Raw genomic sequence first — 57,235 nt, 5'->3', positions numbered from 1 at the left:
TTCAATTTCACGGTCATCAAAATCGGCGATCACACCATCACCAAGCCAGTCTTTAATGTTGTCTATGCGACAGCGGAAATCCTCCTCAATGAAGATATCCCAGTCGCTTTGTGAGGCCTGAAGGTATTCACCCACGCCTTCGACGACCTGACGGTCATAGACTTTGTTGGCGTTAAATAACAACGTGATCCGATAACGTTTTTCAAACATGCCTGTCTCTCACCGGTTTTCTCATAGACTAAAGCCTCATTCATTTGTACTCATGAATGAGGCTGATTGGGTTGGTCAATAGCACAACGCCATGGCTTACGTAGATTTAGCTACGTGAATTTGTGAGGTTGCTCAGACTTTCCTAAGTGACCGCCCGTCATCACTGCCATCTCTGCTGACTTTATGCACGTCGTTTGGTCGCCGAATCCATCCAGACCGCCAGCAGTAAAATCCCGCCTTTAACGATGTACTGCCAGAACGTTGGTACATCCAGCATGCTCATGCCGTTATCCAGCGAGGCCATAATGAAAGCCCCCATAACCGCACCGGCCACGCTGCCGACGCCACCCGCCAGGCTCGTTCCGCCAATAACGCAGGCTGCAATGGCATCCAGTTCCGCGATATTCCCCGCCGAAGGCGAACCTGCCCCCAACCGCGAACTGAGGATCAGACCGGCAATCGCTACCATCAGACCGTTTATCGCAAACACCGCCAGCTTGCTGCGCTCGACATTAACACCGGATAACCGCGCCGCTTCAATGTTGCCGCCAATAGCGTAAATACGACGGCCAAATGCGGTGCGGGAGGCCATAAACATGCCGCCCAACATCAGCGCCACCAGAATCAACACCGGCGTCGGCACGCCGCGATAATCGTTGAGCAGGTAAATAGCGCCCAGCGCGATAACCGCAGTGAGTGCCTGACGGGTCACATCACTTTTTGCCGCGGTCAGCGGCAAACCCAGCACCGCCCGCTGTTTGCGTCTGCGCCACTGCCAGCCAATAAACAGGGCCAGCGCAATCGCACCAATACCAAAACCGAAAGAATCCGGCAGATAACTCTGACCTATTAACGACATTGCAGGTGTCGTCGGTGACACCGTGGTGCCGCTGGTGATACCAATCAGGATGCCGCGAAACGCCAGCATTCCGGCCAGTGTGACAATGAATGACGGGACTTTACGATATGCTACCCACCAGCCATTCCATGCGCCCAACAGCAGCCCTAATGCCAGAGTCACCACAATGGTGAGCGGCAAAGGCCAGCCGAGCCAGACATCGAAAATCGCCGCCGCACCACCCAATAATCCCATCATGGAACCGACGGACAAGTCGATCTCCGCTGAGATGATCACAAAGACCATGCCTACAGCCAGAATGCCGGTGATGGCGGTCTGACGCAGCAGGTTAGACACGTTACGTGCGCTGATATACGCGCCGTCAGTGGTGACGCTAAAGAAGACAATAATCACCGCAATGGCCGCCAGCATGACGAACACCTGCAGGTTAATACTCTTCAGTTTCTGCATCGAAAATAACGCGTCGGCCCCACCCTGAGTTGCAGGCGCAGACGGGGTTCCTGGTTGGGGAAATTTAGACATAAGATTCACTCCTCAATGCGGCTTCCATGACCTGTTCCTGACTTAAATTATTGTTATCCAGACAGGCTTTGACCTGTCCGAGATGCATGACTACCACGCGGTCGCTGAGTCCCAGCACTTCGGGTAACTCTGATGAGATGACGATAATTGCCATGCCCTGCGCCGCCAGCTGGCCGATCAGTTTGTAGATTTCATGTTTTGCCCCGACGTCGATCCCGCGCGTCGGTTCATCAAGAATGAGGATTTTAGGTTTTAGCAGCAGGCACCGTGCCAGAATGGCTTTTTGCTGATTGCCACCGCTGAGTCGCCCGATTGCCAGTTCGGGAGAAGAGGTTTTGATTTTGAGTTGTTTCACTGACTCACTGATGCTGTGCTGTTCTTCGGCTTCGCGCAGAACACCGCCAGCGCTGAACTGGCTTAACGCCGCCAGTGTAATGTTGCTGCCAACGGCCATAACCGGCACGATGCCGTCACGTTTACGGTCTTCAGGCACCATCGCCAGCCCGCGCCGCATGGCATCGCGGCAACCGGTGATCTGCACTTTCTCGCCTTGCAGCCAGATATCGCCAGACCAGCGTCCCGGATAAACACCAAATAAACACTCCATCATTTCGGTTCTTCCGGCCCCCACCAGTCCGGCGACACCCAGCACCTCGCCCTCACGCAACGTAAAACCGGCGTTATCCACCCGTTTGATATGCCGGTTAACCGGATGCCAGGCAGTAAGATTTTCCACCCTTAATATTTCCTTACCGATCTGGCGTTCACGCGGCGGAAAGAGTTCCGTCAGTTCACGCCCCACCATCATGGCGATAATTTCTTTCTCCGACGTTCCGGCGGCATTGCAGGTGGCGATATGACGACCATCGCGGATCACGCACAGTTTGTCCGATATGGCTTTGACTTCATTGAGTTTGTGGGAAATATAAATACAGGCGATGTCGTGATGGCGCAGGTCACGAATGATATCGAGCAAAATCGCGGTTTCACTTTCGGTCAATGATGCCGTCGGTTCGTCCAGCACCAGCAAACGGACCTGCTTGTTCAGCGCTTTGGCAATTTCAACCAGTTGCCGCTGCCCGAGCCCCAGTTCCCCGACCAGCGTATGCGGATCAATATTGAGTTTGACCTGCGCCAGCATGCGCTGACAACGCAGATACATTTTGTCGGTATCCAGCAGCCCATAACTGCCCCATTCATTACCCAGAAACATGTTTTCCAGCACACTCAGTTGCTTAACCAGCGCAAGTTCCTGATGAATAATGGCGATCCCTTTTTGCTCGGTATCACGGATACCTTTCGCAGTAAGACGTTCTCCTGAAAAATAAATTTCACCTTCAAACGTTCCTTGCGGATAAATACCGCACAACACTTTCATTAACGTGGATTTACCCGATCCATTTTCGCCACACAGCGATAGCACTTCACCCGCAGATAACGTCAGACTAATATTATCAACGGCTTTTACTGCACCAAACCGCTTGGTGATATTGCGCATATCCAGCAACGGTAATTTTTCATATTGTTCTGGCACTTTCACCTCCAGCAGAAACAACACTTCCGGGGGGAAGTGTTGTTTCTATAGAAAATATTGAAAAATTAAAGGTCTGATTTTTTGTGGAATCCGTCGGCCACCACGGTGCTTTCAATATTATTTTTATCCACCGGAATCGGTGTTAATAAATAAGACGGCACGTCTTTTTTGCCATTATTTAATGTGGCATTGGATTTCGGGGTTTCCCCTTTGCCTAACTGCACCGCGATTTCGGCAGCGTCATTGGCCAGTTTGGTAATCGGTTTATAAACGGTCATCGTTTGAGTACCGGCTTCGATACGTTTGATCGCCGCGAGATCGGCATCCTGACCCGAGATCGCTACTTTCCCTGCCAGCCCTTGTGCTGACAGAGCCTGTACTGCACCACCGGCCGTCGCATCGTTAGACGCCACCACGGCATCAATTTTGTTGTTGTTGGCCGTCAGGGCATTTTCCATAATTTTCAGGGCGTTTTCCGGCAACCAGCCATCGGCCCACTGATCTCCCACAACTTTAATCTTCCCGTCTTTGATAAGCGGGTTCAGCACTTTCATTTGTCCTGCGCGGAACAGCTTGGCGTTGTTATCCACCGGCGAGCCGCCCATCAGGAAATAATTCCCCTGCGGCACACGTTCAACCAGGCTTTGTGCCTGCAGCTCCCCGACCTTTTCATTGTCGAAAGAGATATAAAAATCAATGTCCGCGTTGTTAATCATGCGGTCATAGGCCAGCACCTTGATGCCTTCCTGCTTCGCTTCGGCGATCACGTTGCTGAGCACTTCGCCGTTATACGGAATGATGACCAGCACATCGACGCCACGGTTGATCATATTTTCAATCTGCGCCATTTGTGTTTCTTCATTGCCGTTTGCGGATTGCACAAAAACATCCGCACCCAGCGTTTTGGCTTTAGCCACAAAAATATCACGGTCTTTTTGCCAGCGCTCTAAACGTAAGTCATCAATAGCCATACCAATTTTAATTTCTTTCGCTAACCCTGACTGGCTAAAAAGCACTAATGCGGCACAGGCAGAAAGAATTACTTTATTCATTTTCATCATGTCAGACCTTTTATAAGAATAAGTAGAGGCAGATACAGAGAAGTGCGTACAGCAATGACACAAGGATTGTTGTCGCTGGGTAATTAATCGGCAATTGCAGATTTTAATCACTGCATTACGATTTTTTGTTTATTTTAGGAATTATGATGGGGATCATAGTTTGATTGTAATATGCACAAGCCAGATACTTTTATTATCGAGATATCGTGGAAGACGGATAAAAACGACAAGAAAAAAGGTTATTTATGCGATCTGCCGCACACTTAATAATTCTATTAAATTGAGTGTGAAATAACGTAATTGTGGGATGTCACGTCAACTCCGAAGATAGAGCCTCAGCCTCCCAGTCCCGCTGGGCCCGTTTTCAAGGAGTTATCAATGCACGCATATTTCGACAAGCTCGACGCAGTTCGCTACGAAGGTGCTAACAGCACTAATCCGCTGGCATTCCGTCATTACAACCCTGAAGAAGTGATCCTCGGCAAAACGATGGCTGAGCATCTGCGTTTCGCGGCTTGTTACTGGCACACCTTCTGCTGGAATGGTAATGACATGTTCGGTGTGGGCGCCTTTGACCGCCCGTGGCAACATCCCGGTGACGCGCTGGAGCTGGCTAAAAGTAAAGCGGATGTCGCTTTCGAATTCTTCCAGAAGCTGAACGTGCCTTACTATTGCTTCCATGACGTCGACGTATCGCCGGAAGGGACATCAATTAAAGAATACGTCAATAATTTTGCCATCATGACTGATGTACTGGCGCAAAAGCAGGAAGCCAGCGGTGTAAAATTGTTGTGGGGTACAGCTAACTGCTTCACCAATCCACGTTACGGCGCAGGCGCGGCGACCAATCCTAATCCAGAAATTTATACCTGGGCCGCAACGCAGGTTGTGCACGCCATGAATGCCACCAAACAACTGGGGGGCGAAAATTACGTGCTGTGGGGCGGCCGTGAAGGCTACGAAACCCTGCTCAATACTGATCTTCGTCAGGAACGCGAACAACTGGGTCGCTTCATGCAGATGGTCGTTGAGCACAAACACAAAATTGGCTTCCAGGGCACCCTGCTGATCGAACCTAAACCGCAGGAACCGACCAAGCATCAATATGATTATGATGTTGCTTCCGTCTATGGCTTCCTGAAACAGTTTGGCCTGGAAAAAGAGATCAAAGTGAATATCGAGGCCAACCACGCCACACTGGCGGGTCACTCATTCCACCATGAAATTGCTAACGCAATTGCTCTGGGTATCTTCGGTTCCGTCGATGCAAACCGTGGCGACCCGCAGTGTGGCTGGGACACCGATCAGTTCCCGAACAGCGTGGAAGAAAATGCGTTGGTGATGTATGAAATCATCAAAGCGGGCGGTTTCACCACCGGAGGCCTGAACTTTGACTCAAAAGTTCGTCGCCAGAGCACCGATAAATATGACCTGTTCTACGGCCATATCGGTGGAATGGACACCATGGCGCTGGCGCTGAAAGTGGCAGCCCGTATGATTGAAAGCCGTGAACTGGATAAGCATGTTGCCCAACGTTACGCTGGCTGGAACACAGAATTGGGCCAGCAGATCCTGCAAGGCAAAATGTCACTGGAATCCCTGAGCAACTATGCGCAACACAACGCGCTGTCCCCTCAGCACCAGAGCGGTCAGCAGGAGCGTCTGGAGAATCTGGTTAACCGCTATCTGTTTGGTTAACCGGCTAAAATAAGTTGACGCCCTGCCCGCTGCGCGCGGAATTGCAGGGCGTTAATCGTTACAGATTCGGGTTAACAGATAAGGGAAAACTATGTATCTCGGAATAGATCTTGGCACCTCTGGCGTGAAAGCCATTTTACTCAGCGAAGAAGGTCGGGTGGTCGCCAGCCACAGTGAGGCGTTAACCCTTTCCCGCCCGCATCCGTTGTGGTCTGAGCAAAATCCTGCCGACTGGTGGGATGCAACAGACCGTGCGGTTTGCGTACTGTCACAACAACACTCTCTGCAGGGCGTAAAAGCGATTGGCCTGACGGGTCAGATGCATGGCGCCACCGTGCTGGATGCACAGCAGCAGGTATTACGTCCGGCCATTTTGTGGAACGATGGTCGGAGCTTCAGCCAGTGTCAGCAACTGGAAACGGACGTCCCGAATTCCCGCCAGATCACCGGCAACCTGATGATGCCTGGTTTTACTGCACCGAAGTTGCTCTGGCTACGCGAAAACGAACCGGATGTGTTTGCCAAAACAGACAAGGTTCTGCTGCCCAAAGATTATCTGCGCTGGCTGATGACCGGCGTGTTCGCCAGCGATATGTCTGATGCCGCTGGCACCCTGTGGCTGGATGTCGCTAAGCGCGACTGGAATGACGAATTACTGCATGCCACCGGCCTGACACGCCAGCAGATGCCCGCGCTTTTCGAAGGTAATCAGATTACCGGACACCTGTTGCCGGAACTCGCCTCACGCTGGAACATGGATTCCGTGCCGGTGATTGCCGGTGGCGGTGATAATGCCGCCGGGGCCGTCGGTGTCGGGTTGTATAAAACCGGACAAGCGATGCTATCCCTGGGTACGTCCGGCGTGTATTTCGCGGTAAGCGACGGTTTTCTGAGTAATCCGCAACAGGCGGTACACAGCTTCTGCCATGCCCTGCCTGACACCTGGCATCTGATGTCCGTCATGCTCAGCGCCGCCTCTTGTCTGGACTGGGCTGCAAAACTGACCGGCACCGCATCGGTTGGCGAACTGATCAGTCTGGCAGAAAAGACCCCGCCTGCAGATTCACCGGTCTGGTTCCTGCCGTATCTCTCTGGCGAACGCACCCCGCATAATAATCCGAATGCCAAAGGTGTGTTGTTCGGCCTGACCCATCAGCATGGCCCGGCTGATATCGCCCGCGCCGTACTTGAAGGTGTGGGGTTTGCTCTGGCAGACGGAATGGACGTGCTGCACGCAACCGGTCTGAAACCGCACAGCATCACGCTGATTGGCGGCGGCGCCCGTAGCCCTTACTGGCGGCAAATGCTGGCCGACATCAGCGGTAAAACGCTGGAATACCGCACCGGCGGCGATGTCGGCCCGGCGCTCGGTGCTGCACGTTTAGCACAAATCGCCATGAATCCGGGGCAACCGCTGGAGCGGTTTCTGCCGGAACTGCCACTTGAGCAAGTACATCAGCCGGACGCAGAACGGCATACTGCGTATGCGGAGCGGCGTGAAGTGTTCAGGGAGTTATATGTGAGGCTTGAGGGGTTGATGTAATACAAGACTGCTCCCTCCCCTGCGAAGGGGAGGGTTGGGGTGGGGTATTAAAGAAAAATCAGACAGTTAAAGTCAGCTTTGACTAAGTGTTAGCCCCTAAAACCCCCTCCCAGCCTCCCCCTTCGCAGGGGGAGGAGCCAAAACTAATAATGCTCCGCTATGGTCCTCACTAAAGGTGGAGCAAACCCGTTTTTACCTTACGGATATACCCCTTTAAACACCGTCTTCTTCCTCGGCTCCGACATAATCCCCTCCAGCGCCTCGACGCATTTCAAATAGTGCGGTGTTTTCTTGTGTGCCAGCACAGCGTCGTTATCCTGATAGGCTTCGTAGATAAAGAAGCGCGTCGGTACCGCCTCGTCCTGCAACACATCAAATCTGAGATTTCCCGGTTCCTTCACCGCGCCCAAATGGTTAGCGTGAAATACCGCCAGGAACTCATCCACCTTTTCCGGCTGAACATTAATTTCGACCAGTGTCACTTCCATGATTCACCCCTTTTCACTCAGGAACAGTTCATAAGCATGCGCCACGCTGGCGTTTTCATGCACCACCGCTTTCACCGCTTTCAGCATGGCAACCGGCGATTCGGACTGGAAGATGTTGCGCCCCATGTCCACACCGGATGCGCCCTGATCGATGGCTTTGAAGCACATTTCCAGCGCCTCGCGTTCCGGCAATTTTTTGCCGCCGGCAATCACTATCGGCACCGGACATCCCGCCGCGACGCGTTCGAAACCTTCATCGACATAGTAGGTTTTGATAATGTTCGCGCCCATTTCAGCGGCAATGCGGGTTGCCAGCGAGAAGTAACGCTGATCCCGCGCCATGTCTTTGCCGACGCCTGTCACCGCCATGGTCGGCATGCCGTAACGCATCCCCTGATCGACCAGTTGAATAATGTTTTTGATCGACTGATGTTCGTATTCACTGCCGATATACACCTGCGCTGCCATCGCGGCGACATTCAGGCGCAGCGCATCTTCAATCGCCACCGCCACCGTTTCGTTAGAGAGTTCAGTCAGGATCGAGTTACCACCGGAAGCCCGCATCACCACCGGTTTGTTCACCGCCGCAGGCACCACGCTGCGCAGCACGCCACGGGTACACATCAGCACGTCGGTATGCGAAAACAAAGGCGCAATGTTGATGTCGATGCGTTCAAGGCCGGTCGTCGGCCCCTGAAAATAACCGTGGTCAAACGCCAGCATCACCGTCCGGCCCGACTGCGGATTGAAAATCCGCGCCAGCCGCGACTGCATTCCCCAGTCAAGCTGACCGCTGCCCTTGAGGAAGAACGCGTGATTATCCTGCGGCGTGCCGATGCCGAAATTTTTGCCGTCTCTGATATCGTCCAGATCTGCCATTTTCTTTTCTCCTTACTGATCAGAAGTCGTATTTGCCGATGTTGTCTTTGGTGAAGACCACGCGTTCCGGCAGTAAAACGATGCCGTTACCTTTGGCCTCATACTGGTAGCCCTGCACGCTGTTCGGCACCACTTCCACCGTTCCGACGTCCGGCACATCCAGTTTGTCACCCACGTTAAGCGCGCCTTTTTTCAATAACTGATCGGCGACATAAACCGAAATTTTGCCCTGGCTGACCACGTCCCACAGACCGAACTGTTTCACCGTGCCGCGTTCGACATACGGGCGCATGACGTTTGGCGTACTGAAACCGACGATGGTCACGTTGGTACGTTTGAGGTTTTCCGCCGCCTGAGCCGCTGCCGGTAATGCGTTGGCATCAGGCGCAATAATCGCATCCAGATCGCCATAAGATTTCAGGATCCCTTCGGCGGTTTGCAGGGATTTAGTGGCATCGTTATAACCGTATTGCGTGGTCACGATTTCCCAGCCCGGATGCTCTTTGGCGATTTTGGCTTTCGCCTCTTTCACCCACTGATTCTGGTCGGTCACTGTCGGGCTGGAATAGAAGAACGCCACTTTCGCTTTCACTTTTTTCACCTGGCTGGAGGTCATCTCCACCAGCATCGAACCCAGTTGTTGTGGTGTGCCCTGATTGATGTAAATCGAGCGGCATTCCGGTTTGGTATCGGAATCCCAGGTCAGCACTTTCACGCCGCGTTGCATCGCGCGTTTAAGCGCCGGACACAGGCCGTCGGGTGATACCGCCGCCACCACAATCGCGTTGTATCCCTGATTGACGAAGTTGTTGATCATCTGCACCTGACCGGAAACGCTCGGCTCGGTCGGACCGTCGTAGGTCACGTCCGCGCCCAGCGCTTTACCGGCGGCCATTGCGCCGTTGCCGCCGCTGGTGAAATAACCGACGCCCACCAGTTTTGGGATAAAGGCGATACGTTCAGCCGCCTGTGCGCTCAGACACGCGAGGCTCACGGCACTGGCAATTAACAAGATTTTCATTGTGTTGGCTTTCATCATTAACCCCGGCTTATTGAGAAGACGTCAAGGAAGGAGAAGGCGCAGACCCGCGCCGGCGATAGCGCTGGAAAACACTGCGGATAAGACCACGGTTGAGGCTGGCAGAGCGGCCAATCACCACCAGGATCAGCAGCGCGCCGGACAGCGCACTGGAAACCTGACTGGAGACGCCAACCATCTGCAAACCCTGCTGGAGATACCCGATCAGCAGTGTCGCCAGCGCTGTGCCGAGAATGGAACCTGAACCGCCGTAGATATTGGCACCGCCCAGCACGACCGCGGTGATAGCGGGCATCAGCAGCGCATTACCGAGATCAGAACGCGCCGAGCCGAAATACGAAGTCATCAGAATGGCAGCCACGGCCGACGCCAGCCCGGTCATGCCGTAGAGCGCAAACACCGTGCGGCTGACCGGCAATGCGCCATAACGCGCCACTCGGGCATTCTGACCGATGAGGAAGACGTTGCGACCAGTGCGACTGCGGTGCATCAGCAGCCAGAAAAACAGTGTCGCCAGCAGGAAGATCACCAGCGGCATGGGCAGGCCCAGCACAATCTGATTGGCAAAGTTGGTGAACGCATCGGGGAAATTACCGATACCCTCAAAACCCGTCGCGCCCGCCAGCCCGGAAAGCAGTAAGGCGCTGCCGCCGAACAGGTAGAGCGTCCCCAGCGTGATGACCAGCGGATTCACGCCGGTATAAAGAATCAGCGCCGCATTGAGCAAACCACAGGTCGCGCCCAGTGCCAGCGTAAGCATAATGGCCAGTGCCAGCGGCACACCGGCCTGACACAGTACACCGAGCGCGATGGCGCACAGTCCGATGGTGGAACCAAAGGAAATGTCGATACCGCCGCTGACAATCACCAGTGTCAGTGGCAACGCCACAATCCCGATGGTGATGAAATCACTGGTGCTGAACAGCAGCGTACTGGCGTCCAGCATGCGCGGATTGGCGAAACCGAACAGTAAGATTTCGATGACCAGCAACGCCAGCAGCGCGATTTCCCAGCCATATTGTTGGAGTTTGTTCATCACACTACCCCGCTCTTTTTGCCGGTACTTAGCCGGCGGCTTGTATTTTTCGGTTGCTGAGATTTGCGTTCAGCGGGTTTCTTCTGAGGCGGCGGCGTGGCCGCCAGAAAGCGTGAATACTTCTGCCGCCGCAAGTTTTTCTCCAGCGCCTGCCGCAATCTGCCGTCAAATACCAGCACCGCCAGCAGCACCAGCCCGGCGATAAAATCGTTCCACCACGCCGGAAGGCGTAACAGCACCAGCACGCTGTCGATTTGGGTCAGGAAATACGCGCCGAGCACCGCGCCAAGTATTGACCCCGTACCGCCGAGCAGGCTGATGCCGCCCAGCACGCAGGCGGCGATGGCTTTCATCTCCAGCCCGCTGCCGGTCTGATTCGGCACGAAGCCGATTTGTGAGGCGAAGACAATTCCGGCAATGGCGGCCATCATGCCGTTAATGCCAAATGCCAGAATACGTACGCGGTTGACGGCCACGCCAAGTTGTCTGGCGCCCTGTAAGTTGTCGCCGACAGCGTAGAAACTGCGGCCAAACGCCGTGCGACCCAGCATCCAGAACATCGCAGCCAGCAAGACAATCACCAGCCAGCCGAGCGGGGAGACATTGAGGAAAACCGGTTCTGACAGAGATTTCAGCCCGGCCGGTAAGCCTTCAATCCATTTGCCGCCAGTCATCAGCAGCATCAGCCCGCGGTATAAACCCAGCGTACCGAGCGTGGCGACAATCGCCGGAATACGCAGCCAGGCGACCAGCACACCGTTAAATATTCCGGCCAGTAAACCGGTGCCGAGAGTCAGCAGACAGGCCAGCGGCAGGTTCACGCCGCCGTTGAGCAAAACCCCCAGCGTCACGGCGCACAGGCCGGTAACGGAACCGACCGACACGTCGATGTTGCGGGTCAGCATCACCACGGTGGCACCCATCGCCAGCAGCATCAGGATCTGCGCGCTGCCAAAAATCATGCTCAGTGTCTGAAAGCTGAACGACTGCCGGTCCATCGCACCGAGCAAGGCAAACAGCGCAATAATCGCCATCAGCGCGGTCAGTTCACGATTGTTTTGTATCCGCTTTAGCATGAGGTTCCTCCGGTGGCGCGGGTTTTGGCATGATTACCAAACGCGATATGCATAATGTTGCTGACGTTGATGTCGCTGCCCTGCAATTCGCCGCTCATTTCCCCCTGATGCATAACGAATACCCGATCCGCCAGTCCTTCAATTTCATCCAGATCAGATGAAATCAGGATCACCGCCACGTTCTGTTGCACCACTTCGCGCAGCAACTGGTAAATGTCAGCGCGCGCGGACACATCCACGCCGCGCGTAGGTTCATCGACAATCAGCACCGCGGGCTGTGCCTCAAGACATTTGGCGATCAACAGTTTTTGCTGATTACCGCCGGAAAGCGTACGGGCAGTTTGTGACCCGTCGCGGTATTGAATGCCGAGCGCACGGTGATAGCGTTCGAGCACCGCCGCTTCACGTTTGATGTTCAGCCACCAGCCCTGACGGTTGAAGGTGAGTGAGGTGGTGTTCCAGCTCAGCGGCGCGTCGAGATACAGGCCGGATGCCTGCCGGTCTTCCGGCAAATACACCAGCCCTTTTTTCAGCCGCTGTAAGGTCGTCAGGCCGCTGATGTCTTGTTGCTGCAAAAGCACCTGACCACGTCGGGCGTCACGCAGGCCATACAGGGTTTCTGCCAGTTCGGTGCGCCCTGCCCCCACCACGCCTGCCAGCCCGACGATTTCCCCGGCGCGGGCGCTGAATGAAATATTAATAAAGCCTTCACCGGTCAGGTTTTGTACCTGCAAGACCGGTTCGCCGCCTGCCGGGTTACGCCGTGTGCCGGGTAAATCCAGCCACAACTTTTGCTCTGCCGGCAGCGCGGTGTCCTGGGAATGCGGGGTGATAGCGCGGATCAGCGCATCGTTATCCAGTTCGGCGAGCCTGCCGCTGAGCGCAATTTTGCCATCACGCATCACACTGACCCGGTCGGCAATCGCACGTATTTCCGGCAGTTTGTGCGAGATGAATACCACCCCGACGCCCTGCCCGGTGAGATGACGGACTTGTGTAAACAGGCGGGCGGATTCCGCCGGTGTCAGCGAGGCGGTTGGTTCGTCAAGTATCAACAGCCGCGCATCGCGCATCAGCCCGCGCAGGATTTCCACCAGTTGCTGATCGGCCACTTCCAGGGTTCCGGCCAGGGCACCCAGCGGTAAATTGCACCCCAGATCAGCCAGCGTTTGCTGCAATTTTTTTTCGCCGGCCTGATGTGCAGGCAGGCGGAACAGGATGTTTTCGCGCACGGTCAGGCTGGGAAACAGCATCGGCTCCTGCGGTACCAGATAAATCCCCGCCTGATGCGCTTTTGCTGGTGACAGCGCCAGTAAAGGCTCGCCGCCGAGCAGTAACGTGCCACTGTCGGCTATTTCGACACCGGCAATGATTTTCATCAGTGTCGATTTACCCGCTCCATTGCCGCCAAGCAGCGCGTGGACTTCTCCGCCTTGCAGGCTGAAATCGATGTCTTTCAGCACCGCCACGCCGGAAAAGCTTTTACTGACACCGCTGACCTGCAACAGCAGATTCGTGGTTTGCAGGTCTGCTGATAACTGTTTGCTGCTCTGCATACACCGGCCTCTGGCTTGATACATTAATTGAACAAATGTATTTATCATTTAACATTGTTCATAAAACTAGACCGAGGTGGCAGGGAAAACTTTTGTGCTGATCACAGTTTGTTCAACTCATATACTCTGCGTTATGATTCAGGCAGTAATCATTTGAAATTTGCAAAACACATCACAGTTAACAACATTTTGTTAACGAACAATTGATCTACATTTTGATAAGTGTTCACTATGAATGAGAAGACAACGCTTTCCGATTTGACTAACCATCCGGAATTCAGCATGGGCGAAGAGGAACTGCTGGCGCGCACCGCGTGGTTCTATTACCACGACGGCCTGACCCAGAATGAAATTGGTGAACGGCTTGGTTTGACGCGGCTGAAAGTGTCACGCCTGCTGGAAAAAGGCCGGCAGTCAGGAGTGATCCGCGTACAAATTAACTCGCGTTTTGAGGGTTGTTTGACGCTGGAAAATACCCTGCTCGAACGCTTTGGTTTACAGCAGATCCGCGTGCTGCCACAGCTGGCCGACGGCTCGCTGAGCACACGGCTGGGGGTCGGCGCAGCACACATGCTGATGACATTGCTCAGGCCGGAACAACTGCTGGCTGTGGGTTTTGGCGAAACGGCGATGAGTACGTTGCAACATCTGAGCGGATTCATCTCCTCACAACAAATCCGCATGGTCACGCTTTCCGGCGGCGTCGGGCCCTATATGACCGGGATTGGTCAGCTTGATGCAGCCTGCGGAGTGAGCATTATTCCGGCTCCGCTGCGGGCATCATCAGCCAGCGTAGCGGCTATTTTCCGTCAGGAACGTAATGTACACGATGTCATGCTGGCCGCCTGCGCGGCAGATATTGCGGTCGTCGGCATTGGCTCGCTGAACCAGAAACAGGACGCGACTATTTTGCGCTCCGGTTATATCAGCGAAGGTGAGCAGTTGCTGTTTGGCCGCAAAGGCGCGGTCGGCGACATTCTCGGTTTCTTTATGCAGCGCAACGGCGAGCTGGCAGAAAACATGGCAATCCACGATGAGCTGATTGCCGTCGCGCCGGACGAACTGGCCAGCATTCCGACCGTGTTAGGCGTCGCAGGTGGGGTCGAGAAAGCTGAAGCCATCGTCGCGGCGCTGAAAGGCAGACGAATTAATGCACTGGTAACTGAAGAGAGCACAGCAAGAGCCATGCTGGCGCTGCTCGACTGACCCGCAGGGTGTAAGGGGCGTGGCGGTCAGGTATACGGTGCCCGATAAACTGGCACGAGAGAACATTGCGATGACCTCTACCCTGAACTCTGACCACGACCGCAACTATCTGATGGCGCTGGATGCTGGTACCGGCAGTATCCGCGCGGTGATTTTCAATTTCGAAGGCAAGCAGATAGCCGCCGGACAGGCCGAATGGATCCATCTGGCGGTGCCGGATGTGCCCGGTTCAATGGAATTTGATCTGCAAAAAAACTGGCAACTGGCCTGTCAGTGTATTCGTCAGGCATTGCAGGAAGCACATCTCCCCGCTTCTGCGATCCGCGCAGTGGCGGCCTGTTCCATGCGCGAAGGGATCGTGCTGTACGACAAATCCGGCGAACCTGTCTGGGCCTGCGCCAACGTCGATGCCCGCGCCAGCCGTGAAGTTTCCGAGTTAAAAGAGATCCACGATTTCGAATTTGAACGCGAAGTCTATGAATGCTCCGGTCAGACACTGGCCCTCAGCGCCATGCCGCGCCTGTTATGGCTGGCCCATCACCGCCCCGATATTTACCGTCAGGCTGCCACTATTACCATGATCAGCGACTGGCTGGCCTACATGCTCAGCGGCGAACTGGCGGTGGATCCGTCCAACGCCGGTACCACCGGCATGCTGGATTTAACCACCCGCAACTGGCGACCTGAGTTGCTGGATATGGCAGGGCTGCGCGCCGATATGCTTTCTCCGGTGGCTGAAACGGGTACACGCCTCGGTTATGTCACGGCCAGCGCGGCCGATGCCTGTGGACTGAAAGCCGGAACGCCGGTCGGCATGGGTGGCGGCGACGCGCAACTTGGCACGCTCGGCCTGGGTCTGGTGCGTCCCGGCCAGACCGCCGTCCTTGGCGGCACATTCTGGCAGCAAATCGTCAACCTGCCGGAAGCGGTCACCGACCCCGAAATGAATATCCGCGTCAATCCGCACGTCATCCCCGGTATGGCACAGGCCGAATCCATCAGTTTCTTTACCGGACTGACCATGCGCTGGTTCCGTGACGCATTCTGTACCGAAGAGAAAACCATGGCGCAGCGTCTTGGCGTGGATGCTTACAGCTTGCTGGAAGACATGGCCGCCCGCGTGCCTGTGGGGGCCTGGGGCGTCACGCCGGTATTCTCGGATGCGATGCATTTCAAGAACTGGTATCACGCCGCCCCGTCGTTCATCAATCTGTCCATCGACCCGGAAAAATGCAACAAACCGGTGCTGTTCCGCGCGTTAGAAGAAAACGCCGCCATCGTATCGGCGTGTAATCTGGATATGATCGCCCGATTTTCCGGTGTACGCGCCAGGTCGCTGGTGTTCTCCGGCGGCGGTTCGAAGGGCAAATTATGGTGTCAGATTTTAAGTGATGTGACGGGTGTTCCGGTCAATGTGCCGGTGGTCAAAGAAGCCACCGCGCTGGGCTGTGCGATTGCAGCGGGTGTCGCGGCAGGCGTGTATTCGTCACTTGCAGACACCGGTGAAGCGCTGGTGCGCTGGGAACGGGAATATCAGCCGGATGTGGCGAACCACGCAAAATATCTGGTGCAGAAAGCCAACTGGCAGGAAGTGTATGCGGATCAACTGGGGCTGGTGGACCGGCAACTGACAACATCGATGTGGAAAGCGCCAGGACTGTGAGGATAATTCCGGACTGCTTCCTCCCCTGCGAAGGGGAGGAGTAATCCAAATCTGGCGTTATTTGATACTCGCCATCGGCGGATCCATCGCCACTTTGCCTTTCACTGCTTTGTTCTTCACTCTTCTCGACCACATTGCGGTCAGGATCGGCACCAGAATTGAGGTGACGATAACCGAGGTAGCAACCAGCGCGGTTGCAGCCGGGGCAATCGGTTTGAACTGCGGCACCATTTCAGCAATCAGGACCGGCGTTGCCACCGCGGCCCCCGCTGAACTGGAGGCAGCGAGACCGGCGGTACCATCGCCGCCTCCGATGAATTTGTCGGCGAGGATCAGCGGAATACCGGTGATGACGATAACCGACATCCCCAGCAACACGCCTAACAGACCGGTTTGTGCGATGACGTTCAGGTTGATGGTGTTACCGAGTGCGAAGGCGAAGAACGGGATCAGGGTTTGTACCGCTTTGCTGAAGAATTCGCGCAGTTCCGGGTCGAGATTGCCCAGGCTGAAACCGACCAGGAACGGCAACACAGCGCCAACGAAGACGTGCGGTTCAAAAGACGCGATGCCTGCCGTGCCGAGGATCACCATGGTCATCAGCGGGCCGGATTCCAGAGACATCAGCACAAATGCGCCCGCTTCTTCTTTCGTGCCGTATTGCTGCATTACCGAGGCATACAGGCCGCCGTTGGTCATGTCCATTGCAGCCACCAGTGCCAGCACGGAAAGTCCGGCGAAGAAGCCGAATTCCACACCATTTTCCGGCATGAACCGTGATGCTATCGCCGCCACAATCCACGCCACCGCGATTTTGGTGACCACCAACGTGCCGGATTTACGCAACACCGTGCCGGTCGCGCTGAGTTTGATGGAGGCTCCCATGCAGAAGAACCACACCGCCAGAATAGGTACGGTGCCGGTCATCAACCCGTTGGTGAAGGAACCAAAATATTTGCCCGAATCAGGCGCGAAGGTATGGCACAGCGCACCAATGAAGAGAGGCACCAACATCATCCCGCCGGGGATTTTTTCTATCGCTCGTTTAATGTGCATAATTTTCACCTGATTTAAAAGTCACGGACTACCTGATGCCGCTACGTTATCCATTTCTCAGGGTGATAAAAGTGATTCAACTCATAAATTGAAACGATGTTTCTATTTTTTAGATCGGTAGTTTTAATAATTTACTCCGTCAATATTTAATTTCGGAGAGAAATCACATTTTCGAATTATTTGTACGAAAATGCTTAACACACAAAAACAAAAAAGCCCGCAACAGTTGCCTGTGCGGGCCGGGTATCACGCAAAAACGTCAGCTCAGCGATAAAGTGCCGAACGCCTGACGCCAGTCAGTATCAAACTTTTCAATCGCCGCTTCGACGGCAGGTGTATTGAGTAACTGTTCGGCCACATCCACCGGTAAGGTGATTGACTGACATCCCGCCAGCAGGCAATCCATCGCCTGACGTGGGGTTCGGAAACTGGCGGCCAGCACCTTCGATTGCGGCGCGTGCAGGCTGAGCAAGGTCTGCAACTCTTTGACCATCGCGATGCCGTCACCGCCCTGTGCATCCAGACGGTTCACATAAGGCGCAACGTATTCCGCCCCCGCCAGTGCCGCCAGTAATCCCTGACCTGCGCCATACACCGCCGTGCCCAGCGTCGGGATATTCATGCCCTTCAGCTTTTTAATGGCCGCCAGACCTTCAGGGGTTACCGGCACTTTCACGACCAAACCGGACACCCGCTGCGTCAACAACAACGCTTCTGCAACCATTTGTTCGGCGTCGGCAGCAATCACCTGTGCGAACAATTTACCGTTACCCCCCAGCGCATCGCGCAAGGCAGGCAGCACTTCCCACAGCGATTTACCTTCTTTCGCCACGATGCTCGGATTGGTAGTAACCCCCTGCAACGGCAGGATGCGCGACAAACGTTTTACCGCAGTGACATCGGCAGTATCGAGATACAGCTCCATAACTTTCTCCCTGAAACTTGTGAGTGAATGCAAAGTTCAGAGAGTGTACGTCAGCAAGCAGAAGGTTTGTTGATCATCATCAAAATCACTTTCGAATGAAATTTATTAAATTGCGAAAGAAGATTTTTAGCACCAGGGAGCGTCGAGATGATTTTCAATGTGCAGCGTTATTCCACACATGATGGCCCGGGGATCCGGACGGTGGTTTTTCTGAAAGGCTGTTCCCTGAGCTGTACCTGGTGCCAGAATCCGGAAAGTCGTTCGGCAGCGCCTGACGTGCTGTTCGATTCACGTTTATGCAGCGCAGGATGTCAGCACTGCGCAAAGACTTTTCCACATGCTGTCAGCATAGAACATGAACGCATCGGGGTTCGGCATGAACAATTTCAGGCAGAAGATCTCTGTCTGATCGAACAGGTTTGCCCTTCCGGCGCGCTGAGTGTGTGTGGAAATGACGCGGATATTGACGCCCTGATGCAGCAAATCCTGCGGGATAAACCTTTTTATACCCGTACCGGCGGCGGTGTGACGCTTTCCGGCGGCGAACCTTTCCTGCAACCACAAATTGCGCTGACACTGCTGCAACGTTGCCGTCACGAAGGGCTGCACACCGCCGTGGAAAGTTGTCTGCATGTGCCGTGGAAATACATTGAGCCTTCGCTGGGGGCGCTGGATTTATTGCTGGCGGATCTCAAGCATGTGGCCGATGAACCTTTCCGCCGATTGACCGGCGGTTCCGCCAAAAGAGTGAAGGATAATTTCCGTCGTCTGGCTGCGGCCGGACAAAAGCTCATCGTCCGTGTGCCGTTAATTCCTGATTTTAATGCTGACCGGGCATCCATCCGCCAGATCGTTGATTTTGCGGCGGATGAAACCGGCTGCGAAGCCATTCACTTTTTGCCGTACCACACGCTGGGCATCAATAAGTATGTCCTGCTGGGGCAACCTTATCTGGCGCCACGCCAGCCGTTAAATGACCCTGACCTGCTGACGTTCGCTGAACAATACGCCGCAGAAAAAGGACTTTGTGCACAGTTAAGAGGATAAGAAAAATGACCCAACTGAATCTGAACACCCTTTCCGCCCGTATCCGGTCTCATAAAGAAACCCTGATCCACATCGTCAAGCCACCGGTATGTACCGAGCGCGCACAGCATTACACGCAGGTTTATCAGCAACATGCTGACAAACCGCTGGCGGTACGCCGCGCGCTGGCGCTGGCTGAACATCTGAGCAAACGCACTATCTGGATCAAACATGACGAGCTGATCGTCGGTAATCAGGCCAGCGAAGTGCGCGCCGCACCGATTTTCCCGGAATACACCGTGGGCTGGATCGAAAGTGAAATTGACGCGCTTGCTGACCGGCCGGGCGCAGGTTTTGCCGTCAGCGAAGCCAACAAAAAAATCCTGCATGAAATTTGCCCGTGGTGGCGCGGGCAGACCGTGCAGGACCGCTGCTACGGTATGTTTACCGATGAGCAGAAAGCGTTGCTCGACAGCGGTATCGTAAAAGCCGAAGGCAATATGACTTCCGGCGATGCCCATCTGGCGGTGAATTTCCCGCTGCTGCTGGAACTGGGTCTGGACGGATTACGCAGTAAAGTGGGCGAGCGTCGCAGCCGCATTCGGCTGACTGACTGGGAAGATTTGCATAAAGAGCAATTGCTGAAAGCCATTGATATCACGCTGGCAGCGGTCAGCGACCACGTCGTGCGTTTCTCACAACTGGCACGGGAAATGGCCGCCACGGAAACCCGCGAGCAACGCCGTAGCGAGTTACTGACCATCGCCGCCAACTGCGACGTCATTGCTCATCAGCCACCGCAAAACTTCTGGCAGGCGCTGCAACTGTGTTACTTCATTCAGCTTATTTTGCAGATTGAATCCAACGGCCACTCCGTGTCGTTTGGCCGCATGGATCAGTATTTGTATCCGTTTTATCGTCGTGACGTTGAGCTGGAACAAACGCTGGAGCGTGATCAGGCCATCGAACTGCTGCAAAGCTGCTGGCTGAAATTGCTGGAAGTGAACAAGATCCGCTCCGGTACGCATTCCAAAGCGTCGGCGGGCAGCCCGTTGTACCAGAACGTCACCATCGGCGGTCAGAATTTGCATAATGACGTGGCATCCGATGCGGTCAATCCGCTGTCATACGCCATTCTGGAATCCTGCGGACAATTGCGATCCACCCAGCCGAATCTGAGCGTGCGCTATCACGCCGGAATGAGCCGCGACTTCCTTGATGCCTGCGTACAGGTGATCCGCTGTGGTTTTGGCATGCCCGCCTTTAATAACGATGAAATTGTTATTCCAGAATTCATCAAACTGGGCGTCGAAAAACAGGATGCTTATGATTATGCCGCCATTGGCTGCATCGAAACGGCTGTCGGCGGCAAGTGGGGCTATCGTTGTACCGGCATGAGTTTCATCAACTTTGCCCGCGTGATGCTCGCCGCGCTTGAACAGGGGCACGACGCGAAAAGCCATACCCGCTTCCTGCCGCAGGAACGCGGTTTGTCGCAGGGGAATTTCGATAATTTCGATCAGGTCTTTGCGCAGTGGGATGAACAAATCCGTTATTACACCCGCAAATCCATCGAAATCGAATGCGTGGTCGATACGGTTCTGGAAGAGAATGCGCAGGATATTTTGTGTTCGGCGCTGGTCGATGACTGTATAGAACGCGGGAAAACCATCAAGCAAGGCGGTGCGAAATACGACTGGGTTTCAGGATTGCAGGTCGGGATCGCCAATCTGGGTAACAGCCTGGCGGCAGTGAAAAAGCTGGTATTCGATCAGGGCGTGATTGGCCAGCAGGAGCTGGCCAACGCACTGGCTTCAGATTATGAGGGACTGGACGGCGAACGACTGCGTCAGCGGCTGATTAACGGCGCAGAGAAATACGGCAATGATCAAGACGAGGTCGATAATCTGCTGGTGCGTGCGTATCAGTGCTATATCGATGAACTGTCGAATTATCACAATACCCGCTTTGGACGCGGCCCGGTCGGCGGCACGTATTACGCGGGTACATCGTCTATTTCGGCCAACGTGCCGTTTGGTGCCGCAACTACCGCCACGCCGGATGGACGTAAAGCCTTTACGCCGCTGGCGGAAGGGGCCAGCCCGGCATCCGGTACCGATCATCTCGGGCCGACAGCGGTCTTTAATTCGCTGAGCAAATTACCGACAGAAGCGATTCTCGGCGGCGTACTGCTCAATCAGAAACTGAATCCGGCATCGCTGGAAAATGAAAGCGAACGCGAGACGTTAATGCTAATGCTGCGGACATTCTTTGAGGAACATCGCGGCTGGCATGTTCAGTACAATATTGTTTCCCGCGAGACATTACTTAAAGCGCGTGAGGAACCGCAGAACTATCGCGACCTGGTTGTCCGTGTCGCCGGTTACTCCGCATTCTTTACGGCCTTATCGCCTGAGGCTCAGGATGATATTATCGCCCGTACAGAACATTCACTTTAAAATTCGCATCTGAATTTAACTTTCAACGGGCGGCGCAGGCTGCCCGTATTTTGGGCGGTTATGAACGACAGACAACAAGTTATTCTGCAATGGGTAAACGATAAGCAGCGCATCAGCGTCAGTGAGTTGTCACAGATTTGTCAGGTGTCAGAAGTGACGATCCGCCACGATCTTACGCTACTGGAACAGCGACATTATCTGCGCCGTGCGCACGGTTTTGCCGTCGCTATCCAGACCGATGACGTGGATACCCGCATGATGTCGAATTTTGCCCAGAAGCAGAAACTGGCGAAGTTTGCGGCATCCCTGATCCAGGACGGCGAAACGGTATTTTTCGAAAGTGGCAGCAGTATCGCCTTGCTGGCGCAATATCTTGCCGATAAGAAGAACCTGACGGTGATTACCGTCAGCGGTTATGTCGCCTCTTTGCTGAAAAGTATGCCCTGTGACGTGGTTCTGCTCGGCGGGATGTATCAGAAAACCAGTCAGACGGTGGTCGGCCCGCTGACCAGAATGTGTCTGCAACAAATGAATTTCAGTAAAGCGTTCATGGGCATCGACGGCTTCACCGATATCACCGGCTTTACCGGCCGGGACATGTTACGTGCTGATGTGGTGAATGCGGTCGTGGTTAAAGGTGCGGAAAATATCGTGCTAACGGATTCATCGAAATTCGGTCAAATAAATCTTAACCCGCTGGGGCCGGTCAGTGCCTTCAGCCGGGTCATCACTGACGACAAATTATCCCCTGAATATCAGCAGCAACTTTCCGCTGCCGGGATTAAGGTCAGCCTGGTCGGCTGACCTATCCTTATCTGTGCCCCCGATAATTCGGGTTTCAGGGGATTATTGGCCGTAGTAGGCATTCTTGCCATGTTTACGCAGGTAATGCTTATCCAGTAATTGCGGCTGCATATCCGGCAACTGCGGCGTTAACTGGCGGGAGAAAATGCCCATGTAGGCGACCTCTTCCAGCACGACGGCGTTATGCACGGCATTATCGGCATCTTTCCCCCAGGCAAACGGCCCGTGCGAATGCACCAGTACAGCCGGAATGTCTGCCGGCGACAGATGTCTTTCCGCGAAGGTTTTAACGATGACTTCACCGGTCTCCCATTCATAACGTCCGGCGATTTCCTCTTCGGTCATCAGCCGCGTGCAGGGAATGTTGCCGTAGAAATAATCCGCGTGCGTGGTGCCCCAGGCGGGAATATCCAAACCGGCCTGCGCCCAGATGGTTGCGTGGCGCGAATGCGTATGAACAATACCCCCTGCTTCCGGGAAATTCAGGTACAGTACCCGGTGGGTATCGGTATCGGAAGAAGGCTTTTTGCTGCCCTCGACGATTTTGCCGGTCTCCAGTTCCACCACCACCATGTCGTCCACGCCCATGTGGTCGTATTCCACTCCCGACGGTTTAATCACGACCAGCCCAAGTTTACGGTCAACGGCGCTGACATTTCCCCAGGTAAAGGTCACCAGATTATGGCGAGGCAGTGCCAGATTGGCCTCTAATACCTGCTCTTTCAGTTGCTTTAGCATCTTGGTTTCCTCTTATTACGAGGCTTTATTGTCTGGGTGACGGGTGTGTGCAGGTATGGGGGAAATCGCTAAAGAGTGCGTACAGATCTGCTGCAAACGTAAAAGTGCCCATTTGTTCCACAAACCGTTGAATGTTTGTCCAGCTTTTTAGTCTTTTGTGTGGTGAGAAAGAGCATCCTTGGTGAATTAAGATTATTCACCTAGTGAATGTATATCAATTTCACTATTTTTAATTAACGGATGCACAACTGCGTCTGGATAGGAGAAAAATTATGATGCTCGTGAATAAACGTGTTGCCAGTATCGCACTGGTTCTGACTCTGGCAATGTCTGTCAGCGCTTGTGGTAACTGGTCTAAGCGTGACCGTAACACCGCTATCGGTGCGGGTGCAGGTGCGCTGGGTGGTGCAGTTCTGACTGACGGCAGTACCTTAGGGACATTAGGTGGCGCTGCAGTGGGTGGTATCATCGGACATCAGGTCAGTAAGTAAAACAACCGGGAGATAAGTTCTATTTAACTGGCATCAAAAACGTAAGCGTTAAGCAACGAATAAAGCTAAAAATAGGATTGGGTTGTTTTTCAGGTCAACTTTATTGTCATCAGATGGATGACAAACAACGTGCTTTCGCGTTGTGATATCTCTAAAAGCTAAAGCAAGATGCTGCACCTTTGCGGATGCAGCATCTTATTATTAACGGTCAGTGATCGTTTACAGACAGGTCAGCCCCCCGCCAGTTTCACTTTCATGCCTTTCGCTTCCAGCAGTTGTTTAAGCAGATCGCGTTTGTCGCCCTGGATCTCAATCACGCCGTCTTTCACCGCACCGCCACAACCGCATTTCTTTTTCAGTTCGGCAGCGAGTTTTTCCAGTTCAATATCATCAAGACTGACACCGGTGATCAGGCACACGCCCTTCCCTTTGCGCCCGCTGGTCTGGCGCTGAATACGCACAATGCCGTCACCTTTCGGACGCTCAGCCACGACTTTGGGCTCATCGATTCTGCCGCTGTCGGTCGAATACACTAAACGGCTGTTGCTGTCATTGTTCATGGTTTTTCCTTCTTAGCGCAGTGATGCCAGAATTTCACGCAGGGTCTGCGCCGGATCGGCAGATTGCGTGATCGGCCGGCCAATCACCATGTAATCCACGCCCGCCGCCAGCGCTTCCTGTGGCGTCATGATACGACGCTGATCATCGGCTTTGCTGCCAGCCGGGCGGATACCCGGCGTCACCAGTTTGAACGCCTGCCCGAGAGCAGATTTAAAACGGGTCGCTTCCTGCGCGGAACACACTACGCCATCGAGGCCGCAGTCGCGTGTCAGGCGCGCCAGACGTTCAGCATAATCAGCCGGAGAAAGTTCAATACCTAAATCCGCCAGGTCATTGTCTTCCAGGCTGGTCAGCACCGTGACGGCAATCAGTAAGGGGGCATCTTTTCCAAACGGTGCCAGCGCTTCCCGGGCCGCCGTCATCATGCGCGCACCGCCGCTGGCATGCACATTCACCATCCAGACACCCAAATCTGCCGCAGCAGCCACAGCGCGCGCAGTAGTGTTAGGGATGTCGTGGAATTTCAGATCCAGAAAGACGTCGAAACCGCGGGTCTGCAGATCTTTGACCATCTGCGGACCAAAATGAGTGAACATCTCTTTGCCAATTTTCAGACGGCAATCACGCGGATCGATTTTGTCAGCAAACGCCAATGCGGAGGATTTATCGGCATAATCGAGAGCGACAACAATCGGTGATGTATTTAAGTCTTTGTTGTTAGTGTTATTTTCGGACTTCATCTCGTCAGCCTCTTGTCAGTTTTTACGTCAGGAAGAAATAATATAATTTTTGCCGCCGATATTTTACATGGCAAACCACTGAATTCACAGCCACACCTAATGTGACAGTTTTATTAAATTTTTGTGAAGCACTAGACGATGCAACAAGGCTGGCTTAGCTTGTTACTTTTACTCTAAGGAAAGGCAGAAAAATGAGTGAGATAACAACCCTGACCGTTAAAATTCCGGTTGAATTGAAAGAACTGATCAAAAACGCCGCTGCGGAAGCAGAACATTCATTAAGTGCAGAAGTTGCGGCACGCCTGGAAGAGAGTTTTAACCCTGCTGCGCCCAAAGGTAAAAAAGCCGCTAAAGCCACAGAACACGAAATTGATAATCAGCATCTTGCAGAAGAGACTGAACCCGCGCTGACCACCAAAGAAATCAAGAAATTGCGGACGTTGCTTAATGCCCGCAAGGCGAGCAGCAAGAAGAAGTAAGAGTCGATTTAAAATATCCTGCGGTTTCCCCTAAATAACTCACGTTGCAGGAAGGCGACAAACGCATCTGCAACCCGAAGTATGACGGGGAAACTTATTGGCCATCCAGGCCCCGGATTGGCTTTATCGTCGCCCAGCCACGGCATGACGGGCAATGCCAGTAAAGTGAATGCGCGGTAAAGCCGCATTTGTGACAGCGATAGCGTGGCTTCGTCCGGATCTGTTCACCCACCATATCCCGCAGCAACACCAGGCTCTCTTTCGCACGCCCTTCTTCCGCATCCGCCAGATGGTAATCCATCAGGTGATGAAACACGCGCATGGTCGGATGGCGTTGCAACTGACGGTTGATATAGTTTTGCGCGGTCTCACGCCCTTCTTCATCCTGGATGATTTCGGCCAGCATCAGTTCTGCTGTAGCGCCGGTATTTTCATCCACACAACGCCTGAGAAACTCGGCCCATGCCAGCGTATCGTCAAGATTCTGGTAACACTCCTGCAGCATCGGCAACGCTTCGCTGACCAGCTCTTTATCCTGCTCCAGCACCCGCTGTAAGGCCTCTGTCGCTTTGCGGTAGTCGCCCTGCGCCAGTAAAATCCGCCCCTGCATAATGGAGACACGGGCACAGAGTTTGTCCGCTGCCGCAGCCTTTTTCAGCAAGCCGGTCGCCTTATCGAAATCTTCAGACACCATTGCCTGCAATGCCAGTTCACACCAGAAATGCGCAATTTCTTTACGGCGGTTTTCTTTGCCGAGCTTGACCAGACGTTCCGCCACATCAATGGCGTTCTGCCAGTCGCTGGTGGCCTGATGAATAATCAACAACTGTTCCAGCGCAAACAACTGGAAATCCTGCTCTTTCACCAGCTGGTTGAACATGTCTTCCGCACGATCATAGAAACCGGCAGCCATGTAATCACGACCCAGTTGCTGTACGGCGAGCAGGCGCTGTTCGAAAGTCAGCGAAGCACTTTCCATCAGCGACTGGTGGATACGGATCGCACGATCGACTTCACCACGGGAGCGGAACAGGTTGCCCAGAGTCAGGTGCGCTTCGACTGTACTGCTGTCCTCTTTCAACATTTCGAGGAACAGATCGACCGCTTTATCCTGCTGATTGGAAAGCAGGAAGTTAACCCCCGCGACGTATTCACGCGACAGGCGGTTAGCATTTTCCTGTTTGTCCTGCTGAGAACTTCTGCGCCCCATGTACCAGCCATAGGCGGCCGCAACGGGCAACAACAGAAACAGCAGTTCTAACATAGAGGGTTATTCCTTGCTGACATCGTAAGATGCTGCTGGCGGCGTAACGACAGCCGCGGGTTCAATTTGCTGCTCCAGGCGTTTGATTTTACGCTGGGCGCGCCCCAGAGACAGACGTACACGCAGGTAGAACAAACCACAGATTATCCAGCCAAGAATAAAACCGGTAGCGAACAGCACAGCAAGCAGTGTAGAAACACGATAGTCACCCTGTGCCAGCAAATAATTGAAGGTCACAGTCTGATCGTTATGGGCACCCAGAGTGATAGAAATCACAACGATGACCAGCAAAAATAAAAAAATCAGCAGATATTTCACATTCATTCCTGTAATGCCGGGTGTACCGGATGAATTATGCCAAAAACTCGCGTCCCGACCTAATAAGTTAGCATTTCCGAACAAAGCAGGGAAACATTGCGGAGGGTTTAAATGCCGTCTGTAGCAACTTCATTCGACTTTAGTGTGGTGTCGTGACCACCACGACAATTAAGCCTATGGAATGTATATGGGGATGAAAACCATGAATTAAAGGGTTCACCAGGAACCCCCTGAGATTTCAGACGGTAAGAAATCAAAAAACCGGGATTATTCACGCTCGCTGATTTCCTGGTTTTCTGCCGGTGGTGGCGTTAGCGGCCCGACATAGCGCTCCGTCAACCAGCAGGCCAGCATTACCAGGATCCAGCTGATGCCCACAGATGCCATCAGGTCGCGTGGCCAGTGCATGCCGAGCATCAGTCTGCTGCCCATCACCACCACCGCCCACACCATCAGCACGGTGACCGTTTTATAGTGTTTACGCCGCCACAATAACCCGACACCGAGTAAAGCCCAGGTTGCGGCAAACATCGTGTGGCCAGAAGGGAATGCGTATCCCGTGTCGTTCTGCCAGCTTTTATTCAGCCAGTGCGGGATTTGCACGTTGTCGCCCAGCACCTCTTTCACCTGCCGGGCACGCGCTTTACTTTTCCGGGCATAAAATTCATCGACGTTCATCTGATGATCCGTCCCCAGCCATGCGACATACGGCCTGGGTTCGCGGACTTCGGCTTTGATAAAGTCTTTAACATACTGACCGGCCAACACGGACAAGGTAATGATCACCACCAGCCCGATGGCCGGTTTAAGCCGAAATCGCAGGCACCACAGAAACCAGCCACAGAGGATCACAGTCGTCATGATGCCCCATGGTTCACTCACCGTTTCCGTAACCCAATAAAGCGGACGCAGCACGGCGGGATTACCACCCGGTGTCCACATCCAGCCGCTTATCCACACCGCTGCGGGCATCAGTAATAAAAGAACAGCCCCGAGAGCGGTGCGCCTGGCGATATCAAACATAGTCGTCCCTTCAGTCATGCGTAAAAAGAGTTGGAGTGTATCAACGTTGTGATTGCTTAACATTCCTTTAGCGTGAGTTGTTGAAGAAGCGGTTATAATTCATAAGTTATGAACTAATCGTTCAAATATTCCCGCTAAAATGTGACCCAAACTGTGGCAAAATGATGCCCTGTCGTGATGGAAAGGCACCGATTCCCTATCCAGAGGCCGCATCAGAAAGTAGGATGCGCATCAACAAGTAAAATACTTACTGTAAATAAAGACTATTTGTGGTTTTTTTGGAGCATAAAATGCAGCTGAAACGGGTGGCAGAAGCCAATCTGCCAACACCTTGGGGCGATTTCCTGATGGTGGGTTTTGAAGAATTGGCCACCGGGCACGACCACCTGGCGTTAGTTTTTGGCGACATCACCGGTGAAACGCCGGTTCTTGCGCGCGTTCACTCCGAATGTCTGACCGGTGATGCCTTATTCAGCCTGCGCTGTGACTGCGGTTTCCAGCTCGAAGCCGCACTGAATCATATCGCCGAAGAAGGTCGTGGCATCCTGATGTATCACCGTCAGGAAGGCCGTAACATCGGTTTGCTGAATAAGATCCGCGCATATGCCTTACAGGACAAAGGTTACGACACCGTCGAAGCCAACCATCAGCTTGGGTTCGCCGCAGACGAACGCGACTTCACGCTGTGCGCCGACATGTTCAAATTGCTGGGTGTCGATTCCGTACGCCTGCTGACCAACAATCCGAAGAAAGTCGAAATTCTGACTGAAGCCGGTATTAACATTACCGAACGCGTCCCGCTGATCGTCGGCCGCAATCCGGAAAATGAGCGCTACCTGTCGACCAAAGCCGCCAAAATGGGCCATCTGCTCGACAAGTAAGGATTTATAGTCCGATCCAAATATTAAGGGCACCTTAAGAAGGCGCCCTTTTTTATTGGCCGGAGAAGCGGTTTTACAGCATTTTGCGGATCACATAATGCAGAATGCCGCCGTTCTGGAAATAGGTCAGTTCGTTGCCGGTATCGATACGACAATGTGCATCAATTGTTTCAGTATGACCATCAGCAAACGTGATATGCACTGCAACATCCTGCCCCGGCGTCAGGGTTTGTAACCCGCTGATGCTGATCTGTTCATCGCCCGTGAGTTTCAGCGTTTTGCGCGTCACACCCTGCGGGAACTCGAGCGGTAAAATCCCCATCCCGATCAGATTCGAGCGGTGAATACGTTCGAATGATTCTGCGATAACCACACGTACCCCAAGCAGACGTGGCCCTTTCGCCGCCCAGTCACGGCTTGAACCTGAACCGTATTCTTTACCGGCAATCACTGCGGTCGGCACACTTTCATGCTGATAGCGCATCGCCGCATCGTAAATCGCCAGTTGGTCCTGCGACGGAATATGACGCGTATATCCGCCCTCCACGCCCGGCACCATTTCATTTTTGATGCGAATATTGGCGAACGTCCCGCGCATCATCACTTCGTGGTTACCGCGCCGCGAGCCGTAGGAGTTGAACGCTTTCGGCTCAACGCCGTGCTGGGTCAGATACAAACCAGCCGGACTTTCGGCCTTGATATTCCCGGCAGGTGAAATGTGGTCGGTGGTCACTGAATCCGCCAGAATCGCCAGAATTCGCGCATCTTTGATGTCTTCCAGCGCATCAGGTTCCGCCTTCATATCACTGAAGAACGGCGGGTGGCGGATATAGGTGGAGTCTTCCTGCCAGGTATAGGTCGGCGTGCCTTCGACCTGAATCGCCTGCCAGCTGGCATCGCCGTTAAACACCTCGGCGTACTCTTTATGGAACATCTCCGTGGTCACCTGCGCAACCGCATTGGCGATATCGTTAGCCGACGGCCAGATATCTCTCAGGTAAACCGGCTTGCCATCAGCACCTTCACCCAGAGGATCCGTCGTCAGATCGACGTTCATATTACCCGCCAGCGCATAGGCCACCACCAGCGGTGGTGAGGCTAGCCAGTTGGTTTTAATCAGCGGATGAATACGCCCTTCGAAGTTACGGTTGCCGGAAAGCACGGCCCCGACGGTTAAATCACCGGCCTTGATCGCCGACTCAATCGGTTCCGGCAACGGCCCGGAGTTACCGATACAGGTCGTACAACCGTAGCCCACCAGATTAAAGCCCAGCTTCTCCAGATGCGGCATGAGACCGGCGGCATTAAGATAATCTGTCACCACTTTGGAACCTGGCGCCAGTGAGGTTTTCACCCACGGCTTACTGGCCAGACCTTTTTCGGCGGCATTCTTCGCCAGCAGACCAGCGGCCATCAGCACGCTTGGGTTTGACGTGTTGGTACAAGAGGTGATTGCCGCAATCACTACCGCGCCGGTGGTCAGCGCATAATGCTGCCCTTCCAGCGTGAAACTTTCTTTATCGCTGCGCCCCGGCTTGCTGTTACCCAACTCCAGTTCAGTCGCCGCTTTGAACGCTTTCGGCACATCAGGCAGCGCTACGCGATCCTGAGGACGTTTCGGCCCCGCGAGGCTCGGCTCAACCGCTCCCAGGTCCAGCGCAAGCGTACTGGTGAATACCGGCTCGTCACCGGCGTTACGCCATAAACCCTGGGCCTGCGAATAGGCTTTTACCAGGTCGATTTGTTCGTCGCTGCGGCCACTGAGCTTCATGTAACTCAGTGTCACATCATCCACCGGGAAGAAGCCGCAGGTCGCGCCGAATTCCGGCGACATATTAGCGATGGTCGCGCGGTCAGCCAGCGGCAAATCGGCAAGGCCATCACCATAGAACTCGACAAATTTTCCCACCACGCCGTGTTTGCGCAGCATCTGGGTGACGGTTAACACCAGGTCCGTCGCGGTAATGCCTTCGCGTAATTTACCGGTCAGTTTGAAACCCACAACGTCCGGGATCAGCATGGAAACCGGCTGTCCGAGCATTGCGGCTTCGGCTTCGATACCGCCGCAACCCCACCCCAGAATCCCCAGACCGTTAATCATCGTGGTATGTGAATCCGTTCCGACCAGCGTGTCGGGATAGGCCATCGTTTTGCCATCCTGCTCTTCGTACCAGACGGTTTGTCCAAGATATTCAAGGTTGACCTGATGACAAATACCCGTGCCAGGCGGCACTACGCGGAAACGGTTAAAGGCTTTTTGCCCCCAGCGCAGGAACTGATAGCGCTCGTTGTTGCGCTCCATTTCGAGACGAACGTTCTCACCAAACGCCTCATCATCACCGAATTCATCCACTGTGACGGAGTGGTCGATGACCAGATCAACAGGCGACAACGGGTTTACCTGTTCGACATTCCCGCCGAGGCGTTTTACCGCCTGGCGCATCGCGGCCAGATCCACCACGGCAGGTACACCCGTAAAATCCTGCATCAGTACGCGCGCCGGACGATAAGCAATTTCGCGGTCGGCATGACCGGTTTTCTGCCATTCGACCAGTTCCTGTAGATCGCTTTCTGTGACAGTGTCACCATCAACGTGGCGCAGTAAGTTTTCGAGTAAAACTTTGAGGGATTTTGGCAGGCGCTGAACATCACCCAATGTTTTGGCAGCGAGTGGCAGGCTGTAGTAGTAAAATTCTTTCTCCCGGACTGCCAGCTTATCCAGACTGTTCTTGCGAATAGACGACATAGCTTCTCCTTTAGCGCTCAGCGTGGCCATGAGTAATAACCCGCTGGCTTATAAGTGCATAGTTAAAGATAACACAAATTATCGTTAACATTTTGATAACAGCTCAAACTGATCATCAGGCAAAAAAAATCCCGCCGCTTCGGTGAGGATGCGGCGGGATCTCAGGGAGATAAAAATAGAGGATGACGACTTATTTTGTCGGCAGCTTAATGTCTTTGAACATTTCTTCAATGTCTTCGTTGGAGCGCAGGGAAATAGCGGTATCAACCACATCACGTGTCAGGTGCGGCGCAAAGCGCTGGATAAAATCGTACATATAGCTGCGCAGGAATGTACTGCGACGGAAACCGATTTTGGTGGTGCTGTAGGTGAAAATATCACTCGCATCCACTGTCACCAGATCCGGATCCTGAACCGGATCCACTGCCATGCTGGCGATGACACCGACGCCCAGCCCCAGGCGGACATAGGTTTTGATGACGTCAGCATCGGTGGCGGTGAATACAATGCGTGGCGTCAGACCGGCGCGGTTAAACGCGGTATCCAGTTCTGAACGGCCAGTGAAGCCGAAGGTATAGGTCACAATCGGATAAGCTGCCAGTTCCTCAATGGTGACTTTCTCTTTACCTGCCAGCGGATGATCAGGCTGAACCACCACGGCACGGTTCCAGTGGTAGCAAGGCAGCATGATCAGATCGTCATACAGATGGAGCGCTTCGGTGGCGATAGCAAAATCCGCATTGCCCTTTGAAACTGCTTCAGCAATCTGCGTCGGCGACCCCTGATGCATATGCAATGAAACGCGCGGATAACGCTCGATAAAGCCTTTAATCACATTCGGTAAGGCATAACGCGCCTGCGTATGCGTCGTCGCGACATACAGCGAACCTTTGTCCGGATAGGTATGCTCACCAGCAACAGCTTTGATCGCATCCACTTTAGACAATACTTCACGGGCAATACGGATGATTTCCTGCCCTGCCGGCGTGACCTGTGTCAGATGTTTACCGCTGCGGGAAAAAATCTGGATCCCGAGTTCATCTTCCAGCATCCGCACTTGTTTGCTGATCCCAGGCTGCGACGTGTACAGGCCTTCTGCCGTCGAACTGACGTTCAGATTGTGATTAACAACCTCTACGATGTAGCGCAGTTGCTGCAATTTCATATCTCATACCACCCTGGTTTCAAACCCTGTCGCCATCCCTGTTCATCCGTTGGCTGAACAGTCTGGAAATGATTTTTTATCGACTACCGGAAGTCTGTGAACGCACCGTTTTTATGCCCCAGACGCATTAACTTATTACTTAAGTGCATAAGAATAAATTTTATATAACAATTATATCCATTATTGGCGTCATGTATACCCGAAGAACATAACGATAATCGAGGACTGTCGCAGACTGATAATAAAAACACGCATAACTCCGCGATGATAGATCTTAATGCAATAAAAAAACCAGTCCGGAAGACTGGTTTTTTACAACTGCTTAACAGCTTAACGTATGACGGCGATAATTATTTTTTGCCTTCGACCCACTTACCGTCGACAAAGAAAGCGGTCCAGCCAGTGGCTTTGCCGTCTTTTTCTGAAGATACATACTGCTGCTTGGTTTTACGGCTGAAACGCACCATTGATTTATTGCCTTCCGGATCGGCCACCGGCGCATCGGCCAGATAGCTGAGTTTTTCCGGCAAGCGGTCTTTGAAGCGCTTCAGTTCTTCCACCAGCGGCGCACGGGTTTCGCGCGATTTAGGGAACGTGTTGGCAGCCAGGAATACCCCTGCCGCACCGTCACGCAGCACGAAATAGGCGTCTGATTTCTCACACGGCAATTCCGGCAGCGGAACCGGATCTTCTTTCGGCGGCGCAACGTCACCGTTTCGCAAAATCTTACGGGTGTTTTTGCATTCGTCATTGGTACAGCCCATGTACTTACCGAAACGTCCCATTTTCAGGTGCATTTCAGAGCCACATTTTTCGCACTCAACAATCGGGCCGTCATAACCCTTGATGCGGAACTCACCCTCTTCGATTTCATAGCCATCACATTCCGGGTTGTTACCACAAACATGCAATTTGCGCTGATTATCGATGAGATAGCTGTCCATCGCCGTGCCGCATTTGACGCAACGACGTTTCGCACGCAGCGCGTTGGCTTCGGCTTCATCACCTTCCAGAATGTTTAGCACTTCGGCATCAGCAATCAGGTTGATGGTGGTTTTGCAGCGCTCTTTCGGCGGCAAGGCGTAACCGGAACAACCGAGGAACACGCCAGTGCTGGCGGTACGGATCCCCATCGGACGTCCGCAGGTCGGGCATTCAATGCTGGTCAACACCATCTGATTCGGGCGCATACCGCCTTCTTCCGGGTCTTTCTCAGCAGTTTCCAGCTGCTTACTGAATTCAGTGAAGAATTCATCCAGAACGGCTTTCCATTCCGCCTTGTTGTTGGCGACCTGATCCAGCCCGTCTTCCATACGTGCGGTGAAATCGTAGTTCATCAATTCACGGAAGTTATCTTCCAGACGATCGGTAACGATTTCCCCCATTTTTTCTGCGTAGAAGCGACGGTTTTCAACGTGAACGTAACCCCTGTCCTGAATGGTCGAAATGATCGACGCATAGGTAGACGGACGGCCAATGCCACGTTTTTCCAGTTCTTTAACCAGAGACGCTTCGCTGAAACGCGCAGGCGGCTTGGTGAAATGCTGGGTGGGCAGCAGTTGTTGCAGCTCCAGATCCGTACCCACTTCGATCGCCGGCAAGGTTCTGTCTTCGTCGCCTTTACGCAACGCCGGCATGACTTTGGTCCAGCCATCAAAACGCAGCGTACGACCTTTGGCGCGCAGAGAGTAATCGCCCGCTTTCACCGTCAGCGTAGTGGAGTCGTACTGAGCCGGTGTCATCTGACAGGCCACAAACTGACGCCAGATTAGCTGATACAGACGTTGAGCATCCGCTTCCATATCTTTCAGTTGTTCTGAAATCACGGCCACGTCAGAAGGACGAATCGCTTCGTGCGCTTCCTGAGAATTCTCTTTATTGCTGTATTGCAGCGGCGCTTTCGGCAGGTATTTATCACCAAAATTCTCGCCAATATAGCCGCGCACCATTTCCACGGCGTCCTGACTCAGGTTAGTGGAGTCCGTACGCATATAGGTAATGTGACCGGCTTCGTAAAGACGCTGGGCCATCATCATGGTTTTCTTCACACCGAAGCTCAGACGCGTACTGGCCGCCTGTTGCAGTGTGGAAGTAATGAAAGGCGCACCCGGCTTGCTGCTGGTCGGTTTGTCTTCACGATCCACCACGGTGTAACGCGCTTTTTCAAGCAGCGAAACGGCCGCGTGAGTTTGTTCTTTATTGACCGGTTTGAACGGTTTTTCGAGATGATGCGTGACTTCCATTTGCAGCGCGGTTTCTTTCTTCGCCAGCAAATCCGCATGCAATTCCCAGTATTCTTCCGGCACGAACGCTTTGATTTCTTTCTCACGCTCGACGACCAGACGCACCGCAACGGACTGAACACGACCTGCGGATAAACCACGGGCAATTTTCTTCCACAGCAGCGGAGAAACCATGTAACCCACCACGCGGTCCATGAAACGACGCGCCTGCTGAGCATTCACACGATCAATATTCAGTTCGCCAGGTTCTTTAAAGGCGTTTTGAATCGCGTTCTTGGTAATTTCGTTAAAAACGACACGGCTGAAACGTTTGTCATCACCACCAATCACTTCCCGCAAATGCCAGGCAATCGCCTCTCCTTCGCGGTCAAGGTCGGTTGCGAGATAGATGTGGTCAGCTTTTTCCGCTAACGCTTTTAACTCAGCAACAACTTTTTCTTTACCCGGAAGTATTTCGTATTGTGCTTCCCAACCGTGATACGGATCGACGCCCATGCGATTAACCAGCGCGGTTTTCTCATCCTTTTTTACTTTTTTCTTTGTTTTTTCTTCGGTTGAGTCGGCGGTCTTTTTAGCAGCGGATCCACTGGTCGGTAAATCACGGATATGACCAACGCTGGACTTAACAACGTAGTCATTTCCTAAATATTTATTAATCGTTTTGGCTTTTGCCGGGGACTCAACTATTACGAGAGCTTTGCCCATAATTACCTTTACCTGAATGATTCTTCATCATCTGAAGAAGATTTTGTCTAGTTATGCCGCGGCACAATATCACGTCTTTTTTTATATTGCGGCAGTGAGTCAGAACGTCAACTGATTTCTTTAAAAGAAGGAGCGAACTGACTTCCAGAGGTTCAAAACACTGATTCTGCGAGGGATTAACCAGACAGGGCTCAGCAGAATGCGCCCATTTTTAAGTCAAATAATGACCAAGCGTAAACAAAACATTCCACCTGAAGCCACAAAATCCCACACTCTACCTGATAAAAATCGTCACGCAAACTAATTAACACGGAAAGGCCCTTTTCGCCAATACGCGCCCGTTTTTTATAGAGACGCTCAAATTATAACCAGAGCGATTAAGCAGATTACCCCCAGCAGATTTGCGGTTTTATCTGCGTCAGGATTACAATAACGTCAGCAATTATAGTGGGGAGTAAATATCATGCACGAAAATACATCGGCAATTAGTCGCGAAGCTTTACTGGTCGAAGCGAATAAGGTTATCCGTGAGCACGAAGATTACATGCATGGAATGCTGGCGACAGAGGTTGAGCAGAAAGGCAATGTGCTGGTTTTCCGCGGGGAGTTTTTCATGGATGAAGACGGTTTACCGACCAGAAAAACCACTGCGGTATTTAATATGTTTAAACACCTGGCTCATCTTTTTTCAGAAAAATACCATCTCGAAGATTGAGATAAAACAATCGCTAATAAAGGTATACACAACCGGTAAACGGCGGGGCTTAATCCGCAGGATTAAAAAGGGACATTCGTCCCTTTTTATTTTATGCCTTGCGAAAAAAATAGATTACAGCAGCGGTTTCTGACTGCGTTGTAACCAGCGCAGGAACAGGCGATCAGCACTCTCTGCCGCGCTGCCGGTGAAACGATCCATCATGCGTTTACGACGACTGTAACGCACTGCAATTACTTCATGATTTTTCATTTCTGCAATCAGTAAATCATCACTGGTACCAATAGCATCAATCAGGCCATTTTCACGCGCCTGGGTACCAAACCAGTGCTCACCGGTGGCTACCGCATCGATGTCCAGCGACGGCCGGTTCTGATGAACAAACTCTTTAAACAGCACATGCGTTTCATTCAGATCTTCACGGAACTTTTCACGGCCTTCTTCGGTATTTTCACCCAGCAACGTCAGGGTACGTTTAAACTCGCCCGCCGTGTGCAACTCAATATCAATGTCATTTCGTTTGAGCAAACGGTTAAAGTTTGGGATCTGCGCCACCACGCCGATCGAACCGATGATGGCAAACGGCGCGGCGACAATCCTGTCCGCCACACAGGCCATCATGTAACCGCCACTGGCTGCGACTTTATCTACCGCGACCGTCAGACGAATACCGCTCTGACGCAGACGCACCAGTTGTGATGCCGCCAGGCCGTAACCGTGCACCACACCGCCCGGGCTTTCGAGACGCAACAACACTTCGTCTTCCGGTGTTGCGACGGCCAGCACCGCCGAGATTTCCTCCCGCAGTGAGGTGACTTCGTGGGCATCCATACTGCCTTTGAAATCGAGTACATACAGGCAAGGTTTGCTTTTCGAACTGCCGGTTTTGGCTTGCAGTTTTTTCTGTTTTGCTTCCGCTTTATCCTTTTTCTTCAGTTCCTTGCTGCGAATTTTAAGTTCGGCAGGGTTCATGCGCGCACTGCGCATTTCACGTTGCATTTCGCGATACTGTTCACCTAAATCGACCAGCTGTAACTCACCTTTGCCGTGAGATTTACGCTGACGGAGGCCGACAAACAACACGACCAGCGCGCCGATGGCGATCACAACGGTCGCGACTTTGGCCAAAAATAGTCCATAAAGAGAAAGTAAATCCACACATACCGCCTTTTCAACGTGGTAATAAAACCGTGGTAAGAAAGATGTTAAACATTCTAAACAATCGCCGCACTGACGTCTTGTTCGAAGATGACATCATGACCCAGACGTAAAACAGAGTGCGTCTGTGTTCCAATTTTGTTACAAAAGAGCTGCCCGCTTTTCGGTTAATCATTGAAACTCATGCTCATTTGAGGCATATAAGCGGTGATTGCACCCGAAAAAGCTAAAATTTTCACCAAAATGCCGGACTCTGGTTGAGCGCAATATCTCCCGTTTCCGCCATTTTTGATATGAAGAGCGCCTGATGTGATGACGTCATTTACCGCCACATCGCCGCCCCCCTTAAGAGGACTGACCGTGCATTATCATCCTAAATCCGATTTGCTCAATAACCGTATCATTCTGGTCACTGGCGCCGGCGACGGCATCGGCCGTGAAGCCGCACTGACGTATGCCCGTTTCGGCGCGCAGGTGATTTTACTGGGCCGTACTGAGAGTAAACTGGCCAGTGTGCAGCAGGAAATTGCCGCACGTAATCTGCGACCAGCTTTCATTTATGCACTGGATTTACAGACCGCCAGTCAGCAGGATTGCCAGCGCGTCGCAGATCAAATCGCTGCATGGGTGCCGCATCTGGACGGCGTTTTGCACAACGCCGGATTGCTGACTGACATCACGCCAATGGCTGAGATTAAGTTGCAGGACTGGATGAACGTCATGCAGGTCAATGTGAACGCCACGTTTATGCTGACTCAGTCGTTACTGCCGCTGATGCTGAAATCTGCCAGTTCTTCGCTGGTGTTCACCACGTCCAGCGTCGGACGCGAAGGCCGCAGCGGCTGGGGTGCTTACGCCGTGTCAAAATTCGCCACCGAAGGTATGATGCAGGTGCTGGCCGAAGAACATAAGCATACCGGTCTGCGCGTCAACTGCATCAATCCTGGCGGCACACGCACCAGCATGCGCGCCTCCGCGTTCCCCGATGAAAACAAAGATAAACTCAAGACACCGGCTGATATTATGCCGCTGTATCTGTATCTGATGGGCGATGACAGCCGCCGTAAAACAGGTATCAGTTTTGATGCCCAGCCAGGGCGCAAAGCCGGTCCGGCAGAATAAATAATCACGGAGTCTCTGATGACTGAAGATCGCCATAAACAGCGCCAGCAAAAGCTGAAAGAACAGGTTGATGCGCGCATTGACGCCGCCAAAGAACAGCGCGGAATACTGATTGTATTTACCGGTAACGGTAAGGGCAAAACCACGGCGGCATTTGGCACGGTGACCCGCGCTGTCGGCCATGGCATGCGCGCGGCAGTGATCCAGTTTATTAAAGGTGAATGGCCTAACGGCGAGAAAAATCTGCTCGAGCCTCATGGCGTGGAATTTCAGGTGATGGCGACCGGTTTTACCTGGGAAACGCAGAATAAAGAAACGGATACCGAAGCCTGCCAGGCTGTCTGGCAGCACGGTAAACGGATGCTGGCTGATGCATCATTAGATCTCGTGGTGCTTGATGAGCTGACGTATATGGTCAGTTTTGGCTATCTGGATTTGCAGGACGTGGTGGATGCGCTGAAAGCCCGTCCCGCGCACCAGACCGTGATTATCACCGGGCGCGGCTGCCATCGTGATCTGCTGGAAATGGCCGATACCGTCAGCGAACTCCGTCCGGTGAAACATGCGTTTGACGCCGGAATTATGGCGCAGCAGGGAATCGACTGGTAACGCCCTGCTTTTACTTTTAAAGCGCTATCTGACACTCCGCCAGCGTCGCCATTTCGTTATGGACAGCACAGGCAGCATCAATCAGCGGTAACGCCAGCGCCGCGCCGCTGCCCTCGCCCAGTCGTAAATTCAGATCGAAATACGGTTGCAGGCCCAGCGCTTCAAGCGCCAGCGTTGCGCCCTGCTCTGCTGAAATATGCGAAGGGATAAGATAGGGTTTCAGCGCAGGAGCTAACTGACACGCCGCCAGCGCCGACGCGTAAGAAAGGAAGCCATCCAGCACCAGCGGAATCCCCGCCGCCGCCGCGCCAATCATCGCACCCGCCATGGCTACCAGTTCGAATCCCCCGACTTTCGCCATCACATCCAGTGCATCTGACGGATCCGGCTGATTTACCGCAATGGCTTTTTCGACCACGCTGATTTTATGCGCCAGTCTGTCCGGCGGAAGATTCGCACCCAGCCCGACGGTTTGCGCTGGCGCAGCGCCGGTCTGCACCGCCACCATCGCCGCCGCCGGCGTGGTGTTTGCCATCCCGAGCTCACCGACAGCCAGCAGGGATAAACCGTTTTCAGCTTTCGCGATCACCCGTTCCGCACACCAGATCAGTAAAGATTCCGCCTGTTCGCGCGTCATCGCCGGGCCGGTGGCAATATTGCCTGTTCCCTGCGCAACTTTGTGATTCAGCGTACCGGGAATATCCGGCCCAATGATTCCGCAGTCAATCAGCGTCACCTGCGCCCCGGCTACCCGAGCCAGCACAGAAACCCCGGCTTTGCCCTGCACGATGTTCACCGCCTGAATCGCCGTTACCTCCTGCGGGGAGGGTGTGACGCCTTCCTGCCATACGCCATGATCGGCCGCCATCACCAGCACTTCTTTGCTCGGAAAATGCAAAGGCTGATCACCCCGGATGGATGACAGCTGAATCGCCAGTTGTTCCAGGCGGCCAAGACTGCCTAAAGGTTTTACCAGACTGTCGAGCCGCGCAGCAGCCGTTTGTGCGGCCTGTGCATCGGGTTCAGCAATCTGACGGATAATATTGGCCAGAGAAGCCATCGGGTTGTCCTTACCAGTTTAAAAGTTAAATACCGCTGTCATTAAAACGCTGAATGACACAAGCGCCGGGGCTGAGATCAATTTCAAACAGGCAGCCTTGCTTAAATGGAAAACGCCACATGTCAGCCGGTGCCAGTTTCAGCATCATCGCCAGCAGCAGGCTGAGTGAACCCTGATGCGCGACTATTGCCAGCCTGCTTTCCTGCGGACGCAAATGCAACTGCTGCAACGCCTGCCGGATACGCTGAGTGAAATCTGTAAATGACTCACCTTGCGGTACGTCGGCCTTTTGCCAGTCCTGACACCAGGCCTGATAGCCTTCTGCCTGCGAGGCTTCGAGTTCTTTGTGATGACGCATTTCCCACTCGCCAAACCCCATTTCCTGCAACAGCGGCTGAGTTTCCATTGCCAGTTCGCGCCCGTAAGCAATAATGCCCGCCGTATCGCGGCTGCGGCGCATATCCGTGTGAATCAGTGCATCAAGCGAAGTAGAAGCCAGCTGACGCGCCACATGCTGCGCCTGTCGCTCACCCTCGGCGGTCAGCGCAATGTCGCTGCTGCCGCAAAAAACGCCGTTAACGTTAGCCTGAGTTTGTCCGTGCCGTATCAGATACAGTTTCATAATTTTGTCCCTTGTCTCAGTGCCATAACAGGAAAAACAGAAAGACCAGTTCACTCACTTCACATGCCGCGCCCAGCGTATCGCCGGTCTGGCCGCCAATGCGCGTGGCGACAAAACGCCGGAAACCGAGAACAAACAGCAACGTCACCAGTAATGCAAATAGGGAGAATAACCCGCCGATGAGCAGCACCAGCGTTGCCATCAACAGTAATGTGATACCAAAGCGCCCTTCGCTGATCTTACCAATAAACAAATTGCCCATTCCCGACTCGCGGGCATAAGCCTGACGGTACATCATCACCGCCATCATGCTCCGTCCGACAACCGGCGTGACGATAAGAAACGCCAGCACCGGCAATCCGTCGGCGTTCATCTGATAAACCAGTGCGGTTCGTAACAGAACAGCCACAATCAGCGCCAGCGCGCCGTTGGTGCCGATCCGGCTGTCGCGCATAATCTCGAGAATACGCTCCCGGCTGCGCACCGAAAATAAACCGTCGCAACTGTCGGCCAGCCCGTCGAGATGTAAACCGCCGGTCAGCATAATATGTGCAATGACAACGGCAATCACCGCCGGAAGCACACCGATATGCGGCATTAAAATCTGCCACACCAGCGCGGTCAGTAAACCGATAACCAGCCCGACCAGCGGAAAACAGACAATGCCGCGTGCATACTCTTTCAGTTCAATGCCATCGCACCAGCGATCCCTGACCGGGATGCGGGTGAGAAACTGCAATGTCGCGAGAAACAGCCGCCATAAAGCCATAATAAACACCCTGTTCTGAGTCGTTTTATTCCGATGTTTTCACCGGTACCGGAATGCCGGATACGATCAGGTACACATCATCCGCCGCGGCAGCCAGTTGCTGATTCACCCGCCCCGCAATATCACGAAAACGCCGCGCCAGCAGGTTATCCGGCACAATGCCCATCCCCACTTCGTTAGTGACAATAATCACTTCAGATTCAGGATGTTGCGCAGCTTCCATCAGTTTCGTGGTTTGCGCAAAAATATGCTGTTCTATTGCGTCAAAATCCATGTGTTCCGGCGGCGTTTCACCGGCCAGATCAAACAGAAGATTGGTAATCAACGTCGTGATGCACTCGATAATAATGGTCGGAAACTGCGCCTGATGCGCGAGTACGACATCCCCCAGATCACGATAGCTTTCAAACGTATGCCAGTGAGCCGGACGTTGTTGCTGGTGATAACGGATGCGATCCGCCATTTCGGCATCAGTAACGACCGAGGTGGCGATATACAGCACCTCGCCGCCACGTTTCTCTGCTATCTGCTCAGCAAAATGGCTTTTACCACTGCGGGCACCTCCGGTGATTAGCATCATAATCAGCTCCTTGCGTTGTATTACTGAAGAGTATTCATGAACAGGGTGGATGCAGAATAATGTTATGCCCTGAATTTTGAGCAAAAAAAACCGCAGTCACTGACTGCGGTTTATGAGCATAGACGCAAGTGCCTCGCTTGTCAGCGATTAACCCCGTTTTGCCGGGCCGGTAGTGCGGCGCGTCGGTGCAACCTGAGTATGGCGCTTCACAGCACGACGGATCTGGTTGGCTTTTACGCGACGACGATCACGCTCAACCGGCAGTTTGCTGACAGTTTCTTCCGTCATGTCGACCAGTGTGCGCAGATAGTTGATGTCTGGCAGATCCAGCTCTTTATAGCCACCGCGAGGCAGGCCTTTAGGCAGATTCAGATCACCGTAACGCACGCGGATCAGACGGCTTACCTGTACGCCAACAGCTTCCCACAGACGACGAACTTCGCGGTTACGTCCTTCTGTCAGGGTCACGTTGTACCACTGGTTCAAACCTTCACCGCCCTGGAATTTGATCGAGCGGAACGCCGCAGGACCGTCTTCCAGCTGCACGCCACGGCTCAGTTGTTTAATTTTTTCATCATCAACCTGACCGAAAACACGTACGGCATATTCACGCTCAACTTCACGACTCGGGTGCATCAGGCGATTAGCCAGTTCACCGTCGGTGGTGAATAACAGCAGGCCTGACGTGTTAACGTCCAGACGACCTACGGCGATCCAGCGGGAACCGCGCATTTTTGGCAGACGGTCAAAGACGGTCGGACGGCCTTCCGGATCATTGCGTGTACACAACTCGCCTTCAGGCTTGTAGTACGCCAGTACGCGGCAAACGGTGTCCTGAGATTCCATCACTGACAGAACGTGTCCATCAAGACGAATTTTGGTGCCGCCGGTAACTTCCACGCGGTCGCCCAGCGTAGAAATTTTACCGTCAACGCTGACGCGGCCAGCCTGGATCATCGCTTCAACTTCACGACGTGAACCATGACCTGCGCGGGCGAGGACTTTTTGCAGTTTTTCGCTTTGACCTTCGGTGCTGTCCAGTGCGTTCTTCGGCTTCTGGTATTTCACTTCTTCTTCGTCACCGTTTTCATCAAACAGTGCTTCAGCTTTAGGTTTGGTTCCGCGAGGTTTCAACGTACGTGGCTTTTCACCGCGTGCATGTTCCGGACGACCCGGTTTGCCGCTGCGTGCTTTTTCTATACGTGAATTGTCGATACGGGATTCAGAACGCGAATCGCTGCGGCCTGCGTCAGAACGTGGTTTGTCTGAACGTGGCTTGTCGCTGCGTGGTTTGTCAGTACGTGGCTTTTCGCCGCGCTTTTCAGCCCGCGACGGTTCCGGACGGCTTTTTGCTGCGCCGGAATTCCTGCCACTTTTTGGCTTGTCACCAGATGGACGTGACGCTTTGGATTTGTCGCTGGTGTGCTTCTGGGAATTATACTTCTCGCTCATTGAGCAGCCTCATTTGTCGCCTTCACAGGCGTCGGGGGGAGCCGGCAGCATGACCTGATTTGTCATCTGCCCGCAAAAATTCAGTTATTGCGTATCATTACAATGACTTAGAAAAAAGTCAGCCTGCCATTATACACATTTATATGCAATTTGTATCCTGCAAAAAACGTTGCAGTCCGGTTATTTTTCAAACAAGCCTCAGAGGAACGGTGTCGGATCGCCCGCGCCTTCACGCACTACTTCGGGCGCAGCCTCTGTCAGATCAACCACCGTGGTAGGCTGCTGACCAATAGACCCGCCATCAATCACCAGATCCACCACCTTGCCCAAATGATCTTTGATATCTTCCGGATCGGATTCTGCAAAGTCATTGCCCGGCAGCATCAGCGTGGTCGACATCAGCGGCTCGCCCAGCGCCTCCAGCAAGGCAATCGCAATCGGATTGGACGGCACGCGCAGGCCGATCGTTTTACGTTTCTCGCTCATCAGACGGCGCGGCACTTCTTTGGTCGCTTTCAGGATGAACGTGTAATTGCCCGGCGTGTTGTTTTTCATCAGGCGGAAAGCTGCGTTATCCACATAGGCGTAAGTCGACAGCTCAGACAAATCACGGCACACCAGGGTGAAGTTATGGTTGCTGTCCAGCTGACGAATCCGGCAAATACGCTCCATGGCGTTTTTCTCTTCCAGACGGCAACCCAGTGCATAACCGGAATCTGTCGGATACACGATAACCTGGCCTTTGCGCAGCAATTCTACGGCCTGATTAATCAGGCGGGGCTGCGGGTTTTCCGGATGAATATAAAAATATTGACTCATTTTTCCCTCTTAATTCTTCTTCTGCGGTCGGGCTTCAGACCGGTTCAATTTCAGGCTGTTTCCCGGCGACCGGCCAGTGTTGCCATACCGGTTCTACGCCTGCGGGAAGCCAAAGTTTGCGCCCCAGCTCAATCCACGAACAAGGCTGATGGAAATCAGATCCCTGTGAGGCGAGCAACTGATAATCACGGGCGTAAGCCGCCAGTTGTGCACGCTCATTGGGTGCCTGCTGACATTGCGCGACTTCCATCGCGTCGCCGCCCTGTTCAGCAAAGAACGCCAGTAAGCGTTTCAGCCATTTTGTGGACAGTTCATAACGTCCCGGATGGGCGACAACCGCCTGTCCGCCAGACTGATGAATTGCATCAATCGCTTGTTCTATTGTACACCACTGTGGCGGAACGTAGCCGGTCTTGCCCTTGGCGAGGTATTTTTTGAATACCTGCGCAATGTTGTCAGCCGCGCCGAATTCCACCAGATAACGGGCAAAATGTGCACGGGTGACGGCTCCGCCATCGGCCAGACGTAACGCACCTTCCCACGCGCCTTCGATGCGCGCTTTCGCCAGACGACGGCCCATTTCCTGCGCACGCTGCTGACGCAAATCGGCCTGCACTTTCAGTAATTCCACCATCGCCGGATGCCCCGGGTCGATACCCAGCCCGACAATATGGATCTCATGATTTTCCCACAGCGTAGAAATCTCGACACCGTTTACCAGTTGCAGTGGCAGCTGATTGTCAGCAATCGCCCGCGCCGCCCGCGCCAGCCCTTCCGTGCTGTCGTGATCGGTGATCGCCAGCACGCCGACACGCATTTCTACTGCACGCGCCACCAGCGCTTCCGGTGTTAAATAGCCGTCAGATGCCGTGGTATGGCTGTGGAGATCGTAAAGGGTAAATGCGTTGCGGGTTATCTGGTCGTCTGCTGAAGGCGAAGTGTTTGTTGGTAAAGTCATCGTCACGTAGGGAATTAACCTGTTTCTGAATGCAGCACATATCATAACGCGTTAGTGAGTTGCACGTTAGGGATGATTTCACCCGGCCGTTACGCACTGTTACAGTGCTATAACAACAGTGTTTGCACAACGTCGCCGCACCAAAGGGGGAAATTGCGCTAAAAGAGGGTTGACTTTACATCCCTGAACTAGTTTACTAGTACGCAAGTTCACGGAATAACTCAGCAATGAACACCGAGACAAACCGATTCAGAAAGCTTACGTTTTAAAAACGATAGCTTCATAAACAAACAAGAGTGTCTGATGATGAAAACTTACATGATGGCGGTTCTCAGCTGGTGGCGTACTTCCCCTTGTCGGGCGGAGTAATCACGCATAGCTGTCATCAGACGCTGCAAGATTTCCGAAGCCCGCATAATGCGGGCTTTTTTGTGGCCGTCTAATTTGAAATCCGTTTAATACAAACGTTGAGAAAATTTCAGGAAGCAAAATGACTATTCAGAAACCACGTTTAGAATTGCTGACCGCAGAAGGATGTTACCGCGGCGACCCGACGGCCATTTTCCATCAGTTGTGCGGCGCCCGTCCGGCGACCCTGCTGCTGGAGTCCTCCGAAGTGACCAGCAAAGAAAACCTGAAGAGCCTGTTGATTGTCGACAGCGCCCTGCGCATCACGGCGCTGGGTTCCCGGGTTTCGATTCAGGCACTCACGCCAAACGGCGCGTCATTACTCTCACTGATTGACGCCGCGTTACCGGCTGAAATTCGTAACGACGTGCGTCCGAATGGCCGCGAGCTGAGTTTCCCGTCCATCGACCAGATGCAGGATGAAGACGCCCGCCTGCGTTCGCGTTCCGTGTTTGATGCGTTGCGCAGCATCCTGACCTCAGTTGAAGCGCCTGCCGATGAGCGCGAAGCGATGTTCCTCGGAGGCCTGTTTGCCTACGATCTGGTCGCCGGTTTTGAAGATTTACCGGCATTAGAGTCTGACCAGCGTTGCCCGGATTTCTGCTTCTATCTGGCAGAAACTCTGCTGGTACTCGACCATCAGAACCGTTCATGCCGTTTGCAGGCTAGCCTGTTTACGCCGTCGCCGGAAGAGAAACAGCGTCTGCAAGCCCGCCTTGAACAACTGCAGCACCAGTTACAGCTACCGCCGCACGCCATTCCGCACCAGAGCGTGCCGGAAATGCAACTGAGCGTAAATCAGAGCGATGAAGAGTTTGGTGCAGTGGTAGAGAAGATGAAAGTGGCGATCCGCGCCGGTGAAATTTTCCAGGTGGTGCCTTCACGCCGTTTCTCATTGCCGTGCCCTGCTCCGCTGGCCGCTTACGAAACGCTGAAAAATAACAACCCAAGCCCGTATATGTTCTTCATGCAGGATAACGATTTCACGTTGTTCGGCGCGTCGCCGGAAAGTGCGCTGAAATACGACGCGACAAACCGTCAGATTGAAATCTATCCGATTGCCGGTACACGCCCTCGCGGTCGCCGTGCTGACGGTTCACTGGATTTGGATCTCGACAGCCGTATCGAACTGGAAATGCGGACTGACCATAAAGAGCTGGCCGAACATCTGATGTTGGTGGATTTGGCGCGTAACGATCTGGCGCGTATCTGTGAGCCGGGCAGCCGTTACGTGGCGGACCTGACTAAAGTTGACCGCTATTCCTTCGTGATGCATCTGGTGTCCCGCGTGGTTGGCACGCTGCGTCATGACCTCGACGTACTGCACGCTTATCAGGCCGTGATGAACATGGGCACACTGACCGGCGCACCGAAAGTGCGCGCCATGCAGCTGATTTCTGCCTCCGAGCAAACCCGTCGCGGAAGCTACGGCGGCGCAGTGGGTTACTTCACCGCTCACGGTGATTTAGATACCTGCATCGTGATCCGCTCCGCCTATGTCGAAGACGGCATCGCCACCGTACAGGCTGGCGGCGGCGTGGTGCTCGATTCCGTTCCGCAAGCCGAAGCCGACGAAACCCGTAATAAAGCCCGTGCAGTGCTGCGTGCCATCGCCACCGCCCATAATGCGAAAGAGGTATTTTAAGATGGCCGATATCTTACTCATCGATAACGTCGATTCCTTTACATACAACCTCGTCGATCAGTTGCGCTCGAGCGGACATAACGTGGTGATTTATCGCAATCAGATCCCGGCTGACGTCATTATTGAAAAACTCAGCCAGCTGGAAAAACCGGTGCTGGTGCTTTCTCCGGGACCGGGTACGCCGTCCGAAGCCGGTTGCATGCCTGAGCTGCTCAAACGCCTGCGCGGTCAGTTGCCGATTATCGGTATCTGCCTCGGTCATCAGGCAATTGTGGAAACCTACGGCGGTTTCGTCGGCCAGGCCGGTGAAATCCTGCACGGCAAAGCCTCTTCTATTACGCATGACAACGAAGCGATGTTTGCCGGTATGAACAATCCGCTGCCGGTGGCGCGTTATCACTCGCTGGTCGGCAGCCAGATCCCTGAAGGACTGACCGTCAACGCCCGCTACGGCGATATGGTGATGGCAGTACGTCACGAAGAAGATCGCGTCTGCGGTTTCCAGTTCCATCCGGAATCCATTCTAACTTCACAGGGCGCCCGTCTGCTTGAGCAGACACTGGCCTGGGCTTTGGCGTAAGGAGAACTGTCATGCAAACGCAAACTATTCCCGGCATTCTCGACAATCTGTTCCGCGCTCAGACAATGACGCAGGAAGAAAGCCAGCAGCTATTTACCGCCATCGTGAATGGCGAACTGGAACCGGCGCAACTGGCCGGTGCATTAATCAGCATGAAAGTGCGCGGTGAGCAACCGGCTGAAATCGCCGGCGCCGCCAAAGCATTGCTGGCACACGCCGAGCCGTTCCCGCGTCCTGACTATCCGTTTGCGGACATTGTCGGCACCGGCGGCGACGGCACCAACAGCATCAATATTTCCACCGCCAGCGCCTTTGTAGCGGCGGCGTGTGGGGCACGGGTGGCAAAACACGGCAACCGCAGCGTGTCCAGCCGTTCGGGCTCATCGGATTTACTGGCTGCTTTTGGCATCCGTCTGGATATGCCTGCGGAAGAATCCCGGGCCGCGCTTGATGATCTGGGTGTGTGTTTCCTGTTCGCGCCGCAATACCACACCGGTTTCCGCCATGCGATGCCGGTGCGTAAATCGCTGAAAACCCGCACGCTGTTTAACGTGCTCGGGCCGCTGATCAACCCGGCACGTCCTCCGCTGGCACTGATTGGCGTGTACAGCCCCGAACTGGTGCAGCCGATTGCAGAAACATTGCGGGCACTGGGTTATGAGCGTGCGGCAGTGGTTCACGGCGGCGGCATGGATGAAGTGGCGATCCACGCGGCAACGCAGGTTGCGGAGCTGAAAGACGGTCAAATAACCAGTTATGAACTGACGCCACAGGACTTCGGTATGGATAATTATCCGATAGAATCCCTGCTGGGTGGCGAGCCGGAAGAAAACCGTGACATTCTGGCACGCTTATTACAAGGTAAAGGAGATCCGGCCCATGAAGCCGCAGTGGCCGTTAATGTGGCGATGTTACTGCGTCTGTTCGGTCAGGAAGATTTAAAGCAAAATGCACAACAGGCTTTGGCCGTCATGCGTAGCGGTGAACCCTACCAGCGCGTGGTGGCATTGGCAGCAAGAGGATAAGTGATGCAGCAGGAAACCGTGCTCCACAAAATTGTTCGCGATAAAGAAATTTGGGTCGCGGCACGTAAAGATCAGCAACCGCTGGCCAGCTTTCAGAACGACATAACTCAGAGCCAGCGCAGTTTCTACCATGCCCTGCAAGGGGCAAGAACGGCCTTTATTCTGGAGTGCAAACAAGCGTCTCCGTCGAAAGGCAAGATCCGCGATAACTTTGATCCGGTAGAAATCGCCAGCGTTTATAAAGACTACGCTTCCGCCATCTCCGTATTAACGGACGAAAAATACTTCCAGGGCAGTTTTGATTTTCTGCCGCTGGTGAGCAAAACCGTCACACAGCCTGTGCTGTGCAAAGATTTTATTATCGACCCGTATCAGATCCATCTGGCCCGTTTCTATCAGGCTGATGCGATTTTGCTGATGCTGTCAGTGCTCGATGACGATCAGTACGTTCAGCTCGCCGCAGTTGCTCACAGCCTTAACATGGGCGTGCTGACGGAGGCCAGTAATGAAGAAGAACTGGATCGCGCCGTTAAACTGAAAGCCAAAGTCGTCGGTATCAATAACCGCGATTTGCGCGATTTGTCTATCGACCTGAACCGCACCCGTGAGCTGGCACCGCGCGTACCGCATGGCGTCACGGTCATCAGTGAATCAGGTATTAATACTTACGGACAAATCCGTGAACTGAGCCGCTTCGCCAATGGCTTCCTGATCGGCAGTGCGCTGATGTCGGAACAAGACCTGAGCAGTGCCGTTCGTCGGGTGCTGCTCGGTGAAAACAAGGTCTGTGGCCTGACCCGCGCTCAGGATGCCAAAGCCGCGCACGAAGCTGGCGCTATTTATGGCGGACTGATTTTCGTCGACACCTCACCGCGCTTTGTGACCCACACGCTGGCGAAAGAAGTACAAAACGGTGCACCGCTGAAGTATGTCGGCGTGTTCCGGGATGAAGAAATCACCACAGTGGCCCAGACGGCTCAGACATTAAACCTGGCCGCCGTGCAGCTTCATGGCGACGAAGATCAGGTTTATATCGATGCCCTGCGCACAGCCTTGCCGCAAACGGTTCAGATCTGGAAAGCGCTGAGCGTCAAAGAAACATTGCCAGCGCGCGACCTGAATCACGTGGATCGTTACGTCCTGGACAACGGCAAAGGGGGCACGGGTCACCGGTTCGACTGGAGCAAACTGGCCGGTCAGGATTTGAGCAACACCTTACTCGCTGGTGGACTGAGCGCAGATAACTGCGTCGAAGCCGCACAACTCGGTTGCGCAGGCCTGGATTTCAACTCCGGTGTTGAAAGCGAGCCGGGCATCAAAGATGCCGGGAAAATTAATGCCGTATTCCAGACATTGCGGGCGTATTAAGCCGCACGCAATGACGCAAAAATTGACAGACAGGACGCGATAACATGACTTTACTTAATCCCTACTTTGGCGAATTTGGCGGCCAGTATGTCCCGCAAATTCTGATGCCAGCGCTGGCTCAGCTGGAAGAAGCTTTTGTCAGCGCACAGCGCGACCCTGAGTTTCAGGCCGAATTCATTGATTTACTGAAAAACTACGCAGGCCGCCCGACAGCGCTGACGTTGTGTAAAAACCTGACCGCAGGCACCAAAACCAAGCTGTACCTTAAGCGTGAAGATTTGCTGCACGGCGGCGCGCACAAAACTAACCAGGTGTTGGGTCAGGCATTACTGGCCAAACGCATGGGCAAAACTGAAATCATCGCCGAAACCGGCGCGGGTCAGCACGGCGTGGCATCGGCACTGGCCTGTGCGCTGCTCGGCCTGAAATGCCGCATTTATATGGGCGCAAAAGACATTGAGCGTCAGTCGCCAAACGTGTTCCGTATGCGTCTGATGGGGGCTGAAGTGATTCCGGTTCACAGCGGTTCTTCCACGCTGAAAGATGCCTGTAATGAAGCGCTGCGTGACTGGTCTGGCAGCTATGAAAAAGCCCACTACATGCTGGGCACGGCAGCAGGCCCGCATCCGTATCCGACCATCGTGCGTGAATTCCAGCGTATGATCGGCGAAGAAACCAAAGTGCAGATGCAGGAACGCGAAGGCTGCCTGCCGGATGCGGTGATTGCCTGCGTCGGCGGCGGCTCCAATGCGATCGGTATGTTTGCGGATTTCATCGACGATACCAGCGTGAAGCTGATTGGCGTTGAACCGGGTGGTCTGGGCATTGAAACCGGACAACACGGCGCGCCGCTCAAACACGGTCACGTCGGTATTTACTTCGGCATGAAAGCACCGATGATGCAGACCTCTGAAGGTCAGATTGAAGAATCCTACTCGATTTCAGCCGGTCTGGATTTCCCGTCCGTCGGCCCGCAACACGCGTTCCTCAACAGTATTGGTCGTGCAGAATATGTGTCGATTACCGATGATGAAGCGCTGGATGCCTTTAAAGAATTGTCCCGCCATGAAGGGATTATTCCTGCACTGGAATCCTCTCATGCGCTGGCTTACGCGCTGAAACTGATCAAGGAAACACCAGAGAAAGAACAAATCCTGGTCGTGAATTTGTCAGGTCGCGGCGACAAAGACATTTTCACCGTACACGACATCCTGACTGCCCGGGGAGAGATTTAATGGAACGTTATCAGCAATTATTCAAGCGTCTGGAAAGCAAAAAAGAAGGCGCATTTGTTCCTTTTGTCACGCTGGGCGATCCGGGCGTTGAGCTGTCACTGTCCATCATCGATACGCTGATTGAAGCCGGTGCCGACGCACTGGAACTGGGTGTGCCGTTCTCCGATCCTCTGGCCGATGGCCCGACCATTCAGAATGCAAACCTGCGTGCTTTTGCTGCGGGTGTGACGCCAACGCAATGCTTCAACATGCTGGCCCGTATTCGCGAAAAGCATCCGGATATTCCGATTGGCCTGCTGATGTATGCCAACCTGGTGTTCCACAATGGTATTGAAACCTTCTATCAGCGTTGCGCTGAAGTGGGCGTCGATTCGGTGCTGGTTGCCGATGTGCCGTTTGAAGAATCTGCGCCATTCCGTGCGGCCGCGTTACGCCACGGCATCGCTCCTATCTTCATCTGTCCGCCAAATGCCTCTGACGATTTGCTGCGTGAGATTTCGTCTCATGGCCGCGGATACACTTACTTGCTGTCACGTGCAGGCGTGACAGGCACTGAAAAACGCGCGCTGACGCCGCTGAATCACTTGGTTGATAAGTTACGTGAATACAATGCCGCGCCACCCTTGCAGGGCTTTGGTATTTCCGAACCTTCACAGGTGAAAGAAACGCTGGCCGCAGGCGCAGCCGGTGCTATTTCCGGTTCAGCTACGGTGCGTATCATCGAAAACAATCAGCATCAGCCTTCTGAAATGCTGGCTCAGCTTTCCCGCTTTGTCAGTGAAATGAAGGCCGCGACCCGCGCTTAACCCTCTCTCAGACAGAACCTCAGTCATACAGTGACTAAGGTTCTGTTTCTTTTAATTTCTTACTTTTTTTTACCCCGCTTAATTTGTATTACCCATTTCAATAATCCAAACTAAAATTACTCTGCAGATCAATGATACTGTATGAGAGAGATATCATCTGCTCAGCTAACATGTTGTTTCTTTTGGTTTTATAACAAATCATGGAGTGTTATTTTATGAAGCTATTCAAAACATTGTCCGCATTCTGCATGGCAGCGGTTGTGGTCCTGGCTGTTGCCGCTTGTGCGCCGACCAAAAAATCAGAAGGAACCGGTGGTTACATCGATGACACTGTCGTCACCACAAAAGTAAAATCTGCCCTGCTGGCAGATAAGAGTATTAAATCCACTGAGATCAGTGTCGAGACCTTTAAAGGCCGCGTACAGTTGAGTGGTTTTGTGACGTCAACAGCAGATGCAAACCGTGCAGTTGAAGTGACTCGCGGCGTAGCCGGTGTGCGTTCAATTGAGAATGATATGCGACTGAAATAATCAGGAATGTAGCAAACTGAAAATCTAAGAGGCGCCGAAGCGCCTAATGCCGGTCACTTAAGGAAATGAGGCCCGTGAATTTGGGCCTTCGATGAAGAAAAATAGCGCTATAAGCCTGATTCCTTCATTATCCTTTGAAGCACAAAAATGAATTTGTATTCATAAAAATGCTTAAGTGACCGGCATTAGCCGAAGCGCCTCTTTTTTTGGACCGTCTTTCCGGAAATCAGAAACGATAGCCGGCGCCAAACATAAAGACCCATGGGTCGATCCGGGTGTTGATGTTTTGCTGCTCACCACCAGCTTTGAATTTGACTTCCGTATCAATATCCATCCACCAGACAGACATGTTAATTAACCAGTTATCGTCCAGGTTGTAATCCAGACCAGCCTGCGTTGCCACACCCCAGGAATCTTTGACGCTTAAATCAGACAGCCCGGCATCACGCCCGGTCTGGTTGAAATCCGCGTCATAAAATGTGGTGTAGTTGATACCTACTCCGAGGTACGGACGCAATTTGTCCTGACGGTCACCAAAGTAATATTGCGCCATCAGAGACGGCGGTAATTGTTTCACTTCTGCGATAGTCCCGGTACTTTGCAGACCGACTTTGTGCTGGAACGGCGTGGCTGCAAGCAACTCCATCCCGATATTGTCAGTGAACATGTAACCGAGGGTTAATCCCATCTGCGTGTTGTTATTGATATTAAATGAACCCAGACCCAGCACGTTGTCCGAGCCTTCTGTCGGACGAACCGTGGCTGTCCCTACGCGAAAAATCACATCCCCTGCCTGATGTGCGCTCGAGACTGCCGGAAATGCCGCTGCTGCCACTAATGCCCAATATGCTGCTTTCATTGTCCCTTCCCTTTGTGTGGATTAGTTATCAACTGCGCGAATGATACCTACTCTTTGGTATGGTTTGATCAATGCGGGATCACATCTTTAAAACAAAAAGTAAGAAAATGCATCTTCCGCAAAGCGATCTAAATCTATAAAAACAAAGGAATTGATCTGCATCAAAAATGAGGAGATTTTGTTGTTTTGTTAACAGGTGATATTTCAGTTGCTAAAAAAAATGGTGCTGCGTAATTTGCATACTCATAGTTAGTTTTGGTTTGGTGCCGTAAGGAGTCGGTAACTTCCAAGATGGGCGAAATTAACAATCCTTGTATGACCTGTGGCGCATGCTGCGCTTATTTCCGCGTTTCATTTTATTGGGCTGAATCTGAAGAGGCTGGCGGCTGTGTTCCGCAGGCACTGACAGAGCAAGTCACCCCTTTTCTGAGTTGCATGCAAGGCACGAACAGTAAAACGCCGCGCTGTGTTGCCCTGGAGGGTGAAGTGGGACATGCGGTTTCCTGTTCTGTTTATCTCAACCGTCCGACACCGTGCCGCGAATTCGATCAGTCAGGGTTGAATGGCATCGGCAATGCCGCCTGCGATCGTGCCCGTGCGAAGTATGGCCTGCCCCCTCTGGATGTAAATTTACCGACGATTGATCTCAGCCACCTCAGTTGCGTTTAAGCAGAGATTGATCGACGGGTCTGACAGGAAATCAGCGCAAAACTATCGGCGGAGGGTATTTAAAGGGTACAATCCCCGCCTTATTGATTTTTGCTTTTTGCCAAGGAGCGTCCATGTCTATCACGGCCAGTACGTTGTACCGTGACAGTTATAATTTTATGCGTAATCAGATGAGTAGCGTTTTGGCGCTCTCGGTTCTGGCCGCATTAATCACCGTCATATTAAGCTGGGTTTTAAGTCCTTCATCTGAGCAGGTCGAGGCCATCGGGCAACTGATGAGTAACATGACCGGCATGAGCGTCGGCGATATGATGGGATATATTGAGCAGCAGATTACTCCGGAGCAGCAAAGCGCGATTTTCCGTTACAGCCTGGCCGCTCTGCTGTCAACGCTCGCCGGAAACGTTATTCTGGTCGGCGGCGTTCTGACGTTGATCCAACTGATTTCTCAGGGCGTTCGCGCCAGTATCACGCAAATTTTGAGTGCGTCATTGCCGGTGTTGCCACGTCTGGCCATTTTGCTGTTTATTTACAGCATCATGTTCCGTATCGGTCTGGCGCTGCTGTTTGTTCCGGCATTCCTGATTGCGATTGCCTGGTCAATGTCACCGGTTATTTCCTGTAAAGAGAATGCCGGCGTGTTCAAAGCAATGCGCCTGAGCACCCGCCTGGCCTTCAGCAATGTGCGTCTGGTCGCCCCGGCCGTGATGCTGTGGATTGTGGCGCAGGTGGTGCTGATGCTGTTTGTTGGCGTACTGAGTGCGCTGAATCCGATGATTGGTGCAGTGATCCTCGGCGCAGTGAGCAACCTGATCAGCGCCTTTATGCTGATTTATCTGTTCCGTCTTTACATGAAATTACATGCATAATATAGACATAACTTTTTCAGGGGCGCTCCGGCGCCCTTTTCTTTTGTCCGCGAAATGATTCCGGTATAGTCATCCCATACATAAAACATGGAATGAAGTATGAAGCAGCTCCTCGATTTTCTTCCCCTGATTGTCTTTTTTGTGGTTTATAAGCTTTACGATATTTTTGTCGCATCAGGCGCGTTAATTGCGGCCACCGCGTTAGCGTTAGTGATTACCTGGATTCTGTATCGCAAAATCGAGAAGATGACGTTAATCACCTTCGCGATGGTCGCTGTTTTCGGCACCCTGACACTGGTTTTCCATAATGACGAATTCATTAAATGGAAAGTGACAGTTATTTATATGCTGTTCTCCGGTGCATTACTGATCAGCCAGCTGGTTCTGAAAAAGCCGTTAATCCAGCGTATGTTGGGTAAAGAGCTGACATTGCCGGATCACGTATGGAATAAACTGAACGTCAGCTGGGCCATCTTTTTCCTGCTGTGCGGACTGGCCAATATCTATGTGGCCTTTTGGTTACCGCAGAATATCTGGGTTAACTTCAAGGTATTTGGCCTGACCGCACTGACGCTGGTATTCACCCTGTTGAGTGGCGTCTATATTTACCGGCATATGCCGGATGACGAAAAAAAATAAGCATTCTTCTGCACGGGCCTTTCTTTGAAAGGCCTTACTTTTTCAAATTGTTGAACTGTGTGAAGCCTATCGTATGAACGAAAAACATAGCTTACCCAATGGTGAAATGGTGTTGCGTACGCTGGCGATGCCAGCTGACACCAATGCGAATGGCGACATCTTTGGCGGATGGCTGATGTCGCAGATGGATATGGGCGGGGCGATTCAGGCGAAAGAAATCGCCAAAGGTCGCGTAGTGACCGTACGCGTTGACGGCATGACGTTTCTTAAACCCGTGGCTGTCGGGGATGTGGTGTGCTGCTACGCACGCTGTATTCGTACCGGTAATAGCTCGATCACCATCAACGTGGAAGTGTGGGTGAAGAAAGTCTCTTCTGAGCCCATCGGACAGCGTTACAGGGCCACTGAAGCGGTGTTTACGTATGTTGCTGTAGATGATGAAGGGAAATCGCGCCAGCTGCCTGATGGTCGCAGTAATTTCAGCGTCGATTCCGACGGTGTCTCTCAGGACTAAGCCGGTTCTGTATGATGGGAAGTAAAAGGCTGGAAGTAAAAAGGTCGCCTTCATGGCTAATGCCGGTCACTTAAGGTGACCGGCATTGTTTTTTAAGGGATACTTCGACCTTTTTTCTCTCACTTCCCTGACATATTCACGCTCACGTCTCGAGGGCAGTTTTAGCATCGCTGCGTTGCTGTAAAAATGCTTCAGATGACCCGGGATGGCTCCCGCTGATGCCCACGGCA

53 protein-coding genes, 2 pseudogenes and 1 other annotated feature (1 of these 56 cut by a window edge) are annotated in these 57,235 nt (G+C 53.2%); of the genes and pseudogenes, 23 read left to right on the top strand and 32 right to left on the bottom strand.

Going from position 1 to position 57,235, the window contains the following annotated elements; all coding sequences use genetic code 11:
- The 4 genes from xylR to xylF form a co-directional block, all read right to left on the bottom strand.
- Positions 1 to 210: the start of a D-xylose utilization transcriptional activator XylR gene (gene xylR, locus AACU55_RS09110; RefSeq protein WP_013575882.1), read on the bottom strand. The gene continues 978 nt to the left of window position 1, outside the view; only the first 210 of its 1,188 coding nucleotides appear in the window; it begins with the start codon at positions 208 to 210; the stop codon falls past the left edge of the window.
- Positions 211 to 391: 181 nt separating this feature from the next.
- Complete coding sequence (xylH, locus tag AACU55_RS09105; protein WP_013575883.1) at positions 392 to 1,591, bottom strand: xylose ABC transporter permease XylH; 1,200 nt, start codon at positions 1,589 to 1,591, stop codon at positions 392 to 394.
- The gene (locus AACU55_RS09100; protein ID WP_037034615.1) at positions 1,584 to 3,089 is read right to left on the bottom strand and encodes a xylose ABC transporter ATP-binding protein; all 1,506 of its coding nucleotides are present in this window, start codon (positions 3,087 to 3,089) and stop codon (positions 1,584 to 1,586) included. The genes xylH and AACU55_RS09100 overlap by 8 nt, the downstream gene beginning before the upstream one ends.
- 101 nt (positions 3,090 to 3,190) lie before the next feature.
- Positions 3,191 to 4,183, bottom strand: coding sequence for a D-xylose ABC transporter substrate-binding protein (gene xylF / locus AACU55_RS09095; RefSeq protein WP_015690054.1), 993 nt, complete (start codon positions 4,181 to 4,183; stop codon positions 3,191 to 3,193).
- A gap of 381 nt (positions 4,184 to 4,564) precedes the next feature.
- On the opposite strand from xylF, the gene xylA reads away from it, so the two are divergent.
- Positions 4,565 to 5,884, top strand: coding sequence for a xylose isomerase (xylA, locus tag AACU55_RS09090; RefSeq protein WP_126124951.1), 1,320 nt, complete (start codon positions 4,565 to 4,567; stop codon positions 5,882 to 5,884).
- A gap of 91 nt (positions 5,885 to 5,975) precedes the next feature.
- Entirely contained in the window at positions 5,976 to 7,427 is a 1,452-nt protein-coding gene (xylB, locus tag AACU55_RS09085; RefSeq protein WP_112197500.1) for a xylulokinase, read from the top strand.
- Positions 7,428 to 7,624: 197 nt separating this feature from the next.
- Here the strand turns inward: xylB and lsrG are convergent, their stop codons facing one another.
- The 6 genes from lsrG to lsrA are packed head-to-tail and all read right to left on the bottom strand — an operon-like array spanning position 7,625 to position 13,501.
- Positions 7,625 to 7,915 (bottom strand): (4S)-4-hydroxy-5-phosphonooxypentane-2,3-dione isomerase, encoded by a 291-nt coding sequence (lsrG, locus tag AACU55_RS09080; RefSeq protein ID WP_037034453.1) that lies wholly within the window; start codon positions 7,913 to 7,915, stop codon positions 7,625 to 7,627.
- A gap of 3 nt (positions 7,916 to 7,918) precedes the next feature.
- A complete protein-coding gene (lsrF, locus tag AACU55_RS09075) occupies positions 7,919 to 8,794 on the bottom strand; it encodes a 3-hydroxy-5-phosphonooxypentane-2,4-dione thiolase (protein ID WP_013575889.1) in 876 nt (291 codons plus the stop codon).
- 19 nt (positions 8,795 to 8,813) lie between these two features.
- Positions 8,814 to 9,830: an autoinducer 2 ABC transporter substrate-binding protein LsrB gene (lsrB, locus tag AACU55_RS09070; protein ID WP_134706855.1), complete on the bottom strand. Its 1,017-nt coding sequence runs from the start codon at positions 9,828 to 9,830 to the stop codon at positions 8,814 to 8,816.
- A 13-nt stretch (positions 9,831 to 9,843) separates the two neighbouring features.
- Positions 9,844 to 10,869 (bottom strand): autoinducer 2 ABC transporter permease LsrD, encoded by a 1,026-nt coding sequence (gene lsrD / locus AACU55_RS09065; protein ID WP_134706854.1) that lies wholly within the window; start codon positions 10,867 to 10,869, stop codon positions 9,844 to 9,846.
- Complete coding sequence (gene lsrC / locus AACU55_RS09060) at positions 10,869 to 11,945, bottom strand: autoinducer 2 ABC transporter permease LsrC (protein ID WP_013575892.1); 1,077 nt, start codon at positions 11,943 to 11,945, stop codon at positions 10,869 to 10,871. Before lsrC ends, lsrD begins: the two co-directional genes overlap by 1 nt.
- Entirely contained in the window at positions 11,939 to 13,501 is a 1,563-nt protein-coding gene (gene lsrA, locus AACU55_RS09055) for an autoinducer 2 ABC transporter ATP-binding protein LsrA (RefSeq protein ID WP_134706853.1), read from the bottom strand. The genes lsrC and lsrA overlap by 7 nt, the downstream gene beginning before the upstream one ends.
- Positions 13,502 to 13,732: 231 nt before the next feature.
- On the opposite strand from lsrA, the gene lsrR reads away from it, so the two are divergent.
- Positions 13,733 to 14,707, top strand: a complete 975-nt coding sequence (gene lsrR / locus AACU55_RS09050) for a transcriptional regulator LsrR (RefSeq protein ID WP_013575894.1) — start codon at positions 13,733 to 13,735, stop codon at positions 14,705 to 14,707.
- Between the two features lie 70 nt (positions 14,708 to 14,777).
- Entirely contained in the window at positions 14,778 to 16,370 is a 1,593-nt protein-coding gene (gene lsrK, locus AACU55_RS09045; protein ID WP_167686171.1) for an autoinducer-2 kinase, read from the top strand.
- A gap of 57 nt (positions 16,371 to 16,427) precedes the next feature.
- Here lsrK and kdgT read toward each other — a convergent pair whose 3' ends face one another.
- Together kdgT and fsa are read right to left on the bottom strand one after the other, a co-directional pair.
- Positions 16,428 to 17,426, bottom strand: coding sequence for a 2-keto-3-deoxygluconate transporter (gene kdgT / locus AACU55_RS09040; RefSeq protein ID WP_013575896.1), 999 nt, complete (start codon positions 17,424 to 17,426; stop codon positions 16,428 to 16,430).
- Positions 17,427 to 17,685: 259 nt separating this feature from the next.
- Positions 17,686 to 18,351: a fructose-6-phosphate aldolase gene (gene fsa / locus AACU55_RS09035; RefSeq protein ID WP_134706852.1), complete on the bottom strand. Its 666-nt coding sequence runs from the start codon at positions 18,349 to 18,351 to the stop codon at positions 17,686 to 17,688.
- 147 nt (positions 18,352 to 18,498) lie between these two features.
- Between fsa and AACU55_RS09030 the strand changes: the two genes are divergently transcribed.
- Genes AACU55_RS09030 through AACU55_RS09020 form a run of 3 tightly spaced genes read left to right on the top strand, consistent with a single transcriptional unit; the run spans position 18,499 to position 22,640 of the window.
- Positions 18,499 to 19,398 carry a glycyl-radical enzyme activating protein gene (locus AACU55_RS09030; protein WP_037034460.1) on the top strand — a complete coding sequence of 300 codons (900 nt, stop codon included), beginning with the start codon at positions 18,499 to 18,501 and terminating at the stop codon, positions 19,396 to 19,398.
- 5 nt (positions 19,399 to 19,403) lie between these two features.
- The gene (locus tag AACU55_RS09025) at positions 19,404 to 21,836 is read left to right on the top strand and encodes a formate C-acetyltransferase/glycerol dehydratase family glycyl radical enzyme (RefSeq protein ID WP_134706851.1); all 2,433 of its coding nucleotides are present in this window, start codon (positions 19,404 to 19,406) and stop codon (positions 21,834 to 21,836) included.
- A gap of 60 nt (positions 21,837 to 21,896) precedes the next feature.
- Positions 21,897 to 22,640 (top strand): DeoR/GlpR family DNA-binding transcription regulator, encoded by a 744-nt coding sequence (locus tag AACU55_RS09020; protein WP_134706850.1) that lies wholly within the window; start codon positions 21,897 to 21,899, stop codon positions 22,638 to 22,640.
- 42 nt (positions 22,641 to 22,682) lie between these two features.
- Here AACU55_RS09020 and araD read toward each other — a convergent pair whose 3' ends face one another.
- Positions 22,683 to 23,378 carry an L-ribulose-5-phosphate 4-epimerase gene (araD, locus tag AACU55_RS09015; RefSeq protein ID WP_015690062.1) on the bottom strand — a complete coding sequence of 232 codons (696 nt, stop codon included), beginning with the start codon at positions 23,376 to 23,378 and terminating at the stop codon, positions 22,683 to 22,685.
- A 272-nt stretch (positions 23,379 to 23,650) separates the two neighbouring features.
- Between araD and osmB the strand changes: the two genes are divergently transcribed.
- On the top strand, positions 23,651 to 23,869 hold the full coding sequence (gene osmB, locus AACU55_RS09010; protein WP_013575902.1) for an osmotically-inducible lipoprotein OsmB: 219 nt from the start codon (positions 23,651 to 23,653) through the stop codon (positions 23,867 to 23,869).
- 230 nt (positions 23,870 to 24,099) lie between these two features.
- Here the strand turns inward: osmB and yciH are convergent, their stop codons facing one another.
- Together yciH and pyrF are read right to left on the bottom strand one after the other, a co-directional pair.
- Positions 24,100 to 24,429, bottom strand: coding sequence for a stress response translation initiation inhibitor YciH (yciH, locus tag AACU55_RS09005; RefSeq protein ID WP_037034463.1), 330 nt, complete (start codon positions 24,427 to 24,429; stop codon positions 24,100 to 24,102).
- Between the two features lie 12 nt (positions 24,430 to 24,441).
- Positions 24,442 to 25,170: an orotidine-5'-phosphate decarboxylase gene (gene pyrF / locus AACU55_RS09000; protein ID WP_112197962.1), complete on the bottom strand. Its 729-nt coding sequence runs from the start codon at positions 25,168 to 25,170 to the stop codon at positions 24,442 to 24,444.
- A gap of 191 nt (positions 25,171 to 25,361) precedes the next feature.
- Between pyrF and AACU55_RS08995 the strand changes: the two genes are divergently transcribed.
- Positions 25,362 to 25,649, top strand: a complete 288-nt coding sequence (locus AACU55_RS08995) for an Arc family DNA-binding protein (protein WP_015690064.1) — start codon at positions 25,362 to 25,364, stop codon at positions 25,647 to 25,649.
- A 94-nt stretch (positions 25,650 to 25,743) separates the two neighbouring features.
- Here AACU55_RS08995 and lapB read toward each other — a convergent pair whose 3' ends face one another.
- The 3 genes from lapB to pgpB all read right to left on the bottom strand — a co-directional run bounded on the left by lapB (position 25,744) and on the right by pgpB (position 28,254).
- Positions 25,744 to 26,913: a lipopolysaccharide assembly protein LapB gene (lapB, locus tag AACU55_RS08990; RefSeq protein WP_013575906.1), complete on the bottom strand. Its 1,170-nt coding sequence runs from the start codon at positions 26,911 to 26,913 to the stop codon at positions 25,744 to 25,746.
- Between the two features lie 6 nt (positions 26,914 to 26,919).
- Positions 26,920 to 27,231, bottom strand: coding sequence for a LapA family protein (locus tag AACU55_RS08985; RefSeq protein WP_013575907.1), 312 nt, complete (start codon positions 27,229 to 27,231; stop codon positions 26,920 to 26,922).
- A 267-nt stretch (positions 27,232 to 27,498) separates the two neighbouring features.
- On the bottom strand, positions 27,499 to 28,254 hold the full coding sequence (gene pgpB / locus AACU55_RS08980) for a phosphatidylglycerophosphatase B (protein ID WP_134706849.1): 756 nt from the start codon (positions 28,252 to 28,254) through the stop codon (positions 27,499 to 27,501).
- A 290-nt stretch (positions 28,255 to 28,544) separates the two neighbouring features.
- Here pgpB and ribA point away from each other — a divergent pair, with 290 nt between their 5' ends.
- A complete protein-coding gene (gene ribA, locus AACU55_RS08975; protein WP_015690066.1) occupies positions 28,545 to 29,135 on the top strand; it encodes a GTP cyclohydrolase II in 591 nt (196 codons plus the stop codon).
- Between the two features lie 73 nt (positions 29,136 to 29,208).
- On the opposite strand, the gene acnA is transcribed toward ribA, so the two are convergent.
- The 3 genes from acnA to topA all read right to left on the bottom strand — a co-directional run bounded on the left by acnA (position 29,209) and on the right by topA (position 35,994).
- A complete protein-coding gene (gene acnA / locus AACU55_RS08970) occupies positions 29,209 to 31,881 on the bottom strand; it encodes an aconitate hydratase AcnA (RefSeq protein WP_134706848.1) in 2,673 nt (890 codons plus the stop codon).
- Positions 31,882 to 32,071: 190 nt separating this feature from the next.
- A complete protein-coding gene (gene cysB, locus AACU55_RS08965) occupies positions 32,072 to 33,046 on the bottom strand; it encodes an HTH-type transcriptional regulator CysB (RefSeq protein ID WP_013575911.1) in 975 nt (324 codons plus the stop codon).
- Between the two features lie 350 nt (positions 33,047 to 33,396).
- Positions 33,397 to 35,994: a type I DNA topoisomerase gene (gene topA / locus AACU55_RS08960; protein WP_013575912.1), complete on the bottom strand. Its 2,598-nt coding sequence runs from the start codon at positions 35,992 to 35,994 to the stop codon at positions 33,397 to 33,399.
- A 463-nt stretch (positions 35,995 to 36,457) separates the two neighbouring features.
- Between topA and AACU55_RS08955 the strand changes: the two genes are divergently transcribed.
- Positions 36,458 to 36,709: a YciN family protein gene (locus tag AACU55_RS08955; RefSeq protein ID WP_013575913.1), complete on the top strand. Its 252-nt coding sequence runs from the start codon at positions 36,458 to 36,460 to the stop codon at positions 36,707 to 36,709.
- Between the two features lie 114 nt (positions 36,710 to 36,823).
- On the opposite strand, the gene sohB is transcribed toward AACU55_RS08955, so the two are convergent.
- A complete protein-coding gene (sohB, locus tag AACU55_RS08950) occupies positions 36,824 to 37,867 on the bottom strand; it encodes a protease SohB (protein WP_134706847.1) in 1,044 nt (347 codons plus the stop codon).
- Positions 37,868 to 38,034: 167 nt separating this feature from the next.
- A complete protein-coding gene (locus tag AACU55_RS08945) occupies positions 38,035 to 38,199 on the bottom strand; it encodes a hypothetical protein (RefSeq protein WP_339382229.1) in 165 nt (54 codons plus the stop codon).
- Positions 38,200 to 38,227: 28 nt separating this feature from the next.
- Here AACU55_RS08945 and AACU55_RS08940 point away from each other — a divergent pair, with 28 nt between their 5' ends.
- Entirely contained in the window at positions 38,228 to 38,989 is a 762-nt protein-coding gene (locus AACU55_RS08940) for a YciK family oxidoreductase (RefSeq protein WP_015690068.1), read from the top strand.
- An 18-nt stretch (positions 38,990 to 39,007) separates the two neighbouring features.
- Positions 39,008 to 39,598 carry a cob(I)yrinic acid a,c-diamide adenosyltransferase gene (gene cobO / locus AACU55_RS08935; RefSeq protein ID WP_013575916.1) on the top strand — a complete coding sequence of 197 codons (591 nt, stop codon included), beginning with the start codon at positions 39,008 to 39,010 and terminating at the stop codon, positions 39,596 to 39,598.
- 16 nt (positions 39,599 to 39,614) lie between these two features.
- Here cobO and cobT read toward each other — a convergent pair whose 3' ends face one another.
- The 7 genes from cobT to rnm all read right to left on the bottom strand — a co-directional run bounded on the left by cobT (position 39,615) and on the right by rnm (position 45,858).
- Positions 39,615 to 40,658 carry a nicotinate-nucleotide--dimethylbenzimidazole phosphoribosyltransferase gene (gene cobT / locus AACU55_RS08930; RefSeq protein WP_134706846.1) on the bottom strand — a complete coding sequence of 348 codons (1,044 nt, stop codon included), beginning with the start codon at positions 40,656 to 40,658 and terminating at the stop codon, positions 39,615 to 39,617.
- A 25-nt stretch (positions 40,659 to 40,683) separates the two neighbouring features.
- Positions 40,684 to 41,280: an alpha-ribazole phosphatase gene (gene cobC / locus AACU55_RS08925; RefSeq protein WP_134706845.1), complete on the bottom strand. Its 597-nt coding sequence runs from the start codon at positions 41,278 to 41,280 to the stop codon at positions 40,684 to 40,686.
- 16 nt (positions 41,281 to 41,296) lie between these two features.
- The gene (gene cobS / locus AACU55_RS08920; RefSeq protein ID WP_134706844.1) at positions 41,297 to 42,049 is read right to left on the bottom strand and encodes an adenosylcobinamide-GDP ribazoletransferase; all 753 of its coding nucleotides are present in this window, start codon (positions 42,047 to 42,049) and stop codon (positions 41,297 to 41,299) included.
- A gap of 25 nt (positions 42,050 to 42,074) precedes the next feature.
- Positions 42,075 to 42,629 carry a bifunctional adenosylcobinamide kinase/adenosylcobinamide-phosphate guanylyltransferase gene (gene cobU, locus AACU55_RS08915; protein WP_013575920.1) on the bottom strand — a complete coding sequence of 185 codons (555 nt, stop codon included), beginning with the start codon at positions 42,627 to 42,629 and terminating at the stop codon, positions 42,075 to 42,077.
- 147 nt (positions 42,630 to 42,776) lie between these two features.
- Positions 42,777 to 43,697: a 23S rRNA pseudouridine(2605) synthase RluB gene (rluB, locus tag AACU55_RS08910; RefSeq protein WP_223509797.1), complete on the bottom strand. Its 921-nt coding sequence runs from the start codon at positions 43,695 to 43,697 to the stop codon at positions 42,777 to 42,779.
- A gap of 582 nt (positions 43,698 to 44,279) precedes the next feature.
- On the bottom strand, positions 44,280 to 44,900 hold the full coding sequence (locus tag AACU55_RS08905) for an L-threonylcarbamoyladenylate synthase (RefSeq protein WP_013575922.1): 621 nt from the start codon (positions 44,898 to 44,900) through the stop codon (positions 44,280 to 44,282).
- Between the two features lie 34 nt (positions 44,901 to 44,934).
- Entirely contained in the window at positions 44,935 to 45,858 is a 924-nt protein-coding gene (gene rnm, locus AACU55_RS08900) for an RNase RNM (protein WP_013575923.1), read from the bottom strand.
- Between the two features lie 330 nt (positions 45,859 to 46,188).
- Positions 46,189 to 46,291: a sequence feature (Trp leader region), on the top strand.
- 57 nt (positions 46,292 to 46,348) lie between these two features.
- Between rnm and AACU55_RS08895 the strand changes: the two genes are divergently transcribed.
- The 6 genes and pseudogenes from AACU55_RS08895 to AACU55_RS08870 all read left to right on the top strand — a co-directional run bounded on the left by AACU55_RS08895 (position 46,349) and on the right by AACU55_RS08870 (position 53,455).
- A complete protein-coding gene (locus AACU55_RS08895; protein WP_037034474.1) occupies positions 46,349 to 47,911 on the top strand; it encodes an anthranilate synthase component 1 in 1,563 nt (520 codons plus the stop codon).
- A gap of 1 nt (position 47,912) precedes the next feature.
- Positions 47,913 to 49,516 (top strand): annotated as a pseudogene (trpD, locus tag AACU55_RS08890) (bifunctional anthranilate synthase glutamate amidotransferase component TrpG/anthranilate phosphoribosyltransferase TrpD).
- Between the two features lie 3 nt (positions 49,517 to 49,519).
- On the top strand, positions 49,520 to 50,884 hold the full coding sequence (gene trpCF / locus AACU55_RS08885; protein WP_037034476.1) for a bifunctional indole-3-glycerol-phosphate synthase TrpC/phosphoribosylanthranilate isomerase TrpF: 1,365 nt from the start codon (positions 49,520 to 49,522) through the stop codon (positions 50,882 to 50,884).
- A 44-nt stretch (positions 50,885 to 50,928) separates the two neighbouring features.
- Entirely contained in the window at positions 50,929 to 52,119 is a 1,191-nt protein-coding gene (gene trpB, locus AACU55_RS08880; protein WP_037034478.1) for a tryptophan synthase subunit beta, read from the top strand.
- Positions 52,119 to 52,925 (top strand): tryptophan synthase subunit alpha, encoded by an 807-nt coding sequence (trpA, locus tag AACU55_RS08875; RefSeq protein WP_013575929.1) that lies wholly within the window; start codon positions 52,119 to 52,121, stop codon positions 52,923 to 52,925. The genes trpB and trpA overlap by 1 nt, the downstream gene beginning before the upstream one ends.
- Positions 52,926 to 53,140: 215 nt before the next feature.
- Complete coding sequence (locus tag AACU55_RS08870; protein ID WP_013575930.1) at positions 53,141 to 53,455, top strand: BON domain-containing protein; 315 nt, start codon at positions 53,141 to 53,143, stop codon at positions 53,453 to 53,455.
- Positions 53,456 to 53,681: 226 nt separating this feature from the next.
- Here the strand turns inward: AACU55_RS08870 and ompW are convergent, their stop codons facing one another.
- Positions 53,682 to 54,314 carry an outer membrane protein OmpW gene (ompW, locus tag AACU55_RS08865; protein ID WP_013575931.1) on the bottom strand — a complete coding sequence of 211 codons (633 nt, stop codon included), beginning with the start codon at positions 54,312 to 54,314 and terminating at the stop codon, positions 53,682 to 53,684.
- Positions 54,315 to 54,605: 291 nt separating this feature from the next.
- Here ompW and AACU55_RS08860 point away from each other — a divergent pair, with 291 nt between their 5' ends.
- The 4 genes from AACU55_RS08860 (at position 54,606) to yciA (ending at position 57,005) form a co-directional block, all read left to right on the top strand.
- A complete protein-coding gene (locus AACU55_RS08860) occupies positions 54,606 to 54,983 on the top strand; it encodes a YkgJ family cysteine cluster protein (RefSeq protein ID WP_013575932.1) in 378 nt (125 codons plus the stop codon).
- 113 nt (positions 54,984 to 55,096) lie between these two features.
- Positions 55,097 to 55,852 carry a YciC family protein gene (locus tag AACU55_RS08855; RefSeq protein WP_013575933.1) on the top strand — a complete coding sequence of 252 codons (756 nt, stop codon included), beginning with the start codon at positions 55,097 to 55,099 and terminating at the stop codon, positions 55,850 to 55,852.
- Positions 55,853 to 55,951: 99 nt separating this feature from the next.
- The gene (locus AACU55_RS08850) at positions 55,952 to 56,491 is read left to right on the top strand and encodes a septation protein A (protein ID WP_013575934.1); all 540 of its coding nucleotides are present in this window, start codon (positions 55,952 to 55,954) and stop codon (positions 56,489 to 56,491) included.
- A gap of 73 nt (positions 56,492 to 56,564) precedes the next feature.
- Entirely contained in the window at positions 56,565 to 57,005 is a 441-nt protein-coding gene (gene yciA, locus AACU55_RS08845) for an acyl-CoA thioester hydrolase YciA (RefSeq protein ID WP_013575935.1), read from the top strand.
- A gap of 66 nt (positions 57,006 to 57,071) precedes the next feature.
- Here the strand turns inward: yciA and AACU55_RS08840 are convergent.
- Positions 57,072 to 57,235 (bottom strand): annotated as a pseudogene (locus tag AACU55_RS08840) (IS4 family transposase); the annotation flags it as partial.

Origin of the sequence: Rahnella sp. CJA17(1/100) (assembly GCF_963881615.1) — a bacterium.
In the GTDB taxonomy this organism is placed as follows: Bacteria; Pseudomonadota; Gammaproteobacteria; order Enterobacterales; family Enterobacteriaceae; genus Rahnella; species Rahnella aceris.
The sequence above is the reverse complement of the archived record's forward strand: the minus strand, read 5'-3'. Positions and strand labels throughout refer to the sequence as shown.

What these genes read in the sequence shown, in the direction of transcription:
- xylH (WP_013575883.1), bottom strand. Translation starts at nt 1,591, where the DNA reads ATGTCTAAATTTCCCCAACCAGGAACCCCGTCTGCGCCTGCAACTCAG.
- AACU55_RS09100 (WP_037034615.1), bottom strand. Translation starts at nt 3,089, where the DNA reads ATGCGCAATATCACCAAGCGGTTTGGTGCAGTAAAAGCCGTTGATAAT.
- xylF (WP_015690054.1), bottom strand. Translation starts at nt 4,183, where the DNA reads ATGAAAATGAATAAAGTAATTCTTTCTGCCTGTGCCGCATTAGTGCTT.
- xylA (WP_126124951.1), top strand. Translation starts at nt 4,565, where the DNA reads ATGCACGCATATTTCGACAAGCTCGACGCAGTTCGCTACGAAGGTGCT.
- xylB (WP_112197500.1), top strand. Translation starts at nt 5,976, where the DNA reads ATGTATCTCGGAATAGATCTTGGCACCTCTGGCGTGAAAGCCATTTTA.
- lsrG (WP_037034453.1), bottom strand. Translation starts at nt 7,915, where the DNA reads ATGGAAGTGACACTGGTCGAAATTAATGTTCAGCCGGAAAAGGTGGAT.
- lsrF (WP_013575889.1), bottom strand. Translation starts at nt 8,794, where the DNA reads ATGGCAGATCTGGACGATATCAGAGACGGCAAAAATTTCGGCATCGGC.
- lsrB (WP_134706855.1), bottom strand. Translation starts at nt 9,830, where the DNA reads ATGAAAGCCAACACAATGAAAATCTTGTTAATTGCCAGTGCCGTGAGC.
- lsrD (WP_134706854.1), bottom strand. Translation starts at nt 10,869, where the DNA reads ATGAACAAACTCCAACAATATGGCTGGGAAATCGCGCTGCTGGCGTTG.
- lsrC (WP_013575892.1), bottom strand. Translation starts at nt 11,945, where the DNA reads ATGCTAAAGCGGATACAAAACAATCGTGAACTGACCGCGCTGATGGCG.
- lsrA (WP_134706853.1), bottom strand. Translation starts at nt 13,501, where the DNA reads ATGCAGAGCAGCAAACAGTTATCAGCAGACCTGCAAACCACGAATCTG.
- lsrR (WP_013575894.1), top strand. Translation starts at nt 13,733, where the DNA reads ATGAATGAGAAGACAACGCTTTCCGATTTGACTAACCATCCGGAATTC.
- lsrK (WP_167686171.1), top strand. Translation starts at nt 14,778, where the DNA reads ATGACCTCTACCCTGAACTCTGACCACGACCGCAACTATCTGATGGCG.
- kdgT (WP_013575896.1), bottom strand. Translation starts at nt 17,426, where the DNA reads ATGCACATTAAACGAGCGATAGAAAAAATCCCCGGCGGGATGATGTTG.
- fsa (WP_134706852.1), bottom strand. Translation starts at nt 18,351, where the DNA reads ATGGAGCTGTATCTCGATACTGCCGATGTCACTGCGGTAAAACGTTTG.
- AACU55_RS09030 (WP_037034460.1), top strand. Translation starts at nt 18,499, where the DNA reads ATGATTTTCAATGTGCAGCGTTATTCCACACATGATGGCCCGGGGATC.
- AACU55_RS09025 (WP_134706851.1), top strand. Translation starts at nt 19,404, where the DNA reads ATGACCCAACTGAATCTGAACACCCTTTCCGCCCGTATCCGGTCTCAT.
- AACU55_RS09020 (WP_134706850.1), top strand. Translation starts at nt 21,897, where the DNA reads ATGAACGACAGACAACAAGTTATTCTGCAATGGGTAAACGATAAGCAG.
- araD (WP_015690062.1), bottom strand. Translation starts at nt 23,378, where the DNA reads ATGCTAAAGCAACTGAAAGAGCAGGTATTAGAGGCCAATCTGGCACTG.
- osmB (WP_013575902.1), top strand. Translation starts at nt 23,651, where the DNA reads ATGATGCTCGTGAATAAACGTGTTGCCAGTATCGCACTGGTTCTGACT.
- yciH (WP_037034463.1), bottom strand. Translation starts at nt 24,429, where the DNA reads ATGAACAATGACAGCAACAGCCGTTTAGTGTATTCGACCGACAGCGGC.
- pyrF (WP_112197962.1), bottom strand. Translation starts at nt 25,170, where the DNA reads ATGAAGTCCGAAAATAACACTAACAACAAAGACTTAAATACATCACCG.
- AACU55_RS08995 (WP_015690064.1), top strand. Translation starts at nt 25,362, where the DNA reads ATGAGTGAGATAACAACCCTGACCGTTAAAATTCCGGTTGAATTGAAA.
- lapB (WP_013575906.1), bottom strand. Translation starts at nt 26,913, where the DNA reads ATGTTAGAACTGCTGTTTCTGTTGTTGCCCGTTGCGGCCGCCTATGGC.
- pgpB (WP_134706849.1), bottom strand. Translation starts at nt 28,254, where the DNA reads ATGTTTGATATCGCCAGGCGCACCGCTCTCGGGGCTGTTCTTTTATTA.
- ribA (WP_015690066.1), top strand. Translation starts at nt 28,545, where the DNA reads ATGCAGCTGAAACGGGTGGCAGAAGCCAATCTGCCAACACCTTGGGGC.
- acnA (WP_134706848.1), bottom strand. Translation starts at nt 31,881, where the DNA reads ATGTCGTCTATTCGCAAGAACAGTCTGGATAAGCTGGCAGTCCGGGAG.
- cysB (WP_013575911.1), bottom strand. Translation starts at nt 33,046, where the DNA reads ATGAAATTGCAGCAACTGCGCTACATCGTAGAGGTTGTTAATCACAAT.
- topA (WP_013575912.1), bottom strand. Translation starts at nt 35,994, where the DNA reads ATGGGCAAAGCTCTCGTAATAGTTGAGTCCCCGGCAAAAGCCAAAACG.
- AACU55_RS08955 (WP_013575913.1), top strand. Translation starts at nt 36,458, where the DNA reads ATGCACGAAAATACATCGGCAATTAGTCGCGAAGCTTTACTGGTCGAA.
- cobO (WP_013575916.1), top strand. Translation starts at nt 39,008, where the DNA reads ATGACTGAAGATCGCCATAAACAGCGCCAGCAAAAGCTGAAAGAACAG.
- cobT (WP_134706846.1), bottom strand. Translation starts at nt 40,658, where the DNA reads ATGGCTTCTCTGGCCAATATTATCCGTCAGATTGCTGAACCCGATGCA.
- cobC (WP_134706845.1), bottom strand. Translation starts at nt 41,280, where the DNA reads ATGAAACTGTATCTGATACGGCACGGACAAACTCAGGCTAACGTTAAC.
- cobS (WP_134706844.1), bottom strand. Translation starts at nt 42,049, where the DNA reads ATGGCTTTATGGCGGCTGTTTCTCGCGACATTGCAGTTTCTCACCCGC.
- cobU (WP_013575920.1), bottom strand. Translation starts at nt 42,629, where the DNA reads ATGATGCTAATCACCGGAGGTGCCCGCAGTGGTAAAAGCCATTTTGCT.
- AACU55_RS08905 (WP_013575922.1), bottom strand. Translation starts at nt 44,900, where the DNA reads ATGAGTCAATATTTTTATATTCATCCGGAAAACCCGCAGCCCCGCCTG.
- rnm (WP_013575923.1), bottom strand. Translation starts at nt 45,858, where the DNA reads ATGACTTTACCAACAAACACTTCGCCTTCAGCAGACGACCAGATAACC.
- AACU55_RS08895 (WP_037034474.1), top strand. Translation starts at nt 46,349, where the DNA reads ATGACTATTCAGAAACCACGTTTAGAATTGCTGACCGCAGAAGGATGT.
- trpCF (WP_037034476.1), top strand. Translation starts at nt 49,520, where the DNA reads ATGCAGCAGGAAACCGTGCTCCACAAAATTGTTCGCGATAAAGAAATT.
- trpB (WP_037034478.1), top strand. Translation starts at nt 50,929, where the DNA reads ATGACTTTACTTAATCCCTACTTTGGCGAATTTGGCGGCCAGTATGTC.
- trpA (WP_013575929.1), top strand. Translation starts at nt 52,119, where the DNA reads ATGGAACGTTATCAGCAATTATTCAAGCGTCTGGAAAGCAAAAAAGAA.
- AACU55_RS08870 (WP_013575930.1), top strand. Translation starts at nt 53,141, where the DNA reads ATGAAGCTATTCAAAACATTGTCCGCATTCTGCATGGCAGCGGTTGTG.
- ompW (WP_013575931.1), bottom strand. Translation starts at nt 54,314, where the DNA reads ATGAAAGCAGCATATTGGGCATTAGTGGCAGCAGCGGCATTTCCGGCA.
- AACU55_RS08860 (WP_013575932.1), top strand. Translation starts at nt 54,606, where the DNA reads ATGGGCGAAATTAACAATCCTTGTATGACCTGTGGCGCATGCTGCGCT.
- AACU55_RS08855 (WP_013575933.1), top strand. Translation starts at nt 55,097, where the DNA reads ATGTCTATCACGGCCAGTACGTTGTACCGTGACAGTTATAATTTTATG.
- AACU55_RS08850 (WP_013575934.1), top strand. Translation starts at nt 55,952, where the DNA reads ATGAAGCAGCTCCTCGATTTTCTTCCCCTGATTGTCTTTTTTGTGGTT.
- yciA (WP_013575935.1), top strand. Translation starts at nt 56,565, where the DNA reads ATGAACGAAAAACATAGCTTACCCAATGGTGAAATGGTGTTGCGTACG.